The sequence below is a fragment of the Parasediminibacterium sp. HNIBRBA5674 genome (assembly GCF_056745525.1).
This window is the reverse complement of record NZ_JBQWIE010000001.1, coordinates 1-57,671: the sequence shown is the minus strand read 5'-3', so window position 1 is coordinate 57,671 and position 57,671 is coordinate 1. Positions and strand designations below refer to the sequence as shown.

General features: G+C 36.6%; 57 protein-coding genes (1 of these 57 running past the window's edge). 28 read left to right on the top strand and 29 right to left on the bottom strand.

The features are described from left to right. The 4 genes from ACT9TX_RS00285 to ACT9TX_RS00270 all read right to left on the bottom strand — a co-directional run. Positions 1-215, bottom strand: partial view of an ABC transporter ATP-binding protein gene (locus ACT9TX_RS00285; RefSeq protein ID WP_481336021.1) — the 5' portion only. 1,567 nt of this gene lie to the left of the window's left edge; 215 of the gene's 1,782 nt are visible here — the first part of the coding sequence; its start codon is at positions 213-215; its stop codon lies beyond the left edge, outside the window. Positions 216-393: 178 nt separating this feature from the next. Further along, positions 394-609, bottom strand: a complete 216-nt coding sequence (locus tag ACT9TX_RS00280; RefSeq protein WP_481336019.1) for a hypothetical protein — start codon at positions 607-609, stop codon at positions 394-396. A gap of 107 nt (positions 610-716) precedes the next feature. Then, entirely contained in the window at positions 717-1,049 is a 333-nt protein-coding gene (locus tag ACT9TX_RS00275) for a hypothetical protein (protein WP_481336018.1), read from the bottom strand. A gap of 10 nt (positions 1,050-1,059) precedes the next feature. Further along, a complete protein-coding gene (locus ACT9TX_RS00270) occupies positions 1,060-1,635 on the bottom strand; it encodes an RNA polymerase sigma factor (RefSeq protein ID WP_481336016.1) in 576 nt (191 codons plus the stop codon). A gap of 469 nt (positions 1,636-2,104) precedes the next feature. On the opposite strand from ACT9TX_RS00270, the gene ACT9TX_RS00265 reads away from it, so the two are divergent. Beyond that, complete coding sequence (locus ACT9TX_RS00265; RefSeq protein WP_481336346.1) at positions 2,105-2,866, top strand: phosphosulfolactate synthase; 762 nt, start codon at positions 2,105-2,107, stop codon at positions 2,864-2,866. A gap of 86 nt (positions 2,867-2,952) precedes the next feature. Then, positions 2,953-3,696, top strand: a complete 744-nt coding sequence (locus ACT9TX_RS00260) for a shikimate dehydrogenase family protein (protein ID WP_481336014.1) — start codon at positions 2,953-2,955, stop codon at positions 3,694-3,696. A gap of 162 nt (positions 3,697-3,858) precedes the next feature. Here the strand turns inward: ACT9TX_RS00260 and ACT9TX_RS00255 are convergent, their stop codons facing one another. Then, on the bottom strand, positions 3,859-5,508 hold the full coding sequence (locus ACT9TX_RS00255; protein ID WP_481336013.1) for a CTP synthase: 1,650 nt from the start codon (positions 5,506-5,508) through the stop codon (positions 3,859-3,861). A 374-nt stretch (positions 5,509-5,882) separates the two neighbouring features. On the opposite strand from ACT9TX_RS00255, the gene ACT9TX_RS00250 reads away from it, so the two are divergent. Continuing rightward, the gene (locus ACT9TX_RS00250; protein WP_481336012.1) at positions 5,883-6,755 is read left to right on the top strand and encodes a dienelactone hydrolase family protein; all 873 of its coding nucleotides are present in this window, start codon (positions 5,883-5,885) and stop codon (positions 6,753-6,755) included. Positions 6,756-6,867: 112 nt separating this feature from the next. Here ACT9TX_RS00250 and ACT9TX_RS00245 read toward each other — a convergent pair whose 3' ends face one another. Together ACT9TX_RS00245 and ACT9TX_RS00240 are read right to left on the bottom strand one after the other, a co-directional pair. Next, positions 6,868-7,884 (bottom strand): fatty acid desaturase, encoded by a 1,017-nt coding sequence (locus tag ACT9TX_RS00245; RefSeq protein WP_481336010.1) that lies wholly within the window; start codon positions 7,882-7,884, stop codon positions 6,868-6,870. Between the two features lie 84 nt (positions 7,885-7,968). Further along, a complete protein-coding gene (locus ACT9TX_RS00240; RefSeq protein WP_481336008.1) occupies positions 7,969-9,150 on the bottom strand; it encodes an MFS transporter in 1,182 nt (393 codons plus the stop codon). 111 nt (positions 9,151-9,261) lie between these two features. On the opposite strand from ACT9TX_RS00240, the gene ACT9TX_RS00235 reads away from it, so the two are divergent. Next, the gene (locus ACT9TX_RS00235; RefSeq protein ID WP_481336006.1) at positions 9,262-9,432 is read left to right on the top strand and encodes a hypothetical protein; all 171 of its coding nucleotides are present in this window, start codon (positions 9,262-9,264) and stop codon (positions 9,430-9,432) included. A gap of 41 nt (positions 9,433-9,473) precedes the next feature. Here ACT9TX_RS00235 and ACT9TX_RS00230 read toward each other — a convergent pair whose 3' ends face one another. Continuing rightward, positions 9,474-10,226, bottom strand: a complete 753-nt coding sequence (locus ACT9TX_RS00230) for a hypothetical protein (protein ID WP_481336005.1) — start codon at positions 10,224-10,226, stop codon at positions 9,474-9,476. Positions 10,227-10,363: 137 nt separating this feature from the next. Between ACT9TX_RS00230 and ACT9TX_RS00225 the strand changes: the two genes are divergently transcribed. The 3 genes from ACT9TX_RS00225 (at position 10,364) to ACT9TX_RS00215 (ending at position 13,599) form a co-directional block, all read left to right on the top strand. Next, positions 10,364-11,575, top strand: coding sequence for a phospholipase D family protein (locus ACT9TX_RS00225; protein ID WP_481336003.1), 1,212 nt, complete (start codon positions 10,364-10,366; stop codon positions 11,573-11,575). 93 nt (positions 11,576-11,668) lie between these two features. Continuing rightward, positions 11,669-11,992 (top strand): helix-turn-helix domain-containing protein, encoded by a 324-nt coding sequence (locus ACT9TX_RS00220; RefSeq protein ID WP_481336001.1) that lies wholly within the window; start codon positions 11,669-11,671, stop codon positions 11,990-11,992. Beyond that, positions 11,989-13,599: an Eco57I restriction-modification methylase domain-containing protein gene (locus ACT9TX_RS00215; protein ID WP_481335999.1), complete on the top strand. Its 1,611-nt coding sequence runs from the start codon at positions 11,989-11,991 to the stop codon at positions 13,597-13,599. The genes ACT9TX_RS00220 and ACT9TX_RS00215 overlap by 4 nt, the downstream gene beginning before the upstream one ends. A gap of 154 nt (positions 13,600-13,753) precedes the next feature. On the opposite strand, the gene sucD is transcribed toward ACT9TX_RS00215, so the two are convergent. Both sucD and ACT9TX_RS00205 read right to left on the bottom strand, forming a co-directional pair. Continuing rightward, a complete protein-coding gene (gene sucD, locus ACT9TX_RS00210) occupies positions 13,754-14,629 on the bottom strand; it encodes a succinate--CoA ligase subunit alpha (protein WP_481335997.1) in 876 nt (291 codons plus the stop codon). A gap of 320 nt (positions 14,630-14,949) precedes the next feature. Beyond that, positions 14,950-16,455, bottom strand: coding sequence for a T9SS type A sorting domain-containing protein (locus ACT9TX_RS00205; protein WP_481335996.1), 1,506 nt, complete (start codon positions 16,453-16,455; stop codon positions 14,950-14,952). Positions 16,456-16,571: 116 nt separating this feature from the next. On the opposite strand from ACT9TX_RS00205, the gene ACT9TX_RS00200 reads away from it, so the two are divergent. Beyond that, positions 16,572-16,850 carry a hypothetical protein gene (locus tag ACT9TX_RS00200; protein WP_481335994.1) on the top strand — a complete coding sequence of 93 codons (279 nt, stop codon included), beginning with the start codon at positions 16,572-16,574 and terminating at the stop codon, positions 16,848-16,850. Between the two features lie 34 nt (positions 16,851-16,884). Here ACT9TX_RS00200 and ACT9TX_RS00195 read toward each other — a convergent pair whose 3' ends face one another. The 5 genes from ACT9TX_RS00195 to pheT all read right to left on the bottom strand — a co-directional run bounded on the left by ACT9TX_RS00195 (position 16,885) and on the right by pheT (position 22,088). After that, a complete protein-coding gene (locus ACT9TX_RS00195; RefSeq protein ID WP_481335992.1) occupies positions 16,885-17,325 on the bottom strand; it encodes a hypothetical protein in 441 nt (146 codons plus the stop codon). Between the two features lie 21 nt (positions 17,326-17,346). Beyond that, positions 17,347-18,564, bottom strand: coding sequence for a DegT/DnrJ/EryC1/StrS family aminotransferase (locus tag ACT9TX_RS00190; protein ID WP_481335990.1), 1,218 nt, complete (start codon positions 18,562-18,564; stop codon positions 17,347-17,349). Positions 18,565-18,666: 102 nt separating this feature from the next. Beyond that, positions 18,667-18,972 carry a cell division protein ZapA gene (locus ACT9TX_RS00185; RefSeq protein ID WP_481335988.1) on the bottom strand — a complete coding sequence of 102 codons (306 nt, stop codon included), beginning with the start codon at positions 18,970-18,972 and terminating at the stop codon, positions 18,667-18,669. A gap of 61 nt (positions 18,973-19,033) precedes the next feature. Then, positions 19,034-19,327, bottom strand: coding sequence for a hypothetical protein (locus ACT9TX_RS00180; RefSeq protein WP_481335986.1), 294 nt, complete (start codon positions 19,325-19,327; stop codon positions 19,034-19,036). A gap of 343 nt (positions 19,328-19,670) precedes the next feature. Then, complete coding sequence (pheT, locus tag ACT9TX_RS00175) at positions 19,671-22,088, bottom strand: phenylalanine--tRNA ligase subunit beta (RefSeq protein WP_481335984.1); 2,418 nt, start codon at positions 22,086-22,088, stop codon at positions 19,671-19,673. 303 nt (positions 22,089-22,391) lie between these two features. Between pheT and ACT9TX_RS00170 the strand changes: the two genes are divergently transcribed. Continuing rightward, entirely contained in the window at positions 22,392-22,730 is a 339-nt protein-coding gene (locus ACT9TX_RS00170) for a hypothetical protein (RefSeq protein ID WP_481335982.1), read from the top strand. Further along, the gene (locus tag ACT9TX_RS00165) at positions 22,720-22,893 is read left to right on the top strand and encodes a hypothetical protein (protein ID WP_481335980.1); all 174 of its coding nucleotides are present in this window, start codon (positions 22,720-22,722) and stop codon (positions 22,891-22,893) included. The genes ACT9TX_RS00170 and ACT9TX_RS00165 overlap by 11 nt, the downstream gene beginning before the upstream one ends. Before the next feature lie 202 nt (positions 22,894-23,095). On the opposite strand, the gene ACT9TX_RS00160 is transcribed toward ACT9TX_RS00165, so the two are convergent. The 4 genes from ACT9TX_RS00160 to porX all read right to left on the bottom strand — a co-directional run bounded on the left by ACT9TX_RS00160 (position 23,096) and on the right by porX (position 26,871). After that, entirely contained in the window at positions 23,096-24,007 is a 912-nt protein-coding gene (locus ACT9TX_RS00160; RefSeq protein WP_481335978.1) for a ComEA family DNA-binding protein, read from the bottom strand. Positions 24,008-24,046: 39 nt separating this feature from the next. Then, positions 24,047-24,838: an MBL fold metallo-hydrolase gene (locus ACT9TX_RS00155; RefSeq protein WP_481335976.1), complete on the bottom strand. Its 792-nt coding sequence runs from the start codon at positions 24,836-24,838 to the stop codon at positions 24,047-24,049. A gap of 18 nt (positions 24,839-24,856) precedes the next feature. Next, a complete protein-coding gene (locus ACT9TX_RS00150) occupies positions 24,857-25,153 on the bottom strand; it encodes a hypothetical protein (protein ID WP_481335975.1) in 297 nt (98 codons plus the stop codon). A gap of 161 nt (positions 25,154-25,314) precedes the next feature. Then, entirely contained in the window at positions 25,315-26,871 is a 1,557-nt protein-coding gene (porX, locus tag ACT9TX_RS00145; RefSeq protein WP_481335974.1) for a T9SS response regulator signal transducer PorX, read from the bottom strand. Positions 26,872-27,129: 258 nt separating this feature from the next. Here porX and ACT9TX_RS00140 point away from each other — a divergent pair, with 258 nt between their 5' ends. The 12 genes from ACT9TX_RS00140 to ACT9TX_RS00085 all read left to right on the top strand — a co-directional run bounded on the left by ACT9TX_RS00140 (position 27,130) and on the right by ACT9TX_RS00085 (position 40,097). Beyond that, positions 27,130-28,341: an HD domain-containing protein gene (locus ACT9TX_RS00140; protein ID WP_481335972.1), complete on the top strand. Its 1,212-nt coding sequence runs from the start codon at positions 27,130-27,132 to the stop codon at positions 28,339-28,341. Between the two features lie 502 nt (positions 28,342-28,843). Further along, on the top strand, positions 28,844-29,896 hold the full coding sequence (gene lpxD, locus ACT9TX_RS00135; protein WP_481335971.1) for a UDP-3-O-(3-hydroxymyristoyl)glucosamine N-acyltransferase: 1,053 nt from the start codon (positions 28,844-28,846) through the stop codon (positions 29,894-29,896). A 165-nt stretch (positions 29,897-30,061) separates the two neighbouring features. Beyond that, complete coding sequence (locus ACT9TX_RS00130; RefSeq protein ID WP_481335969.1) at positions 30,062-31,264, top strand: helix-turn-helix domain-containing protein; 1,203 nt, start codon at positions 30,062-30,064, stop codon at positions 31,262-31,264. Positions 31,265-31,731: 467 nt separating this feature from the next. Beyond that, positions 31,732-32,028, top strand: coding sequence for an HU family DNA-binding protein (locus ACT9TX_RS00125; RefSeq protein ID WP_481335968.1), 297 nt, complete (start codon positions 31,732-31,734; stop codon positions 32,026-32,028). A 21-nt stretch (positions 32,029-32,049) separates the two neighbouring features. Next, positions 32,050-32,904: a tetratricopeptide repeat protein gene (locus ACT9TX_RS00120; protein ID WP_481335966.1), complete on the top strand. Its 855-nt coding sequence runs from the start codon at positions 32,050-32,052 to the stop codon at positions 32,902-32,904. Positions 32,905-33,280: 376 nt separating this feature from the next. Beyond that, a complete protein-coding gene (locus ACT9TX_RS00115; RefSeq protein ID WP_481335964.1) occupies positions 33,281-34,831 on the top strand; it encodes an Rne/Rng family ribonuclease in 1,551 nt (516 codons plus the stop codon). A 141-nt stretch (positions 34,832-34,972) separates the two neighbouring features. Next, positions 34,973-35,323: a hypothetical protein gene (locus tag ACT9TX_RS00110; protein WP_481335962.1), complete on the top strand. Its 351-nt coding sequence runs from the start codon at positions 34,973-34,975 to the stop codon at positions 35,321-35,323. Between the two features lie 51 nt (positions 35,324-35,374). Then, positions 35,375-35,749 (top strand): hypothetical protein, encoded by a 375-nt coding sequence (locus ACT9TX_RS00105; RefSeq protein ID WP_481335961.1) that lies wholly within the window; start codon positions 35,375-35,377, stop codon positions 35,747-35,749. A 141-nt stretch (positions 35,750-35,890) separates the two neighbouring features. Beyond that, positions 35,891-38,443, top strand: coding sequence for a circularly permuted type 2 ATP-grasp protein (locus tag ACT9TX_RS00100; protein ID WP_481335960.1), 2,553 nt, complete (start codon positions 35,891-35,893; stop codon positions 38,441-38,443). Positions 38,444-38,484: 41 nt separating this feature from the next. Further along, a complete protein-coding gene (locus tag ACT9TX_RS00095) occupies positions 38,485-38,727 on the top strand; it encodes a hypothetical protein (RefSeq protein WP_481335959.1) in 243 nt (80 codons plus the stop codon). Between the two features lie 71 nt (positions 38,728-38,798). Then, positions 38,799-39,203 carry a PIN domain-containing protein gene (locus ACT9TX_RS00090; protein ID WP_481335958.1) on the top strand — a complete coding sequence of 135 codons (405 nt, stop codon included), beginning with the start codon at positions 38,799-38,801 and terminating at the stop codon, positions 39,201-39,203. Positions 39,204-39,215: 12 nt separating this feature from the next. Continuing rightward, complete coding sequence (locus ACT9TX_RS00085; protein ID WP_481335956.1) at positions 39,216-40,097, top strand: transglutaminase family protein; 882 nt, start codon at positions 39,216-39,218, stop codon at positions 40,095-40,097. On the opposite strand, the gene rpiB is transcribed toward ACT9TX_RS00085, so the two are convergent. From rpiB to ACT9TX_RS00050, 7 genes are all read right to left on the bottom strand, one after another. Further along, positions 40,094-40,546, bottom strand: coding sequence for a ribose 5-phosphate isomerase B (gene rpiB, locus ACT9TX_RS00080; protein WP_481335955.1), 453 nt, complete (start codon positions 40,544-40,546; stop codon positions 40,094-40,096). The genes ACT9TX_RS00085 and rpiB overlap by 4 nt on opposite strands. A gap of 86 nt (positions 40,547-40,632) precedes the next feature. Next, positions 40,633-41,409, bottom strand: a complete 777-nt coding sequence (locus ACT9TX_RS00075) for an SDR family oxidoreductase (protein WP_481335954.1) — start codon at positions 41,407-41,409, stop codon at positions 40,633-40,635. A 126-nt stretch (positions 41,410-41,535) separates the two neighbouring features. Then, complete coding sequence (corA, locus tag ACT9TX_RS00070) at positions 41,536-42,630, bottom strand: magnesium/cobalt transporter CorA (RefSeq protein WP_481335951.1); 1,095 nt, start codon at positions 42,628-42,630, stop codon at positions 41,536-41,538. Positions 42,631-42,642: 12 nt separating this feature from the next. Next, the gene (locus tag ACT9TX_RS00065) at positions 42,643-44,556 is read right to left on the bottom strand and encodes a peptidylprolyl isomerase (RefSeq protein WP_481335950.1); all 1,914 of its coding nucleotides are present in this window, start codon (positions 44,554-44,556) and stop codon (positions 42,643-42,645) included. 38 nt (positions 44,557-44,594) lie between these two features. After that, positions 44,595-46,103 (bottom strand): redoxin domain-containing protein, encoded by a 1,509-nt coding sequence (locus ACT9TX_RS00060; protein WP_481335949.1) that lies wholly within the window; start codon positions 46,101-46,103, stop codon positions 44,595-44,597. 200 nt (positions 46,104-46,303) lie between these two features. Further along, positions 46,304-47,023 (bottom strand): 2-phosphosulfolactate phosphatase, encoded by a 720-nt coding sequence (locus ACT9TX_RS00055; RefSeq protein ID WP_481335948.1) that lies wholly within the window; start codon positions 47,021-47,023, stop codon positions 46,304-46,306. A 212-nt stretch (positions 47,024-47,235) separates the two neighbouring features. Then, positions 47,236-48,108 (bottom strand): transglutaminase family protein, encoded by an 873-nt coding sequence (locus ACT9TX_RS00050; protein ID WP_481335947.1) that lies wholly within the window; start codon positions 48,106-48,108, stop codon positions 47,236-47,238. A gap of 246 nt (positions 48,109-48,354) precedes the next feature. On the opposite strand from ACT9TX_RS00050, the gene ACT9TX_RS00045 reads away from it, so the two are divergent. Next, the gene (locus tag ACT9TX_RS00045; protein WP_481335945.1) at positions 48,355-49,434 is read left to right on the top strand and encodes a fatty acid desaturase family protein; all 1,080 of its coding nucleotides are present in this window, start codon (positions 48,355-48,357) and stop codon (positions 49,432-49,434) included. Between the two features lie 308 nt (positions 49,435-49,742). On the opposite strand, the gene ACT9TX_RS00040 is transcribed toward ACT9TX_RS00045, so the two are convergent. Then, positions 49,743-51,311 (bottom strand): acyl-CoA mutase large subunit family protein, encoded by a 1,569-nt coding sequence (locus tag ACT9TX_RS00040; RefSeq protein ID WP_481335944.1) that lies wholly within the window; start codon positions 51,309-51,311, stop codon positions 49,743-49,745. A gap of 50 nt (positions 51,312-51,361) precedes the next feature. Then, positions 51,362-51,874, bottom strand: a complete 513-nt coding sequence (locus tag ACT9TX_RS00035) for a DUF7935 family protein (protein ID WP_481335942.1) — start codon at positions 51,872-51,874, stop codon at positions 51,362-51,364. 131 nt (positions 51,875-52,005) lie between these two features. On the opposite strand from ACT9TX_RS00035, the gene ACT9TX_RS00030 reads away from it, so the two are divergent. From ACT9TX_RS00030 to ACT9TX_RS00010, 5 genes are all read left to right on the top strand, one after another. Beyond that, complete coding sequence (locus ACT9TX_RS00030) at positions 52,006-52,350, top strand: HesB/IscA family protein (RefSeq protein ID WP_481335941.1); 345 nt, start codon at positions 52,006-52,008, stop codon at positions 52,348-52,350. Between the two features lie 125 nt (positions 52,351-52,475). Beyond that, a complete protein-coding gene (miaA, locus tag ACT9TX_RS00025; RefSeq protein WP_481335940.1) occupies positions 52,476-53,405 on the top strand; it encodes a tRNA (adenosine(37)-N6)-dimethylallyltransferase MiaA in 930 nt (309 codons plus the stop codon). Between the two features lie 74 nt (positions 53,406-53,479). Beyond that, the gene (locus ACT9TX_RS00020; RefSeq protein WP_481335939.1) at positions 53,480-53,677 is read left to right on the top strand and encodes a hypothetical protein; all 198 of its coding nucleotides are present in this window, start codon (positions 53,480-53,482) and stop codon (positions 53,675-53,677) included. 37 nt (positions 53,678-53,714) lie between these two features. Further along, positions 53,715-55,040 carry a M16 family metallopeptidase gene (locus ACT9TX_RS00015; protein WP_481335938.1) on the top strand — a complete coding sequence of 442 codons (1,326 nt, stop codon included), beginning with the start codon at positions 53,715-53,717 and terminating at the stop codon, positions 55,038-55,040. Between the two features lie 47 nt (positions 55,041-55,087). Continuing rightward, positions 55,088-57,151, top strand: a complete 2,064-nt coding sequence (locus ACT9TX_RS00010) for a M16 family metallopeptidase (protein ID WP_481335936.1) — start codon at positions 55,088-55,090, stop codon at positions 57,149-57,151. Positions 57,152-57,228: 77 nt separating this feature from the next. Here the strand turns inward: ACT9TX_RS00010 and ACT9TX_RS00005 are convergent, their stop codons facing one another. Next, positions 57,229-57,471 (bottom strand): PID-CTERM protein-sorting domain-containing protein, encoded by a 243-nt coding sequence (locus ACT9TX_RS00005; protein ID WP_481335935.1) that lies wholly within the window; start codon positions 57,469-57,471, stop codon positions 57,229-57,231. Positions 57,472-57,671: the final 200 nt, after the last annotated feature.

The following is a 57,671-nucleotide window of genomic DNA, read 5'->3' as shown; positions in this document are numbered from 1 at the left end:
ATAGCTACTTTGGTAGCAAATTGATGATCATTAACTAAAGCCTTTAACAAAAGTCTCGTGCTTTTACTATACTCACCACATGCATTTACATAATCAATTATTTTACCAAAAATATATGGATCTAAAAGTGAAAAAATGGTATTGATTGCTGCTAGTATCATTGCAATAACTAATAACCATTTATAAGGTTTAAGGTAGGTAATTAAAAGCTTCATTCAGTTGTATTTTGGTGTTTTGTTGGTCAACAATCATGCTTTTACGCTGCACTGTGACAATATTGCATTGCGTAATCAGGAAAATATTATTAAGCAAATGTAGAAGCAAAGTTGAAATGACAGCCAATAACAATCTTTAGTTGTGGAGTAATTGAAATAAAATAATTTGATTTAAAAATTAATCTACTAGCTCTGCACAATAATAACCTGCATTGTTAAGTACAGTTACCACGGTATTTGGGTGCAATTGCTCTGCTTCTATGCGTAGCACTTTATCACAGTCGTGCAAGTCAACATTCCACGCTAGAATGCCATCAACTAGTTTTAAATGTGGCGATAGATATTTTACTTGCTTCGTGTCTTCTATATTGGTTTTAAATACAAGTACGTTCATGGTAGTTAGTTTTGATTTTGTGAAACACAGGGCAATGAAGCAAGGAAGGATTTGCAATCAAAACATCATTTCTTAAAACTCCTTTGCTTCTTTCCTCTGTGGTTTTATTAGTCATGTTTACCCCAAGTTTTGCATTTGTTGCGCCATTCTTGCTTAAACTTTTCTCTTTCTTCAGGATTCATTTTTTCCCATTTGTCTTTCATGTTCTGTTTCCAGCTATTGCCTTTACCACACCAACAATTGCCTTTAAAACCACCAAATAATATTTTAGCTAATACTAAAATACCGATAGCTTGTGGGTAGGTAATTTCTTTCACGGTAGTTACATCTACCAAAACGCCGTTCCATAAGCGCATCACTACATAGCTTATGAATGCTACAAAAGCCACAGCCATTACGGTAAAGCCAATTATTTTTTTAATCCAAAATTGCTTATTCATCATTCGTTGTTTAATAGTTTAATAATTCGTCTTTTAACACTTGCAAGCGCTCTCTTAAATGCAGCACTGCATAGCGTTTTCTAGACAATAATGTATTTACAGATGCGCCAGTTATCTCTGCAATGTCTTTGTACGATACATCTTCTAGCTCGTGCATTACAAATACTTGCTTTTGTTCTTCTGGCAATTCGTCTAGTGCGGTTTGTAATGTTTCCCAAAACATATTGCGTAAATAGGCGGTTTCAGGATTATCGTTGATATCAGAAAATAATTCTGCCCAGCCAAGCATATCATCATCGGTAGTATTGTAAATATCATCTAGTAACTCTGGCTTGTGCTTGCGTTGTACATCGGTAATTCTATTACGAGCCACTCTAAACAGCCATGCGGTAACTTGTTCTATAGGTTGAGTATTGCCAATAAATTGATAAAAAACATCTTGCAAAATGTCTTCTGCATCTGCGTCTGTATTCACACGTCTGCGAATAAAACCCATTAAGCGTTTGCTGTAAGTACTTACAACGTCGGCTATATTATTTCGTTTAACATCTTGCATTGATGTTGCTAAGGTAACTGCTGCATCCATCTTAATAATGGCTGACGAACGTGGAAATAAAATATTGTAGCGCTACGAAAAAATTTGCCACTAATGCATAAATGGTCACGAATAGATAATTGAGAATGCGTGTAGATTGATAACAGATTATTTACAACAAATCAACTTTATATAATTGGTGCTTATTGGTGCATTCATTGCAGTAAAACCTACGCTTAGATAAAGTTGCATAACGATATGAACGTACAAGAGTAGATACTTCGTAAACTCAGCACAGGCTGCAACGATGCTAAATAGTAGTACAAAAGCTGGCAACATAATACAATGCCACACTTTTAACAATGTAAAAACGACACAGCTGCTATTAAAGGCTTTTAAAAAGCTAGTTATCCTTATTTTTGCGCCCACTGATTAAAACCCCTAATTAGAAAAGTGTCATGTACGGGCAAATGTTATTTATAACAAAAGCCTTATGGCAGGTAACTATAAAATAAAACACATGAATTTCAATTTATCACAAATTCCAGTACGCACAAGTCAACCACGTGTTAATGGCCTTACCATGGTGATGGATAAAGGTCTTAGTTTAAGCGAAGTACATAATTTTATGGAAGGTTGCGGGCCACATACGGATATTGTGAAATTGGGTTTCGGTACTTCTTTCGTAACGCCTAAGTTGCGTGAAAAAATAGAAGCTTATCAAACTTATAATGTGCCTTTGTACTTTGGTGGTACGTTGTTTGAAGCATTTTTAATAAGAAATCAGATTGAAGATTTTATAGCGGTTTGTAAAGATTATAATATTACACATGTTGAAGTGAGCGATGGTTCTATCTCAATACCTCATGCTGAAAAATGTGGTTATATTGAAAAATTGACCAAACATTTTACTGTATTAAGTGAAGTTGGTAGTAAAGATGCAACACATATAATGGCGCCATACAAATGGATAGAACTAATGCGTGCAGAGCTTGAAGCTGGCGCTAGCTATGTAATTGCTGAAGCAAGAGAAGCTGGTAACGTAGGTATTTATCGTGGTAGTGGCGAGGTAAGAGAAGGTTTGGTACAAGAAATTTTAACCCAAATACCTGCTGAGAAAATTATTTGGGAAGCACCGCAAAAAGCCCAACAATTATACTTCTTAGAATTAATAGACCATAACGTAAACCTTGGCAATATTGCACCAAACGAGGTGATACCTTTAGAAGCGATGCGTATTGGTTTAAGAGGCGATACGTTTCATTTGTATTTGAATAAATAGTTTGTAATTGCTGATTTATGATTTATGATTTGAGATTATGTAGCTGTAATCTCAAATCATAAATTTCAAATTTCAAACGCTCTCTCATGCGCTTATTTGCCCTTATTGGTTTTCCGCTTACACACTCTTTTTCAGAGAAATATTTTACTGAGAAATTTGCTAAAGAAGGCATTACCGATGCGAGTTTCAAGGCATTTTCTTTTGAGCAAATTGATGATTTAAAAGGCATTTTGGCTAGCCATCCTAACCTTGAAGGATTTGCCATAACCATACCACATAAAAAAGCTGTTCTAGATTATTTAAACGATAGCACCACGGCTGTAAAAGTGATGGGTGCATGCAATTGTGTACGCATTAACAATGGCAAATTATTTGGCCATAATACTGATGTTTTGGGCTTTGAACTATCGTTTGCACCGCTATTACAACCGCATCATACAAAGGCTTTGGTATTGGGTTCTGGTGGTGCTTCTGCCGCGGTAGAATTTATTTTAAACAAGCGTGGTATTGACTACAAAATAGTATCACGTAGTAAAAAAGATGAACGTAATTATTTGGTGTACGAAGATGTAGATGCAGCTTTACTAAAAGAATATACTATCATCATTAATGCGTCGCCTGTAGGCACTTACCCTAATGTTGAAGAAGCGCCTAACTTACCTTATCACTTACTAACTGAAGACCATTATTTGTTTGACCTAGTGTACAATCCTGCTGAAACGAAATTTCTACAACTAGGCAAAGCACAAGGTGCAACCGTAAAAAATGGTTACGACATGCTAGTATTACAAGCAGAAGAAAACTGGCGCATTTGGAATGACTTGGTGTAAAGGGATAGGAACGCTGATTTAACAGATTTGGAAGGATTAATGCGGATTTTCTTATGCCATATATTTAATTATCTCTTCCTCATAAAACACTAAAGGCGAAACTTCCGTTTCGCCTTTACTAAAATTTCACTTTTCACCATTCACCATTTACAACATCACTTCTTATATCAACGAATCTTGCAAAGCAGATGCTTTCATACTGCCCTTTTTGTCGTTGTATTCTTTGGCTGCGCCAATAAAACTTACAAATAATGGTGCTGGCGCTTCTACTGTACTTTTTAATTCTGGGTGGTATTGCACCCCTATAAAAAATGGGTGATTTGGCAATTCTATAATTTCAACCAAGCCTGTATCAGGGTTCACACCACTCATTACCATACCATTTTCTTTAAATTGATCTAGGTAATCGTTGTTAAACTCGTAACGGTGACGGTGACGCTCACTAATAGTAGTAGCACTGTAAATTTTATGTGCTAGCGAACCTTCAGTAATCTCACAAGGATAAGCACCTAAACGCATGGTACCGCCCATCATCTTAATTTTCTTTTGCTCTTCCATCATGTTTATCACAGGGTTCGCAGTATTTGCATCCATCTCAGTTGAGTGTGCATCTTTTAAGCCCAAAATATTTCTGCCGTATTCAATCACAGCCATTTGCATACCCAAGCAAATACCAAAAAATGGCAAACCATTTTCACGAGCATATTGCACAGCAATAATTTTACCATCAATACCTCTGTGGCCAAAACCTGGCGCTACTAGCAAGCCATCTAAACCTTCTAGTTTTTCCTCTACATTTTCTCTGGTAATAAATTCGCTATGTACATTTATCACCTGAACTTTCACTTCATTCATAGCACCTGCATGAATAAAGCTTTCTAAAATTGATTTATAAGCATCTTGTAACTCAATGTATTTACCTATTAAGCCAATGGTTACTTTACTTTTTGGATATTTCAACTTATCCAAATACTCTTTCCATTTATCTAATTTAGGCTCACTGTATTCAGTAATGTTTAGCTTTTTCAAGCATATTAAATCTAGCTTTTCACGCAACATCAACATTGGTACTTCGTAAATAGTACTTGCGTCCATCGCTTCTATCACCGCCTCTTGTTTCACGTTACAGAACAAAGCAATTTTTCTTCTTATATCATTACCAAGCGGCTCTTCAGTTCTACATACCAATACATCAGGATGTACACCATTTTCACTTAACAATTTTACACTATGCTGTGTGGGTTTGGTTTTTAGTTCTTTAGCAGCTTTTAAGTAAGGTACAAGCGTTAAGTGAATTACCATCACTCTATCTTCAGGAAGTTCCCATTGCAATTGACGCACTGCTTCTACAAATGGCAAACTCTCAATATCACCAACTGTACCACCAATTTCAGTAATCACAATGTCAAATTTGCCGCCTTTACCTAGCAACAACATTCTACGTTTAATCTCGTCGGTAATGTGTGGAATTACCTGTACCGTTTTACCCAAAAAATCACCAGCACGTTCTTTATTTATAACCGTTTGATATATTTTACCAGTAGTTACGTTATTCGCTTGCGATGTATGGCTGTTTAAAAAACGCTCATAGTGACCCAAATCTAAATCCGTTTCAGCACCATCTTCTGTTACATAACACTCACCATGCTCGTAAGGGTTTAAAGTTCCCGGATCCACATTAATATATGGGTCTAACTTTTGAATCGTCACACTCAAACCTCTTGCTTGCAGCAGTTTTGCCAAACTTGCCGCAATAATACCTTTACCCAAACTGCTCGTTACACCACCTGTAACAAAAATGTACTTTGCCATATATCTTCTATTGTATACTTATTTACTAGTTCTTTTTTGGTTACCAACGCTAGTACTACTATGTAGCATCGTTGCTAGTTTATACTGAGTTTACGAAGTACCACTTCAAAACTTTGTTCTTTATTCAACTTTTCGCCACCAAATCACCAAGACCAAAAGCAACACAAATAAAATATTTAGTGCAACCTTGTGACTTTCTGTCTTTGAGGCAAAATCCAACCTTAAAATAGAATGATTATTGAGCGCAGACTCACTATTGAAGTCGTGCAAAACTAAAAGAAAAAAGCGTTTAAAAAAAATTGTACTGCCAAAAGCGAACAAGCTAAACAAGATGCTGTTACTTTAACGTTGAAACATTAACCTCAAATAAACGAATGAAAAAATTATTAACACTAACAGTTGCTGCGCTTGGTACAGCAGCATTATTAAGTTACACATTTAAGCCAGCAGAGCCAGCGTTCTTATCTCGTGAAGGCTACATTGCTTGCTACCACCAAACCAAAGATCAAATTCAGCTAGATGCTGCTAAGCCCGGTTTTGCAGCCCTTCACATGGCACCAACATATTACAAGCTAGAAAATCCAACTGGCAGCACCGTTACTTTTAAAGCAGAAGGTGCAGATGCACAAGGCTATTTTATTAAAAGCAAAAAGAAAAGTAACAAATGGCTATTCGTCATTCAAGAGTGGTGGGGCTTAAACGACAACATTAAAAAAGAAGCCGAAACATTTGCACAAGAACTTGGTGATGTAAACATTTTAGCATTAGACATGTACGATGGTAAAGTTGCAAGCGCACCAGATAGCGCTATGCAATACATGCGCAGTGCAAAGTCTGAGCGCTTAGAAGCTATTGTAAAAGGTGGCTTAGCATATGCAGGTACTGATGCAAAAATTTACACTGTTGGTTGGTGCTTTGGTGGTGGTTGGAGCCTTCAAACCACATTACTAGCAGGTAAGCAAGCAGCAGGTTGTGTCATGTATTACGGCCGTCCAGAAAATAATATTGAGCGTTTAAAAACGATTAATTGTGATGTTATTGGCTTTTTTGCCAATAAAGATCAAGGCATACCACCAGCAGCAGTAGATGCATTTGAGAAAAACATGAAAGAAGCTGGTAAAAGTTTAGTGGTTAATCGTTATGATGCAGGTCATGGTTTTGCTAATCCAAGCAATCCTGTGTACGATAAAGCCGCTACAGAAGATGCACATACAAAAACCATTGCTTTCTTAAAAGCGCATATGTAATTGAAGAAGACGATAGACCATAGTCGACAGACAATAGAAGGCTCACAAGTATATAAGAACAACAAAGCCGTTGAAACGTTTCAACGGCTTTCTTTTTATATCTAATATTCTATTACGCTTCTTTCGCCAATAAATCTTTAGATGTTTCTACATCATACATTGTCATATCGTTCAACTTGGTTTTGCCTCTGTTGGCTCTTGCCATTCTAGAAAAAACAGACAATTCTTTATTAAATAAAAACTGGAACAACAAAATGGTGTACGATTTATGGCTATGCAACGAATCGTAATACACACCACCAATGGCTTTTAGCTTTGGTAAATTATTCCAAGGTATTGATGGAAAATCATGGTGCTCATTATGATAACCTACATTCAAATTCACGGTATTCAATGGCCCATAATAGCTTTTCGTTTCTTGCTCACCATGAGTTAAATAATGCTCTTGCACCCATCTTGCACCGAGTGGATGTAAACCTACCGAGAAGAAGAAACTAGCCAATAAAAACACCAATGCTTTTGGCCCAAGAAAGAATACCAATGCACCCATAAAAGCAACTTCAACAACTATGTTTACAATCGTCCAAGTATCTAATAAAGAAATCTCTTTTAACCTTGCAGGGCGCAACATTTGAAATAAAGGATAGAGCAATAACCAAATAGCTTTACCAAATGCTGAATTATTTATTAATCGAGCTTCCCAATGATAAGGCATATCGCCATCTAACTCTTCTACACCTTGAAATGAGTGGTGTTTAATATGATACTTTTGAAAAGAAATAGCACTTGGCAATACCATTGGTAAATTAGCAATGATAGCGGCTATTTTATTCGAGCTTTTAGCTTTAAATACCAAGTTATGCGCACACTCATGTATGCACACAAATAATGTATGGCAAGAAAATGCACCTATTAAATAAGCCGCACCAAATACAAACCACCAACTTTTATCTTGTAAATAATAAGCCAATACTAACTGTACTGCTACACAAAATAGAATAACTAAAAAAGTGTAAGGATTACGACCAATTAGATCACGAATTTCTGGATGTAGCTTAATAATTTCTTGAGTCCTTTGTTTATGTGGTTCTGCTGACTCACTCCATACAAAACTGTCTGGCTTTTTCATCTGACGCATTTTTTGATATCATGCAACTTATACAAAAACTACAAAACACTCACACTTTGTTGAAAATATTATGCGTACAAATAGTTAACCTTTAATTTTCATTTTAGTTACAAGTGCTAGCATGGCTAATGCCATTACCACGCCCATAGCAAATGACCAGCGTAAATTGGCAACTTCTGCTACATAACCTATAGCTGGCGGTCCTAGTAAAAAGCCTAAATAACTTACCGTAGATACCGATGCTATTGCCACACCAGGTGCTCTTGTACTGCTTCTTCCAGCCAATGCCATGGTTAATGGAATAATACACGATACACCAAAACCAACAAATACAAACCCAATAATAGCAGGTATTACGTAAGGTAAACTTATTGATAAGGTAAGCCCAATGGCAATAAAACAACTACAACCTTGAAGCACTTTTTTAGTACCTATTTTATTAATCATCCAATCACCCAAAAACCTACCAGTAGACGATGCACTCATAAAAGCAATATAACCAGCTGCTAGCAATGCCTTAGGTGCGTTTACTATTTTCTGAAAATAAATACCGCTCCAATCGTACATAATACCTTCGCAGGCCATGCAGGCAAAAGCAATTAAACCAATTTTTAGTAGCGCCCTATCGGGCAAATTAAACCATGATGCTTTAGCATTAGTATCTTCTGTTTTTTTAGCATCGTGGCGTATTGTATGCTTATAAGCAAATGCCATAATGATAAAACACAACATACCTACCATAAAAAAGTGCCAAGCAGGTGTAATATCTTTCGAAATCATCCAACCACCAACAGCCGCAGCCGCAAAACCCGAAATGCTCCAAATACCGTGAAATGTAGAGATGATAGACTTAGGAAATAATTTTTGCACCCCTACAGCTTGCGTATTTACAGGTATGTTCATCATGTTACGTGAAATACCAAATAGAAATAACACACCCATAAACTGCCAGTTATTGGTAACAAAACCTAAGGAAAACAATAACACATTGTACAGTATAGAACCGATGAGCATAATGTAACGACTGCTATATTTCTGTAGAAAAATGCCCGTAATAGGTAGCGTTAATATTAGCCCCAATGGTGCTGCAAACAAAGCTGTACCAAGTTGCGCATCATTTAAATGTAACTTTTGCTGCAATGTAGGTATGCGGCTAGCCCAGCTTGCAAAGCCAAAACCAGATACAAAAAAGAAGGCGGCTACACCATAGCGCAATTGCTTTGGTGAAGATGTGTTGGTGCTTAAACTCATAATGATAAGCCGCAAAAGTAAGCAGTTGATAGTAGTAAATACCCTACCAAGCCCACTACCACCTATAATACCCTAACTACTACCATAAATTGCCTAGCGGCAACCTATAATCGCATTTCTACCACCATGAATAAGGCAACTACTAACTATAATAGCCTAACTACCACCATGAATAGCCCAGCGGAAACCTATAATGACATTTCTACCACCATGAATAAGGCAACTACTACCTATAATAGCCTAACTACCACCCAAAATAAAATAGCTACCACCATAAGTGATAGCTACCAACTATAACAAGGGGGATTGGTAAGAATAAAAACTACCACAACAATCTATTAACCCGGCGTATTAGTACTAGGTGGTGGGGTTGTATTGCTAGCAGTTGCGCCAATTACCGATTTTAGCGCTGCATTGTAAGACAATTGCTTACTAAGTGCTTTATCTTTTTTCAAGAAAAAGTCGGCTGATAATTTTACCACATCCATTGCCTCAGTGTACAGTGCGTTTAGAGCGGTGTTAGTTTCGTTGGTTTTATCTGGGCTTAGATATTTAAACGATTCTTGGCTAATGTTGGCATTGTTCAGTGTATCGGCATAGCCAGTAAGCCTTGTAATTAATGCAGGAGTAATTTTTTGTGCCACCAATTCATTTTTAACGGTTGCGGTTATCGCTTTATTAATACGAAATAAGAATTTAATTAAATCGGGCTGCGATTTATTGGTTTTAGCAGCTTTGTAAAACTCATCAAAGCCCAAGTTTTTAAAATACTCAGCCTTGGTAGCTTTCGCTTTTATCTGTATGTCTATTTGCTTTTTTAGGGTGGTAAGGTCTGCCAATGCATCGGCTTGAATACCTACTAAAGTAGCCGTGGCATCACGCAGTTCTTTAGCGGTATCAAAACCAATATACTGTTTAAAAGCACCCTTAATGGTGGTTTGTAAGTTGAGCAAATAAGGGTCTGCCCAATGCGGATAATCTGTAAACAAAGGTGTTCTTTTAGGTATTAAAACCTCGTACAAAAGGGTTAAGGCCAAAATCATTTGATCGGCGCTACCCTTAAAAATGCGTTTAATAGTTGCTTCTGGCATAGTGTATAAATTTAGTATAGCTAAAATAACACAAGGAAGTTTAATGAGCAAGTTTTTTTTAATAAAAGAACATTAATAGTTTCATAATTATAAATTTACAGTTTAAGAGATTATAGCTAATGCCAAAAAGACAATAAATGAAAGTTACATTCTTAGGACAAGGGTATGAACCCGAATCAAAAAATGCAGTGGGGAACTATTTGTTTAACTTTCTATCTCAAACCAATTTCCACAGCTTTACTGGTATATCTGCGTTTGCAAGTGAGGCTGGCATCTTTGGCCTATCGAGTTATATACAATCTGCGAAAGTTCATTTCAAAAATTTGGTTTTAGTCGTAGGTATTGACCAAGAGGGTACTTCAAAAGAAGCTTTAGAAGAAATTCTTGCATTGAATATTAGCAGCTACATATTCTACCAAGAAGAATCACCAATTTTTCATCCGAAAATCTACCTTTTTGAAGGTGATAATGAGGTAAAATTAATTGTTGGCTCTTCTAACCTTACAGGAAGGGGATTGTTTTCCAATGTCGAGAGTTCATTGCTTGTGGAATTTGATACAAATGATTTAGAAGGAATCACATTACTATCTGAATTGAAAACTTATTACCAATCTTTATTTGAGTTAACTGATGCAAATCTTTTCACGATTTCGCATGCAACGATTGATGATTTTGTCGCCAAGGGTATTGTACCAAAAGAAAATGAAAGAAGGTTGCTCTATACTAAAAAGAAAAAAACAGAAAGTAATCAAGACCAGAGTAGCGACGACTATATCAAAATTCCAAGAAGAACAACAGCTAGAATACCATTAACCTTTTTAAGAAAAAACAAAAAGATTGGAATTGAAAAAACTGAAAATATAAATGTAGTAACAGAAGTTGTTACAGGCGGTGATAATCAATTAAACCAAGAAAGTATTTTAGTTTGGGAAAGTGGTCCTTTAAAAGAAAGAGATTTAAATATACCAAAAGGAACTAGGACTAACAACACGGGTTCGATGCTTATAAAAAAAGGACTTTTAAAAAACATTGACCAGCGACATTATTTTAGGGACACTGTTTTTGCAGAATTAAATTGGATAAAGGATACTAACCCTAAAACCCTCCATTACGAAAGGGCAAAAGCTAATTTTAGAATAATTGTTGAAGGAATTAACTATGGTCAATTTGAATTAACTCTCAACCATAATACAAAAACTGATATGGAAACTTATTTGCAAAAACAACCTATGACTTCCATTAGCTGGGGTAAAGCAAAAAAGTTAGTCGCAAAAGAAGAATTAATTGGTAAAAATGCTCGCATTTACAAAGACAATCAAAATAATGCATTTACACTTGTGATTGAGTAACCTCAACTTTATAAAGACCTGTTGAAAAGTTATAAACAAAAAAACTTTCTCTGTAATTAATAGACCCTTACCTTTGGACTGAAGTAGTCCAAAATGAAATTAGAGAAAACTTTCGGCGATACCATAAAAAGACTTCGAGAAGAGAAAAAACTCACTCTTCGAGAAGTAGCGGAAGCATTAGAAATTGATACATCTATGCTAGGCAAGATTGAGAAAAATAATAGAAAGCCGACTAAACAACTCATTGAAAAATTTGCAACCTTTTTTGAGGTGAGCGATAAAGAGCTACTTATTGCATTTGTTAGTGACACTGTTGCTTATCAAGTGATGCTAGAAGAAGATGCATCAAAAGAAATTTTTAAGCTTGCCGAAAAAAAAGTTGAATACTTAAAAACCAAAAAACCTCTAAACAAATGAAATTAATTACAGAGGCATCAGCCGAAAAGCTAAGAGGCGGTTTTTATACCCCAGAACCTATTGCAGAATTTATCTTACGTTGGGGAATTAATGGTAGTAGCAACTATGATATTTTAGAACCAAGCTGTGGTGATGGTGTTTTTTTAGAGCAATTAGAGAAACATGGTCTAAGATATAACTCTATCACGGCTGTTGAATTTGATGAAATTGAAGCAGCAAAAGCTTCGAAAATACAACTAGAGAATAAGCAAGTTATTAATGCTGACTTTCATACTTATTGTAATGATACTTTACAGCGTTATGATTTAGTCATTGGTAATCCCCCTTATATACGCTACCAATTTTTTAATAAAGAGCAACAAGTAGAAGCTGAAAATATTTTTATAAAGGCTGGATTAACTTACTCTAAACTTACAAATGCGTGGGTGTCGTTTGTTGTTGGTTCATCTTTGCTGTTAAAAGAACACGGAGGTAAAATTGGCTTTGTTCTACCAGCAGAAATATTACAGGTTTCTTACGCCCAACAATTACGAAATTTTCTTGCCCGATTTTATAATAAAATCAATATCATATCATTTGAGAAGTTGGTATTTCCTTCTATTCAACAGGAAGTAGTTTTACTACTATGTGAAAAGAATGATAGCCAAAATCACAATATTGAACACATTGAATTGAGAGATGCTAGCGATTTAAAGAAACTTGATGTTGCTATTTTAAAAAGCCCTAAGAAAAAGATTGATTTCAAATCCAACAAATGGACTTTTTATTTTTTAGAGCAGGAAGAAATAGACTTTCTTGAAAGCATTACAACAAAACGAAATATACCTACTTTGGGTAAATTTGCAAATGTTGAAGTAGGCATTACAACTGGCTCAAACGACTTTTTCACAGTACCTCTTTCAACCGTTGAAGAATACGACTTACAAGATTATGCTAGACCTATGGTTGGTAGAAGCGTGCAAGTTAATAGTGTTGTATTTACTGATGAAGATTGGATAAATAACAAAAACTCAAAAGCAAAAGCGCACCTTTTGGTATTTCCAGACAGCAAAAACCTTAATCCTAAAAACGGTGCGGTAAAATACATTGCACATGGCGAAACTTTAGGTATACATAAAGGATATAAAACAGGCATTAGAAACGATTGGTTTGTTGTGCCATCACTTAAAATATCTGATGCTCTGTTCATCAGACGAAATAATCTTTATCCAAGATTAATAATAAACGAGGCAAAGGCTTATACAACTGATACAATGCACCGAGTATTCATTAAAGTTAGTACAGATTTAAAAGCACTTACAGCAAGCTATTACAATTCATTATCTCTTGCGCTAACAGAAGTCTCTGGTCGTAGTCATGGTGGCGGTGTTTTAGAACTTATGCCTAATGAAGCTGAAAAAGTTTTATTACCATATCACAAAGACAATGCGTTATTACTTCCTGAAATTGATAAGCTAATTCGTGAAAAAACAAACATTGAAGAAGTGCTAAAAATCACGAATCAAATAATACTAAGAGAACATTTTGGCTTAACTCAGAAAGAAATAAAATTAGCGCATAGTATTTGGAAAAAACTTTCTTCGAGACGCTTGAATAGAGGTAAATAACCGCTTTGATAAAAATTGAATAACGAACAGAACGTATAAGTGTGACGCAACGATGCTAAATAGTAGCTCTAGGCTCGTCACAAAAAAAATTACCCAAACAAAAAGCCCCTGCAATTGCAAGGGCTTTTAGCTTTTATTCATCTCACTAAAAAAACTACTTATTTAATAATGCAGCAGCCATTGTTTTACCAATGTCAGCAGGGCTTGCAACTACATGAATACCACATTCTGCCATAATTTTCATTTTAGCTTCTGCAGTATCGTCTGCACCACCAATAATAGCACCTGCGTGGCCCATTCTACGGCCTGGAGGCGCTGTTTGGCCAGCAATAAAACCTACCACTGGTTTGGTTGCGTTGTCTTTTATCCAACGTGCAGCATCTGCTTCCATGCTACCACCAATTTCACCAATCATGATGATACCGTCAGTTTCAGGATCGGCCATTAATAATTTTACTGCTTCTACAGTAGGTGTACCAATAATTGGGTCGCCACCAATACCAATAGCAGTACTGATACCTAAACCTGCTTTTACAGTTTGGTCAGCCGCTTCGTAAGTTAACGTACCAGATTTTGATACAATACCTACACGACCTTTTTTAAATATAAAACCTGGCATAATACCAACTTTTGCTTCTTCGGCAGTAATAACGCCTGGGCAGTTTGGCCCAATTAGGCGGGTGTTTTTACCTTCAAGGTAGTTTTTCACCTTTACCATATCTTGTACAGGAATACCTTCTGTAATACAAACTACCAAAGCAATACCTGCTTCTGCAGCTTCCATAATAGCATCGGCAGCAAATGCTGGCGGTACAAAAATGATACTAACATTAGCACCTGTGCTGGCAACAGCATCGGCCACGGTGTTAAATACAGGACGATCTAAGTGTAGTGTACCACCTTTATTTGGTGTAACACCACCTACTACTTGTGTACCATACTCAATCATTTGAGTGGCGTGAAACGTACCCTCTGTACCGGTAAACCCTTGTACAATAATTTTAGAATCTTTATTAACTAACACTGACATAGCTAACTGGTTGCATCTTTTTTAATGCGTGGCAAAAATAGGGCAAACCACAAAGCAAACAGTAATTAAAATGCTGTGAAATGATGAGAACGTTTGCGGAATGACGAATTAAGATGGCGGTTCAGCACATAGCGAAGATTAAAAAGAAATAAGAAGGGTTATATCCTTTGTTTTCCTTTTTAGCAGCACTAACCATGAGTTGTAATATGACCTAAATTGTAATCTGTTTAAGTTGTTTGAAAAACCAAATAAGTATTTAAACAAAAACCGCCACCAAAAATGGCAGCGGCGATAACACATAAGTGACCAAACCAAAAAAATTATAGTTTATAAAACTTACGACTTACTACACCAAAAGCCGTGGTAACTTTAAAGAAGTAAGGACCATTTGGCAGCATTGATACGTTGATATTCATACCGTTATTACCTTTTAGTAAGGTAGTTGAACTGCCCCATTTTTTCTGCCCATAAATATCTACAATGCTTAATTCTGCAGAAGTATTGTCGTAAGCATCCCATATTAATACAGCCATTTTTTCGTGTGCAGGATTTGGATAAAGAATGACAATTTTAATAGGTTCAGCTATTGAACCAGTACTATTTGGTAAGCTATCTGTTAGGTTGATGGTTTTGCAAATTTTGCTTTCGCAACCTTTGGCGGTTTTAATACTTAGGCAAACATTGTAAGCACCTGAACGTTTGTAAATATGTATTGGGTCTTTCAAGTTATAAGCAGAATCACCATCACCAAAACTCCATTTACGACCAATGATGGTATCATTTGGCGCAGCAATAGATACATTACTATTGAATTTTACACCCACTAATAACTGTGCATATACAAAATTGGCTGAACAAACAGGTGGTGTTGGCGTAACAACAGGTGGCAAACAAATAATAAAATTACTTTCTGCTACACCATTGGTAACGGCCACTTTATTGGTTACAATACGTGTACATACTTCTGAACTTACGCCCACATATTTTATGGCTGTGGTACAGTATAATGTATCTATATAATAACCATTGGCATTGGTATATTTAATATGCCCTACAGCACAACTGCTACCAAACGTACTATCTGTAAAAACTTTCACTACATGATTAGCAATGGCTTTACCAGAAGAATCTTTTACATAACCTTTTACAATTACATAGGTTAGTACAGGTGGTGTTGGTGGCGTAACAACTGGTGGCACACAAATAATGAAATTACTTTCCGCTACACCATTAACCACCGTAATTGTTTTAGTAATTACGCTGCCACATACTTCTGAACTTACTACTACATTTTTAATAGCTGCATTGCAGTACAAGGTATCTATATAATAGCCATTAGGATTTGTGTATTTAACATGCGATGTATAGCAAGCACTACCAAGCGAACTATCTGTACCTATTTTCACCAAATGATTAGCGATTGCTTTACCAGAAGAATCTTTTACCGTACCTTTTACTATTACATAACTAAGTATTGGCGGTGTTACTACAGGTGGCACACAAATAGTAAAATTACATTCAACAATATTGGTAGTTGGCGTTACTATTTTGGTGATAATAGCACTGCAACTTTCGGTGAATACAAGTAATTTTTTAATATCAGTGCTACAAGTTACCGTATCCAAATAAAAACCATTGGCATCGGTAATTTTATAGTGTGCTATTGCACATGTATTGCTTGCTGTAACCGTATCGGTAGCAATGCGTACATATCTGTTAGCAATGCCTTTACCTGTAGAATCTCTTACATAGCCTTTTACAATTATTGTATTGGCAAAAGTGCTTAACGAAAAAAGCAAAGCGATTAGTGTAAATATCTTCTTCATAGCAATCTGTTTAACGTTTGTTAAATAAAGATACTAGAACAATAAAAACTGTTGCCTACAATGCTGCATTAGCGTCAAAAACTTTTTATCTTCATGCAACGTAAGTAATAGACTTTATGACTAAAAAAATAGTTATAGTATTGATAATGGTGGTGATAGGTCACAAATTGGCTGCGCAAATGACATTGCCAAATACACCAAAAAAATTACCATTAGATAGTTTAAAAAACTTGCCATTGCGAGTTTTAGCCTCAAATTATTACAGCAGCAACTTGCCATTTTTCTGCAAGCAAGAATTGCAAATACAAAAACTAGTAAAAGTACCTGTGAAGTTTAGGATAGGCAGCGTAGAAGAAGTAGATAAACTAGAAGGGAAGCACAGTGGTAGGCCATAGGTTTTGCCACAGAGGCACTGAAACACAGAGAATTCTAATACACCAACTTGATGTTCTTTGCTGAAGCTATTTCTGAAACTGTTGTATTCAGTTTTTCTTTTTGTTCTTGGGTAAACGATTCTGTAGATAAGAAATTATTGAAACTACATGTTTGATAGAAGCTAACCCCTTCTTTTTCAAACTTAATCCATTCAATCTCACTCCAGAGTTTATAAACTTCTGGAGTATTTTTCGCAAGTTGCCACATTATTCTTTCACCTGATATCTCAACAAAATTAGCTTCTCCCTTTTTAGGTAAGAATCTTAATAAAATTATTATAAAAGCTGTGACTGAAACAAATAAGTCGGTATTTCTCTTATACAGGTAATAAGTATAAGCACTAAGAAGACACCAAAGACTATATAAAATCCAATCCCATTTTTTAATTCTACTTGAAAGGCTTGGTGCTATTTCTAATTTTAACTCTTGATTCATTATAGTGAGAATTAAACTAATTTACGCCACAACACTTACTTCTGCAACCGCTTTTTTAATAGCCGCCGCCATTTTAGAACCTTTTTCGTGTATTTGTTCTTCTGTCCATGCAAGGCTGATAGCAGTAGAAATACAACGGCTCATTACGGCATCACTTACACTGAAATCTTGTGTTTTAAGGTCGTGTAAAGCCGCTTTTTGCGCATCACTAATATTGTTTAATGTAGTTGCATTGTGTAAATGTTGCCATTTGCGAATGTAATGCCAGTTATTATCGTACCAGTAGAAGCTACCAGCCAAAATACCTTGTGCTTTCATTTCAGCAATAGCTGCACGCATCAAGTCTTCTGTTGGTAAAAACCAACTTAAAAATGCATAATTATCTACACCACCTTCTGGCACTATTCTAAAAGTAATTTCTGGTATTTGCTGCAAGTAACTACGTAATAATTGGTTGTTCTTTTTCTGTATAGCTAATATTTGGTCTAGCTTACCTATTTGCGCAAGCCCAATAGCTGCGTGTAATTCACTTATTCTAAAGTTGTAGCCAATAAACGGATGTAAATCTGCACCCCTATCTACGCCTTTATGGTCGTGACCATGATCGGTGTAACCATCACATTTTTCAAATACATCTTGGCTGTTGGTCATTACCACACCACCTTCACCACAAGTAATTGTTTTTACAAAGTCGAAACTAAATGTACCTGCATGGCCTATTGTACCTAAAGCTTTGCCTTTATACTTACCACCAATGCTTTGGCAAGCATCTTCTAATAATATTAAATCGTATTCTTCGCAAATGGCTTTTAGTGCATCTAAATCGGCCATACTACCACACATATGCACTGGCATTACACATCTTGTTTTTGGTGTAATGGCAGCTTTTACAGCTTCAGGTTTTAAGGTTAATGTTTCATCTATATCTACCAAAACTGGTATCGCACCTACGCTTAACACTGCTTCAAAACTGGCAACAAACGTAAAGCTTGGCATAATCACTTCGTCACCCACACCTATATTTAATGCAGCCATTGCAGTGGTTAATGCTGCTGTACCGCTACTTGTAAGCTGTGCATAGCCACAACCAAACACTTCTGTAATTTTTTGTTCAAGCTCATTGGCTTTAAAAATGCCTTTACGTGGCCCGTCAAAACCATAACGCATTAAAATGCCTGTTTCCATTACATCATTAATATGTTGTCTTTCTTCGGCACCAAACAGTTCAAAACCTGGCATATGTAGTAGTTTTAAATTTGTAGTTAAATTGTAATTATAAAAAGCAAAAGTAGCTAATTATTAAAACTAGCATGGCTTTGTAGTAGCAAATTACCATTTCTATCACACATTCTCAGACGAGGCAGCCAATACTTTATCAATATTGTTTTGCAGCATGGCAATCTTTTCTGTCGCATCTTTAAGTTGTATCAATTGTATGGCAGATTGCGTTTGCTCTGTTGCTAGCCAAATTAATACCATGCTGATGTAGTCTTGTATGTCTTTACCTGCAAAATTGGTTTTAAACTCTACAATCTTCTCGTTAATCATTTTCACCGTTTTGCGCACCACTTCTTCATCCTCAGCACGTAGCTTTAAGCGGTAGGTTCTATCTGCAATGGCAATATTGATGGGTATTAATTCTGACATGATTTATTGTAGTTTGTAGTTTGAGGTTTATAGTTCATTCACGTAAACCACCCTGCAATTTTTAAGCCTCACTATTTAGCAATGCCAAGCATTTTTCTATCTCTTTCAGATAAATATCTATTCGCTTTTCTAGCAATGCTCGTTCTGTTTCGTCAAATGCACTCTTTGTAAGCTTTAGCGCATCTAATTGATACTGTAGCTTTTGCATTTCCTCGTCTTTTGTTGCTACTTCTGTTTCTTTTTTAGCCAAATTCTTTTTCAATTGCACGTTCTCTTTCTGCAACTGCTGATAATTTTTTATCAGCTGCTGCAAGCGCACCTGCAATACTTGAAGTTGACTATTTATATCGCTCATTAATAAAAGATATACTTATTTATACCTGCTATTACGCAGTACTTATTGATGATTAACTTTCGTTTACAAGTGACGTAACACCATTTATTGCTGTTTTGCAGCTATTTACTACCGTTTACCCATTACTTGCAAGTGTTACCACCGTACTTATTAGTGTTTAGCTAATACTTACAAGTGTTTTCACTTTACTTACTAGTGATGAGTTACTACTTATTTGTGTAAATACATTACTTACAAATGTTGAGCAGTTACTGATTACTGTTAAGCTAGTATTTACACTTGCAAATGGTCTTTTTACAAGTAATGAAACAGTTTTTATTGCTGTTTACAACCTTCTAGCAATTTACTTTCTTATTTCTGCTTGTAATTCAGCTTCAAAAGTGGCTATTAGTTTGTTTATCATACTATCTACCTCTTTATCTACCAGCGTTTTTTCTTCATCTAAAAAGGTAAAGTTTACCGCCATCGATTTTTTACCTTCACCAAGCTTATCACTTTCAAATACATCAAACAAGCGCACATTGGTAAGCTTGTTCAGTTTTGTTTTTTGTACAGCCGCTTCAATCATATCAAAAGTGGTGCTAGTATTTACTATCAATGCAAGGTCTCTTTGCACCGCAGGAAACTTACTTACCTCTTTGTACACAATCTTTTTCTTTTCTACGGCTTTTGCAAGCGCTGCGTAGTTAATATCTATAAAATACACCGCTTGTTTTATGTCAAATGCCTTTAGTTTGGCAGCATCTACTTGTAATAAACTACCAATGGCTTGCTTACCATTATTAATTGTAAGGCTATTTGCAGCATCGTTTTTTGCAAAATTTACATCAAGTAACCCACATAGCTGTAACACCGCAGTAGCAATACCTTTAGCACGGTAAAAATCGTACGCAGCACCTTTTGTTTGCCATGTATCTTCATGATTATTACCTGTAATGTACAAGGCTAAATGTTCTTCCTCGCTATAATTACCTACACCTGTGGTATGGTAGGTTTTGCCATATTCAAACAATTGTAAGTTGCTGTTTTTACGATTGTTATTGTAAGCAATACACTCTAAACCTGTTTCTAAAATAGATGGGCGTAACACATCTAAATCAGCACTTAGGTTATTCATCATTTTCACCGTGCTATTTAAAGTTGTTTCGTCAAAATAGCTACTGTTGGTAATAGAATTAGTAAATATTTCGTTGAAACCTTGCCCTACCAAGTACATCGCAATCTTGTCTTTCAGCACTTCTTTTATGCCCAATGTTTCTACAGCAGGTGACATGGTAATACTTGTAGGAATGGTAATATTATCTAGCCCATCAATACGCAATATTTCTTCTACAATATCTGCTTGTAGGCTGATGTCTGGCTTACTAAACGGTACCGATACACGAATTTCATCAATCCCTTCTTTCATTACTTCAAAACCTAGCGCAGTTAGTATTTTCTTTACTGCATCTACATGGTAGTTTTTACCACTTAGTTTTTTCAAGTAATGATATTTAAGCGATACCTCTGTTTTTTCTTTTGGTGCTGGGTAAATGTCTACTATCTCGCTGCTTATTTCGCCGCCGGCTATTTCTTTTATTAATAAAGCGGCACGTTTTAGCACGTTGATAGTGTTAGAAATATCTACACCTTTTTCAAATCTTGTAGCAGCATCTGTACGTAAACCATGCTTTACAGATGTTTTACGAATAGATGTAGAAGCGAAGCAAGCACTTTCTAAAAATATGGTGGTGGTGCTTTCTTTTACGCCACTTGTAGCACCGCCAAATACACCTGCTATACACATTGGCGCACCATTACCATCACATATTATCAAGTCTTCTGCACTTAATTGTCGAACTTTTTCATCTAGTGTGGTAAAGGCTGTACCTTCTGGTAAATTCTGAACAATTACGGTATTATTGGCAATTGCGGCCGCATCAAAAGCATGTAATGGCTGACCAGTTTCGTGTAAAATAAAATTGGTAATGTCTACTATATTGTTAATCGGTCTTTGACCAATGGCTATCAATTTATTTTGCAACCATTTTGGCGAATCTGCTACGGTAACACCGCTAATAGTTACACCGCTATATCTTGGGCAAGCCTCAGTATTGTCAACTGTTACAGCAATGGGTGTATTGGTATTATCTACTTTAAAACTATTGTTAAAAGGACTTTTTACTCTTGCTTCTTGCCTGTGATGTGAGAGATAAGCACACACATCTTTAGCCACACCTAGGTGACTCATCGCATCCATTCTATTTGGTGTTAAACCAATCTCATAAATACAATCGTTGTACGGCAAAAAGTACTCAGATGCAGGTGTACCTACCACCACATCTTCTGGCAAAATCATAATACCAGCATGACTACCACCAATGCCTATTTCATCTTCAGCGCATATCATACCATAGCTTTCTGTACCACGTATTTTAGCCACTTTCATAGTTAATGGTTCGCCGCTTGTAGGGTAAATAGTAGTACCTACAGTGGCTACTACCACTTTTTGTCCTGCTGCTACGTTAGGTGCACCGCATACTATTTGCAAAGGTTCGGCTGCGCCAATGTTTACCTTGGTTACTTTTAATTTATCAGCATTAGGATGCTGCTCGCAAGCCAAAACCTCGCCTATTACAAGGCCTTGTAAAGCACCTTTTACGCTCTCATATTTCTCTAAACTTTCTACCTCTAAACCAATACTTGTTAATATATGCGATAGCTTTTCAGGTTCTATCACTTCTGGTAAATACTCACTCAACCAATTGTAACTAATCGTCATTGTACATTGCTATTATGGCTGCAAATATATACCACAGGCGAAAAGGTTGGTTAGCTTAGTTTGAAGGGTGAGAAATTATGCTTGAAGTTGCAGGGGAAAATATTGCTCGCAGATAACGCGGAAATACGCAGATTTTTATTTGTAAACCACAGGGCAAAGAAGCAACAGCGTTTTGTTTGATCTCTTCTTTGCTTCCTTGCCCTGTGGTTTATAACATCATTCAATAGCTCATGACAATTCAATGTCAGAAACCACTTTCAAAACTCTGGCGAGCATTTCAAAAAGAAGTTTTATGCTTTCAAAATGTTAACGAGGGTTTCGAAAAAGAAAACTGCCCTTTCAAAACGCTGGCGAGCATTTCAAAAAGAAGTTTTATGCTTTCAAAATCTTGGCGAGTGTTTCGAAGAAGCAAAAAGCCATTTCAAAGCTCTAGCGAACATTTCAATGAAAAGATTAACACTTTCAAAATACTGGCGGGCGTTTCAAAAGAAAGATTTACCATTTCAAAACTCTAACGAACGTTTCCTCATTCAACATTACATTGACTCGCTTGGTGCAATGCATGTGGGTGGGCGCATAATGATTATAGATACAATTGCAGCATTAAAACTTATTAATAAATATTTTCCAAATGAAAAATAAACTTAAAGAATTAAATGTAGATTCTATAGGCGGGCAAGCCCCATTAACCAAAGAAGAAGAACTTGCCATTAGTGCTTTTATAAAGGCTAATAAAGAGAAACTACAACTAACAATAAGTAAATCAAGAAAAACAGCTAAACTAAAAAGTGCCCTGCCTGTGTAAATAGACAAGCTCGCTATTCGATGATATTAGCGCAGCGCATCTCTAACGCAAGATATAAGGGATTTATAATTCCACAACATAAGTAAAACCACAGAGCACAGAAGCAACTACATTTTATTACCCCCCTTCTTTGCTTCTTTGCCCTGTGTTTCCCTTGCCACTCAAACATCACAGCCCATCATTCCATCCAACGCATCAGCGGTTACTCTACCGTCAAGTAAGGTGCTATTTTCTGAAACACATCTTCCTTAATAAACGCAATCTTTTTTATGTCCGCTACAGATTGATAGCTACCATGCTGTGTTCTATACAGCGCAATGGCTTTGGCTACCGGCTTGGTAATGTATGGATGCGCATTTAACTCAAAATCAGAAGCGGTATTAATGTTTATTTTAGCAACAGCAGTAGGCACAAACTTTATGTAAGGTTGCATAGCCGCAAATGCAGAATCTGTCATACCATAGGTTTCTTTTACTTGCTCTAAACTAATAAAGCCACCTAGTTTTTCTCTAAATTTTACAATACGATACTGCAAGCCATTTTCCATACCAGGTATGTTGCGCATATCTTGTGGTGTAGCCGAATTTATATCTACAACAGCAATCGTTTTTGCCGCAGGCGCAGCACTACCAAATGCAGGCTTAGCATAGCTGTTTTGCGGTGCATCTATTCTAGCATACGGTATAATTCTATCCGCTTCTTGTGGGCGCAAGCCCCATATTTTGCGTATGTCTTCTGCCTTACGAAACTTACCACCTTTATTACGATAATTCAGCAACGTATTAATGGTTTTGTCTCGTAGGCCCAAACGTTTCCAGCCGGCTGCATCTAGCGTATTGGGGTCAAATTCAAACAATGCATACTTGGTTTCTACCTCAGTTGGTTGTGCTTGGTAGCGGTCGGCAAAATCATCATTGGCACTTTCTTTCTCACCACTTTTCGGCTGAATAGCTTCTACGGCTGCCTTTACTTGTGGGTCTATTACAGGTGGTTGACGTTCTTTTTTGTACACATAAGGTAGGGCAATAAAACTGCCTACTATTACTAGTAATATAATAGCAGCGGTAGTTTCTTTTTTAGAAAAAGAAAAATAGTCTTTTACAATTCGCTTCATGGTTAACGGTTTTTAAATGTTAATCATCAAGGAACTTGTTTAGCCAATCTTTATCGTTAGGCCATCGTGGGCCAACTGCATATTGGGGGGTAGCAGTGCATTAACGTTTTGGTGCAAACCTAATTGGTGGCTAATATGGGTAAAATGTACTTTAGGTATTTCTAACTCTTCTGCAAGTGCTACTGCTTCTGTAAGTGTAAAGTGCGATATATGCTTGTCATTTCGCAAAGCATTTACCACTAATACCTTAGAACCTAGTATTTTTTCCTTCTCTGCGTCATCAATTTTATTTGCGTCCGTAATATAGGTAAATTCTCCCATTCTAAAACCAAGTACGGGCATTTTTAAGTGCCAAACTTTTATAGGTGTTACTGGTATATCACCTATGGCAAATGGTGTTTCATCTATTGTATGTAAATGTATTTGCGGTATGCCAGGATATTTTTTGTCAGCAAAAGCATACTGAAACTCACGAAACAAGGTTTCTTGCGTAAGCGCATTAGCAAATACTTCCATTGGCTTTGCCTGAAAATAGTTGTAAGCACGTATATCATCTAAGCCCGCCACATGGTCCTTATGTGGGTGGGTAAACAATACTGCATCTAGCTTTTTATTATTAATGCGCAGCATTTGATACCTAAAATCTGGCGTGGTATCTATTACAAAAGTGGTATTGGCAGATTGTACTAAAATGCTACTTCTTAAGCGTTTGTCTTTGCTATCGGTAGAAGTACACACGGCGCAATCACAACATATCATTGGTACACCACTACTTGTGCCTGTGCCAAGAAATGTAACGGTAATAGATGGATGTTCTGCTGCGTCTGTCATTCAAACAATGATACTAAATTATTCTGATGTTTCGGTAGTGCTTGTAGCCGGCAGTTCAAATTTCTTCACCAAATCTTCATACAACTTTTGGCTCTCGATGGTTAGTTTATCAAAGTCAATAGCCACCTGAGGTATCAATTCTGTAAGCGTATTCATTCTACCTTCTGTATCTAAAAATTTGTTCAGTACTACTATTTTCTTAGCTTCTAGCAAGCACCACCCACTTTGAAAAGTGCCACGTTCGTAACGCACTACATAAGCACTTTGACTTAAAATATTTTCTAGTTTATCTAAATTACCTTGTGTTGGTTTCATGCCCCTTAACCCCTAAAGGGGAATTTTATTTTGCTCAAAAGTAGATGGTACAATTTTATGGATGGCGTTGATTTTTCCACAGAAACTTGCAAATCCAACCACTCACCTATCATTTCACTACTAATACTCACTTTTTGCCTCCTTGCCTTTCTGCCTTAAAGCTACTTACTCACCATCTTTATCACCGGCACTATCATTTCCTCCAAGCTTACCCCACCATGCTGAAACGTATTGCGGTAGTAGTTCACGTAGTGGTTGTAATTATTAGGATAACACAAAAAGCCATCTTCTTTAGCAAATATGAAAGACGAGTTTACATTAGGCACAGGCAAGCCAGCCTCTCTTGGGTCTCTAAAAGCCAAAACATCCCTACCTTCGTAGTTCAAGTTTCTGCCGTGTTTATAGCGTAGGTTGGCTGTTGTTTGTTTATCACCAACTACTTTATGAGGTGTTTTTACCCTTACAGTACCGTGGTCAGTTGCTACAATAAGGTTTATTTTCTTATCCGCTATTTTCTTTAAGGCTTGGTGCAATGCACTGTGTTCAAACCAGCTTTTGGTAATACTTCTATAGCTTACTTCATCACCAGCCAATTCTTTCAGTACTTCCATTTCTGTTCTCGCATGGCTTAGCATATCTACAAAATTGTACACTATTACATTCAAGTCGTTTTGTAACAAGTTGTGTACATTATTCACCAAATTCACTCCATCATGGTGATGCACCACTTTGGTGTAACTCACTTTTATATCATCACGTTTCAGGCGTTTTATTTGAGCCCTTAAAAACGTTTCTTCAAACAAATTTTTGCCGCCTTCTTCCTCATCATTCTTCCATTCGTTGGGAAATTGTTTCTCTATATCTATGGGCAACATACCACTAAAAATGGCATTTCTTGCATATTGTGTAGCCGTTGGTAATATTGAGTAAAACGTTTCTTCCTCTAGTATTCTAAAGCTTTCAGCAAATATGGGCTGAATGGTTTTCCATTGGTCGTAACGTAAATTATCAATCAATATAAAAAACGTAGGCGTGCCTTTTTCTACATGTGGCAGCACCTTATATTTAAGCAAGTTATGGCTCATAATAGGCGCTTCATCCGTTTTAGGGTTCACCCATTTAGCATAGTTTCTACTTACAAATTTAAAAAACTCAGTGTTCGCCTCAGCCTTCTGCGATGCTAGTATTTCCTGCATTTCAGGGCTATCGCTTTTTTCCATTTCTAGCTCCCAGTACACCAGTTTCTTATAAATATCCATCCACTCATTATAGTCAGGATTGCTGTTAAGTGCGGTAAATAAATTGCGAAACTGCTGCTGATAAGTCGTAGTGGTTTTCTCAGCCACCAAGCGTTTATTGTCTATTATTTTCTTCAAGCTCAGCAACACCTGATTAGGATTCACAGGCTTTATTAAGTAGTCAGCTATTTGGCTACCTATCGCATCATCCATCAGGTTCTCAGTCTCGTTTTTTGTAATTAACACCACTGGTATTTGCTGATTAATTTCTTTAATCTTAGCAAGGGTTTCAAGCCCAGTAATACCAGGCATCGTTTCGTCCATCAATACCACATCTACTACATTCTCTTTTAGGTAGTCTAGCGCATCAAAACCATTAGAAAACGTGGTCACATCATAACCCTTATTTTCTAAAAATAGTTTCTGGCTTTGCAGGCTTTCCATCTCATCATCTACCCATACAATTTTTGCTAATGACATATAATTAGTTTAGAGTTTAAATTTTGGAGTTTTTCTTTTTTTGTTATCGGCTTCAAATCCTTGTGCAGCTTTGGTTACGTCGCACTACCGATAGCTATCGGTAGCATCGTTTAGTACTTACCTCTGCTGTAATTCTACCTCTAATTCTTAATTACTAATTATTAATTACTAATCAGCAGTTTATTCAGCGGTTAAATATATCTCTTTCATCTATAAATGTACCTTTGTAATCTTGGTTTAACAATCTCGCAACAAATTATGGCGCAAAAGCAAAAAATCATTAACGATCCAGTTTACGGCTTCATTACCATCAACCATCCTTTATTGTTTAGCATTATTTCGCACCCATATTATCAGCGCTTGCGCCGCATTCACCAAATGGCTTTGGCTTACTTGGTTTATCCCGGTGCGGTACATACTAGATTGTTACATTCGCTAGGGGCTTACCACTTAATGGGCAATGCTGTAAACGAGCTACGTGCCAAAGGCATTGACATTACACCTGAAGAAGAAATGGCCGTAAAAGCAGGCATTTTGTTGCACGATGTAGGCCACGGCCCTTTTTCTCATGCGCTTGAAAGCCAATTGCTACAAGGTGTTCATCACGAAGACATTAGCTTGATGATTATGAAAATAATGAACGAGCAATTAGATGGGCAGCTTCAAATGGCCATTGATATATTTACCAATAATTATCCTAAAAAGTTCTTACACCAGCTCATTAGTGGTCAACTAGATGTAGATAGAATGGATTACCTTACTCGTGATAGCTTTTTTACAGGCGTAAGCGAGGGCGTTATTGGCTACGACCGTATTTTAAAAATGCTTACCGTACACAATGGCGAGCTAATGGTAGAAGAAAAAGGCATTTACAGCATCGAGAAATTTCTAGTAGCAAGGCGCCAAATGTACTGGCAAGTGTACTTACACAAAACGGTATTAAGTGCAGAGAAAATGCTGGTAAACTTGCTACAACGTGTTAGAGAATTGATAGCACAAGGCGCTACTGATTTACACACACACTGTGGTATAGATTTCTTCTTGTTTAACTTTAATGGTGTGATGAATGTAAACACCCTAGAAAAGTTTTGCAAGCTAGATGATAGCGACCTACAAGTAGCAGTAAAAAAATGGAGCAACCATGATGACATGATATTACAAACACTAGCCAATAGATTACTTAACCGTCAGCTACTAAAAATTAAGATACAATCAGAACCCTTTGAGGCAGATTTTGTAGCCGATAAACTAGCAGCAGCAGCTACCTATTACAGCATTAGCTCACAAGAAGCTAGCTATTTTGTATTTGCAGGCGAGGCAGATAATACCATGTACAAAACCAATAGCGAGGGCATTAATATTTTATTTAAAGATGGCAGCGTGAAAGATATCACCGCCATAGACGATCCATTAATTAACCAAACCATTGCTGCACCTATTAAAAAGTTTTATATGTGCTATCTGCAATAAGCTTTGTAATATCATTTTTTGTGTTACACTTAAAATACACAAGCAAATTTTCTACAAAAACCTTTTTGTTTAAAATATCTGGGCTTATTTCTGGTAATATGTCCTCTTATTTAAAATACTTAGGCTTATTTCCTGCAATCTGCCCTAGTATTTAAAATATCTGGGCCTATTTCCTGCAATCTGCCCTAGTATTTAAAATACCTAGGCTTATTTCCTACAATTTGCCCTAGTATTTAAAATATCTGCTCATAATTTTTGCAAAAGCACATAATATTAAGATTTGCCGATACGTTGAAGCAAAGTGTTGCGTACCTAGCTTTATAATTTATGGGCAGGGTATTTAATAAGGTAACAACTGCAAACAATTTCCAGCCGCCACTAAAAAATTCTACATTTGCAGACTATTGTAAATTGTTTCAGTGTATTAGGTTCTATGTATTTGTAGTTCGTACACCAGCAATTACCACAAAACCAAGCACTTAGAACAGCTAACATACAGCCTATGCAATTTACTGCTGCGCAAATAGCCATGATGATTAATGGCCAACTAGAAGGTGACGCTACCGTTGCTGTTGGCAATTTTGGGAAAATAGAAGAAGCTACCACTGGCGATATTGCGTTTTTAGCCAATCCTAAGTACGAAGATTATTTATATACCACCAATGCCTCTATTGTTATTGTAAATAACACGTTAGAGCTTAAGCAGCCCGTAAGCGCTACGCTATTGCGTGTACCCGATGCTTATGCCGCTTTTGCCGCCTTATTATCTAAATACCAAGAAATTGTATCGCAGCAATTGAGTGGTATACAGCAGCCAAGTTATATAGCAAGTACCGCCAAGTTAGGCGAGTATGTATATGTAGGTGCTTTTGCCTATATAGGCGAGCAAGTAACCATTGGCAACAATGTAAAAGTGTATCCTGGCGCATTTATAGGCAATAATGTAACCATTGCAGATAATTGTATCATTTACCCCGGCGTAAAAATATACCACGATTGTGTACTAGGTAGCCACGTAACCATACATGCTGGCAGTGTTATTGGTGGCGATGGTTTTGGCTTTGCGCCTATGGCCGATGGTACGTTTAAAAAGATACCACAAATAGGCAATGTAATACTAGAAGACTATGTAGAAATAGGTGCTAATGCTACTATTGACCGTGCTACTATGGGTAGTACCATTGTAAAGCGTGGTGCTAAGCTAGATAACCTAATACAAGTAGGGCACAATGCCGAAATAGGTAGCAATACGGTGGTAGCAGCCCAAGCAGGTGTAAGCGGCAGTACCAAAGTAGGCAGCAATGTAATGATTGGCGGCCAAGCTGGTATTGTAGGCCATATTACCATTGCAGATGGCAGCCGCATTAATGCCCAAAGTGGTGTAAGCAAGTCTATTAAACGTGCCAACACTACCGTTACAGGTAGCCCTGCGTACGACTTTACCGCCACCCTGCGCAGCCAAGCCCTTAGCCGTAACTTACCAAGCTTCGAGAAACGTATCACCGAATTAGAAAAACTAGTACAGCAACTACTAGAAGAGAGGGTGGCTCATTAACATCACGCTTGTAAATTCTTTGATTCTGTTTAAATAATTAGACTTTTATTTATTATTAATTTTACTTATTTTTTTCAATTAATTGTTTAGTAATTTCTGCAACTCTTTTAACACTATCACATATTTTGATAAAAAAAAGAGATATTGCGAGACCAAAAACTAATTATGCCATCTAGCTTTATAAGCTTCATTTTTTTAATTGCTACATTTTTAGGCTTCTTAATATTTGTTGCCTTATTTTTTAAGAATACACAACAAAAACACAGCAGCAGGCTTCTTGCTATTTACATTCTTACCTTCTCTTTATTTGCAGCGCACAATTTATTAGTAGTTACAGGATTACTAACACAATTTCCTTACGCTTTTAGGTGTACCAAAGCATTACATTATTTACCATCTGTACTACTTTATTTGTACGTGAGGGCTACAGTTAAAAAAGAGCAATCCCTACAAAAAAGAGATTATCTACTTTTTTTACCTGCTGTTCTACATTTTATTGAATTATTACCTTTTTATTTTACAGATAAAGTGACTAAGCAACATCAGGTAGCCAATTTTTTTAAAGACATGAATTCGGGTTTAAAAAATAATGAAGGTTTTTTACCAGGCTATGTACACCCAATACTTGTATTTAGCCTTGCAACAGCTTGTATTTATTATAGCTATCAACTAATGGCTCGTTCAAAAAAGGGACTAATTGATAGCGGTAAGCTAGATATTTCTGTATATAAATGGCTCAGTCTTTTTTTAGCCTTCAATTTGCTGCTTTATTGTACTTTAGGATTTCACATTTGTACCATACAATTTTTAAAAAACTACAATGTTTTTTTAATTAATTTAATAGAAACAAGTTGTTTGCTGATAGCTACAGGCATTACCTTATTCTTTCATCCTACAATTCTTTATGGTTTACCATTAGAAACCGATAAAGAAAATGAAGAAAATACACAGAAAGCATCAATAGAAAACATCACTGAAAAGCCAGAGGCAAAACAGGTAACTATTCCACCAGAAAAAAAGCAACAATATTTACAAACAATAGAATTAAAAATGAATGATCTAAAACCATTTCTGCAACCAGGCTTTAGCTTGAAAGACTTAAATGACATTACCAATATACCGTATACCTATTTGTCTATTATTATTAATCAAGAGTACAATTTAAATTTTAATGAATTTGTAAACAAGTATAGAATTGGCTATGTGAAAGCTATTTTAAATAGCCCCGAATCACATTTATTTACCTTAGAAGCTATTTCAAAGAAGGCAGGTTTTAGTTCAAGAGCCACCTTCTCTAGAGCTTTTTTAAAATTTGAGTGCTGTTCACCTAAAGATTATTTAAAAAAAGCTCAAAACATTACACTTTGAGTTTCTATTGATAATCAAAGACTTATTGCAATAGTTGAGAAAAAACTATTTGCAAAATGCTTCAAATCAAATATTTGAGGCATTTTATTTTTCAGAAATTATGTATTAAAAATTGAAGAAGAGTAGTATTGCAATAACTATTGTTTAAACATTAGTTATTTTGAACCCTAAACCCGAATTTTATCCCCTAAAATTCTGAAAATGGATTGCCCGTAAATTGATTTACGAAGCAGTCCATTTTTTTTAATTGAAATCAAAATATACTATAACAGCCAATTCTTCGTTTCTACAACTGCATCCTGCATATCATTATTTTTGTTAAATACATTTAATTAAATTGCTACTTACTTTTAATAACTAAAATAGCGAATAGGTAATACAAAAAAAATAGTTTGTAATTTTAGTTTTAATTATGGCCAATTTTGTTTTATTTTATAACGTCTAACGATTCACACAAATTAACAACAATGAGAAAACAAGATCTAATCAATCAAATTGCCGATAGAACAGGCATTCCTAAAGTAGATGTTTTAGTAACATTAGAAACGATGTTTAAAGAAGTGAAAGAAAATCTAACTAAAGGAGAGAGCATTTACATACGCGGTTTTGGTAGTTTTTACCCAAAAAGAAGAGCCGCAAAAATTGGTAGAAATATCAAAAAAAATGTTGCCGTAAATATCCCAGAACATTATATCCCTGCGTTTAAACCTGCAAAAGAATTTATTACAGAAGTTAAAGCGAATTGCAAAGAGCAAGTAAGCTAATTTTGTGGCAAATTTTTTATAGTGACTAAACAACAATCTATACTGGTAGGCAGTGGCATCGCTGCTATATTGGCATTATTTATTTTTGGTAAAACAGTTCCTCCAAAGAAACCCAATGTAGCAATGGCTGCCGCTGCACAAAACCAGCAAGCCCCTACTGCTGTAAATTTTACTGATTTATTGGCCAAAGCCAAACAAAGACTTACTCCTGAACAGAACGAACGTATTACGAGACTTGAGAATAGCGTAACACGTGGCGATGTAAAAGAACAGCAATTACACATCTATCATCAGCTTGCTCGCTTTTGGAAAGATTCGGCTAAAGTGCTTGAACCTTATATATTTTATACAGCCGAAGCAGCAAAGTTGGAAAATTCAGAAAAAAACCTCACTTTTGCCGCCCGTCAATTTTTAGATAACTTGATGGTAGAAGGTGAACCCGCTATGCAAACATGGCTAGCCACCAACGCAAAAGTTCTTTTTGAGCAGGCTTTAAAACTAAATCCGGCAAATGATAGTAGCATTATTGGGCTTGGTGCTTGCTACATTCTAGGTAATATTTCTAACAATCCTATGCAGGGTATTTTGCCCATTAAGCAGATTGCAGATAAAAATCCTAAAAACCTATATGCGCAATTAATATTGGGCTTAGGTGGCAAAAAAAGTGGTCAGTACGATAAAGCAATTGAACGTTTTACTGTTATTGTAACTGAAAAGCCAGATGACCTAGAGGGGCTATTAAACCTTGCAGAATGTTACGATGCAAAAGGCGATAAAGCCAATGCAGTAAAATGGTACACCGAAGTGAAAAAAAGAATTCCTAATGAGGAAGCTCAAAAGGAACTTGAAAAAAGAATAAAACAGTTGACTCAATAAGTAACAATCGTTTAGTGCGTTATTTATAATCATAAATTGAATTTTTTAACAAATTAAAAATGTCTTGGTATGCCTTGTGGTAAAAAGAGAAAACGTCATAAAATTGCTACGCACAAACGCAAAAAACGTTTAAGAAAGAATCGTCATAAGAAAAAATAGTTTTTTCTTATTTAGACTTATAAAATGGTGCAGTAAGCATGTGCTGCACCATTTACACATTATTAGGCTTGTTACTATTGTTTTCTACCTTACGCAACTTTATCTATCATCTACCTCATCTTCAATAGTAAGTAGCAAGCATTAACAGTTGTGTTATTGTGCATCCTAAAGGTTTAGGATGTTATTGATTTTATTTTATTTTAAAGTTGCAAATTTTGTGAACAAAGAACTAATTATAAATGCAAGCCCATCGGGTGTAGAAATTGCATTTTTAGAAGAAAAAAAGCTGGTAGAGCTACACAACGAAAAATCTGATGCCACATTTGGTGTTGGTGACTTATATCTTGGCAAGGTAAAAAAATTAATTCCTGGTTTAAACGCAGCATTTATTGATGTTGGTTTTGAAAAAGATGCTTTTTTACACTATACTGATCTATCGCCTTATGTAAAATCGTTATTGAAATTTACACAATTGGCCATGACAGACAAGGATGAAAATGGCTTTGATTTTTCAAAATTTAATATTGAACCTGAAATAGTAAAAACAGGTAAAATAAACGAGGTACTTACTGGCAAACCAAGCGTATTGGTGCAAATTTTAAAAGAGCCAATAGCTGCAAAAGGGCCACGCCTTAGTTGCGAATTAAGCTTACCGGGCAGATTTATTGTGGTTACACCATTTAACGAGATTGTTGCTGTATCTAAAAAAATTCATAGCGGCGAAGAAAGAAAGCGCTTACAAAAAATTGTAGAATCTATTCGTCCGAAAAACTTTGGTGTAATTGTACGTACGGCTGCCGAAGGCAAAAGTACTGCTGAAATTCATCAAGATTTATTGAGCTTAATAGATACTTGGAACGGCATTCAAGCCAACTTGAAAAATGCAGTAGCGCCAGCTAAAATATTAAGCGAGCAAAACCGTGCTACCAGCATTTTACGTGACTTGCTAAGTGCAGATTTTAACCGCATTGTTGTAAACGATAAAAACATTTACAACGATACCAAAAGCTATATTGATAAAATTGCACCAGACAAAACAGATATTGTAAGCTATCACAATGGCCCGCTACCAATATTTGATACTTATGGTGTAACCAAGCAAGTTAAAAGCGCTTTTGGCAAAACGGTAAACCTACCAAGTGGTGCCTATTTAATAATAGAACACACCGAAGCTTTACACGTAATAGATGTAAACAGTGGCTACAAAAGTGTCAGTAATAGTCAGGAAGAAAACGCCTTACAAACCAATTTAGAAGCTGCGGAAGAAATTGCTCGTCAGTTACGCTTACGTGATATTGGCGGTATTATAGTGGTAGATTTTATAGACATGAAACTGCCAGATAATAGAAAGCAATTGCAAGAAGCGATGGAAAAGTTTATGCAAACTGACCGTGCTAAACATGCTGTATTGCCTATTTCTAAATTTGGCTTGATGCAATTAACTAGGCAGCGTATGCGCCCTGAACTGAGCATCAACACATCTGAAGTGTGCCCTGTGTGCAATGGTACTGGTAAAATATCTTCTACCCTATTATTAGAAGACGAAATAGAAAAACGCTTACAATATTTAATTAGCCATTCGCACAAAAACTTGTTGCTAATGGTACACCCAATTGTGTATTCGCACCTTACCAAAGGTATTTTCACATCTATCTTTAAACGATGGAAACGCAAACACAAAACTAAATTATCTATTGAAGCCAATAATAATTTCCACTTAATAGAGTTTAAGTTTTACGACGAAAACGAAGAAGAAATTAAATTCTAAAATACCTCAATGCATTTACAAAAGCCACCTAATTGTTTGGGTGGCTTTTGTATTTTATAGCAGTATTAACAAAAATAACAAGCCTCTACTTAAACTTACAGTAGCTAGTACTAGTCATTACTGCAATTAAAAAACAAACACATGAAGCAATTTATTTTAGCACTATGCCTTGTAGGCTTTAGCTATGCAACACAAGCCCAAACCACTACCGCACCAAGTGCACCTACCACCGAGAAAAAGAAAAAAGCCAATTTGGCTAAAGAACTAAACTTAGATGAGACGCAGAAGAAAACGATGGCTACTATGCGTAAAAGTGGTAAAGCACAAGCCGATAGCATTAAAAATAACGCAGCGCTAACCGAGGCACAAAAGAAAGCTGAACTAAAGAAAATGAAACAGGAAGAACGTAAAAAAGTAGAAGCCATATTAACCACCGAACAAAAAGCCAAACTCGCCGAATTGCAACCAAAAAAGAAGGGCAAAAAAAACTAAATATGCAATAAGCCATTACATTCACCCTACAATTTAAAACACACCACAATTATGAAAAAGATTATTGCATTACTTGCTATTGTATTAGCAGTTATTACCAACGCAAACGCTCAACCACCACAAGGCGGTTTTGACCCTGCACAGATGAAAGAAATGATGAAAAACAGGTACAAAGAATCTATGAGTTTTTTGACACCAGTACAATTAGATTCTGTAGTTAACATTGTTACAGAAACTCGTGGCAACATGAGAGGCATGAGAGATATGAGTAATGAAGACAGACAAGCTGCTATTAAAAAATCTGCTGAAGCAAGAGATAAAAGATTAGACGCTGCTTTACCTGCTGATGTGGCGAAAAAAGTAAAAGATGTATTGGCACAACAACGTCCAGGCGGTGGTCGCCCTCAAGGTGGCGGTAATAAATAGTTGTTTTTAGGATGATGAATAATGAAGAAGGCCTCACAAATTTTGTGGGGCTTTTTTATACGGCTCATTTAACCGTAAATACCTACTTTTAGCAAGTATAGCAACCAACCCCAATTTACAGTAGCCGTTTTGAACCAATAAATGATTACACAACTAACCAAAGACTATCTCTCTCAGCAATTATTAACCAATCATTACTCGTACGATGAATTGTTGGGTGAAGATGGCCATTTGCGACCCTTTTGGCTCACCTTTTTTGAATCGCTGAATAAGCTAGGGCAAGCAGAAATTGAAGATAGAAGCCGAGATATATTGCGCCTACTGAAAGAAAATGGCGTTACCTATAATATTTACGATGATCCTTCTGGCCTTAACCGCCCTTGGAATTTGGATCTCATTCCTTTTCTCATCAGCAAAGAAGAATGGAAAAAAGTAGAGCCAGGTTTGGTGCAACGTGCCAATTTACTTGACCTTATTTTAAAAGATATTTATGGCGAAAGAAACCTTGTAAAGCAAGGTTTACTACCAGCAGAACTCATTTACAATCACAATGGTTTTTTACGCCAATGTGTAGGTATACCACCACAAAGCAAGCACAGTTTAATTTTATACTCTGCCGACCTTGCTCGTAGTGCTAATGGTAATATTTGGGTACTAAACGATAGAACACAAGCCCCTTCTGGCTATGGCTATGCTTTAGAAAACAGAACGGCTATGAGTCGTATAAACCCTGAATTATTTACTGATTTAAAAGTAAGGCAGCTATCAGCTTATTTTAACGATTTACAACAATCGCTACAAAGCATTGCACCGCACGATAATGAAAACCCTAGGGTAGTTATTTTAACACCGGGGCCAAGCAACGAAACTTATTTTGAGCATTCGTACCTCTCATCTTACATGGGCTTTACCCTAGTACAAGGCGATGACCTGATGGTAAGAGATAATTATGTGTGGCTAAAAACCATTGGCGGGCTTGAAAAAGTAGATGTGATATTACGCAGGGTAGATGATATTTATTGTGACCCATTAGAACTAAAAAGCGACTCGCAATTGGGTGTACCGGGCTTGCTGCAAGCAGTGCGAAGTGGTAATGTAAGCATAGCCAACCCACTTGGTAGTAGCATACTAGAAAACCCTGGTTTAATGCCTTTTTTACAAGGTATTGCTCGTTACTTTTTTAAAGAAGATTTGATATTACCTACCATTGCATCGTGGTGGTGTGGCCAGCCAAAAGAACTGAACTATGTATTGAACAACATAGAAAAGCTGGTAATTAAAAAAATATTCAGAAACAATTTAGCAGGTAGCAATTCAATAGATGTCGCACTTTTATCTAAAGAGAAAGTGTACCAATTAAAACAAGACATCAAAACACACCCACACTTATTTGTGGGGCAAGAGAAAGTGGTTTTTGCCTCTACACCTGCTTTAGTTAATGGTAAGATAGAACCACGTAATGCACTGTTTAGAAGCTTTCTAGTAAGTAGCAACGATACTTATACAGCCATGTCTGGCGGGCTTACAAGAACATCGTCTCGTAAAGACAATATGTTGATTTCTAATCAACTTGGTGGCATCAGTAAAGACACTTGGATTATTTCGGCCAATAAAGACCATACACATCACCATCGTAAAGAGCTATTTAAAACCATTACACCAGCCTCAAGTGGTGTATTACCAAGTCATACAGCCGAAAATTTATTTTGGGTAGGGCGCTATGCAGAGCGCATTTTGGGCAATGCAAGGTTTCAACGTACCGTGATGCAATCTGTAACCGATGGGCATAAATCGCTAATAGATGATGACGATGTAGAAACAGAAAAAGTACTGTTACAAGCACTTACCAATTTTACATTTACATACCCTGGCTTTGTAGATGAAGAACAGCCAATAAATGATGTGTGGGCAGAACTACGCAGCGTGTTATTTGACGAGAAACGTGCCTGTAGTTTGTCGTATAATTTGCAATTATTTAGCCGTGCTGTATATGCAGTTCGAGGTCAATGGAGCACTGATACATGGCGTGTTTTACGCACTATGGAAGAAGATTGGATGACGGCATCTAAAGCCAACTTGACGCATTTTAAAATGATGACGGCTTTAGATAATCTCATCACGTCACTAGTAGCATTTATTGGTTTAAACAGAGAAAGTATTTCTAGAGAACAAGGTTGGCTAATGCTTGATACAGGTAGAAAGGTTGAGCAAAGCTTACTACTAATTCGCATGTTAAGAGCGACATCAGTGAGCTTTATTAATGAAGATGTAGACTATAACTTGCAAGAAGCGGTATTAAAAAGTAACGAGGCTTTGGTAAACTATCGCTACAAGTATCGTGTATCTATACAAATGCCATTGGTGCTAGAATTGCTATTGCTAGATATCAATAATCCACGTTCATTAATACACCAATTAGACAGGATTAAAGGGCATTTTACACAGCTACCAAGATTTGGCAATGCAGAACAATTAGCCGAACATGAACGCCTAATTTTAGAGGCGCACACTTTGGTAAAATTGGCTACCAAAGAGCATCTAGCCCACTTGAACGAAGATTTATTTGAGTACACACATTTGAGTGATTTTTTAAACAAAGTGTACAATTTGTTATCGGCCATACCAGATGCTATTTCTAAAACCTACTTTAAACATGCGCAAGCGCAAAAGCAATTGTTTTCGGCTGACTTGTAAATAAGTAATTTATTGAGTTTCCTTATCTTTAATAAAAAATTATGATGCCTACAATTAACAATATAATTGAAGAGATTAAAGAAATCCCTATTAACAGGTTAGAGGATTTATATTCTCTTATTCATTCTTTTAATTCAACTAAAGTAGCAACAAAGGGTAATAAAGAAAAAATATTAGCATTTGCAGGCGTCTTGAACGATTTAAGCGATAACGATTACAAGGATTTTGAAAATAACATAAAAAGTACGAGAGAAGGATTGTTTAACCGTAAAGTAACACTATAAAAAACAAGCAACTATTTTTATTAGTATAGTCGAAAAATATATCATTTTACTACATAAAACCCAAAAACTAAATGAATCTCTCAATAATTGATACCGATATTTTATCAGCATTTATGAGAGATAATCAAGCGGTTGTTAATAAGATTGACGAACATTTGCAAGAATATGGCTTTGTAAACATCAGCATAATTACTTACTACGAAATACTAAATGGCTTGTTATATAAAGATGCCAAGAAACAACTTGCAAGATTTAATGAATTTGTTAGTCTAAACAGAGTTGTGCCACTAACAATGAAATCTAGTAAACTTTCTGCTGAAATATTTGCGGACTTAAGAAAAAAAGGAAAAGAAATTGGTCATACAGATACGCTAATTGCAGGCATCGCCATTGCGAATGATTTACAGCTAATTACTAACAACACAGACCATTTCAAACGTATCAAATCTTTACGAATTGATAATTGGATGTTGTAACAATCTTTAATAATGCTTTACAGAATTACCCATACTACTGAATATACTTACGCAGGTTCTATTAGCTTGTGCCACAATATTGCCATGCTAATACCAAGAGATAGTGAACAGCAGCTTCGTAAAAAAACCACCATCAACATAAGCCCAGAGCCAGATGTGATGAAAGAGTACGAAGATTTTTTTGGTAATAAAGTGCTGTATTTTGCTATTCAGCACCAACACAAAAAATTATCGGTTACTGTAACCAACGAGATAGAAAAACAACAATCACCTTCTTCTACTATTAACTTGTATGGCAATATTGCGTGGGAACAAGCAAGGCAACAATTATTTGAAACCAATCCAGATTATATTGATGCCAGACAGTTTATTACTGAAACCAGCATGACGACAATTGATGAGCAAATAACATTGTATGCTTTGCAATCATTTACCCCCAACAGACCCATATTTGAGGCTGCTAAAGACTTCATGCACCGCATTTTTAAAGACTTCAAATTCGACCCTGATTTTACAACAGTATCTACACCAGTAACAGAGGTAATGCGTTTGAAAAGAGGTGTATGTCAAGATTTTGCCCATTTAGCTATTGCTTGCTTGCGCTCAATAGGCTTACCTGCGAGATATGTGAGTGGCTATATAGAAACCTTACCACCACTGGGCAAAGAAAAGCTTGTAGGTGTAGATGCCTCACACGCTTGGTTTTCGGTGTTTATACCAAACCTAGGTTGGATGGATTTTGATCCAACCAATAATCAAATACCGGGTGACCAGCACGTAACCATTGGTTGGGGCAGAGATTATGCAGACATCACGCCACTAAAAGGCATTATACTTAGTAGTGGCTCACACAAATTACGTGTATCGGTAGATGTAAGACGATTAAATGCTTAACAAGCAATTTTATCTACTCTTCTTCCATGTCTACCACCCATAAACTCAGTGGTCATAAAGTTTTCAATGATTTCTTCGGCTAAAGCTAGGGCAATAAAGCGTGCAGGTATACACACAATATTGGCATTGTTATGCTGACGAATTAACTTAGCTACATCATTCTGCCAAGCCAAGCCAGCACGAATATGTTGGTGTTTATTAGCTGTAATAGCAACACCATTGGCACTACCACAAAACAGAATACCAAAAGCACATTCACCACTTTCTACACTTGTAGCAGTTGGGTGTGCAAAGTCAGGATAGTCAACACTTTCAAGCGAATGTGTACCAAAATCTTTTACAGTAAAGCCTTTATTGGTAAGCCAAACTTTAATTGCTTCTTTGTATTCAAAACCAGCGTGGTCAGCACCAAGTGCAATAGGTTTTGTAGTATCAAAAACAGAATTCATGATGTGCATTTAGGTGACAAAAGTAGTTATGTGTCATTAAATATTTGTCTTGAATAATTACCATAACTTGACATCGAACATATGCATTACCCCATTGTGCCTTTTACAGCACCACCATCTACACTAATGGTTTGCCCTGTAATATAGCGGCTGTGCTTGCTTAGCAACCATACAGCCATACTTGCAAAGTCTTCTGCCTCGCCCAAAAACTGCACTGGTATTTGCGTAATAGCAGCAGCTTTTACGGTTGCTTCATCTATACCTGTCTGTTCACTTTTCTTTTTATAAATACGGTTAATAGCTGGTGTATTATGCGAACCAGGCGCTAGAATATTTAAAGTAATGCCTTGTGCTGCAACTTCTAAGCTTAAGGTTTTTACCATACCTACCACCGCTAAACGTAGCGAATTGCTCAATACTAAATTCTCTACAGGTTGCTTTACTGAATAGCTTTCTACAAACAAACACCTACCATAGTTATGTACTTGCATTAAAGGTATTAAAGCCTTTGTAAGCGCTACTTTCCAGCGTAAGATATTGTTATATGCAGCATCCCAATCTTCCATGCTTGTTTCTAAAACCGTCTTAGCAGGCGGGCCGCCAGCATTTAATACAGCACCGTGCAATTGCCTATTACCAATGGCATTCAAAATACTTTCTACAGCACTTGGCTGCGTAATATCTAGAGCTAATGTTTCTATATTATTGGGATAATTTTCTTGTAATAATTGTAGCTGTTCTGCACTTCTTGCAATGGCTATTACCGTAGCACCTTCATTTACCAAAGCCATCGCAATGGCTCTGCCCAAACCAGATGTAGCACCGCCTACAATAAACAATTGATTGTGTAAGTATAAGTTCATTATAAACAATTTAGAGGTTTAACACATAGTATCATAGAAATATTAAGACAACATAGGGGTTAATCAATAACGGGTAGTTAGTATTATGTGTTCTATTCTAACCTATGCCTCTATGTGTTTAAAAAATTAAAACCAACCACGCCTTCTAAACACACCAAGCATCCACATGGGGATTAATAACATCATTGCTACAGCCAAAAAAAATCCATATCGATTGTGTAAATATGGTATGGTTTCAAAGTTCATCCCAAAAATACCGCCAATAACAGTTGCTGGTGCTAGCAAGCAAGTAACAATCGTCATAACCTTCATTACCTCGTTCATTTTTAGGTTCACTTGGTTAATGTATAAGTCCTGCATGTTGATCATCATATCTCGGTAGTTTTCTACCAAGTCTGCTGCTTGCATTACGTGGTCGTAAATGTCTTTAAAATATTTGGTGGTGGTTTCGTTTAGCAAGTCGCTGTCGCTTTTTATAAAGCCATTAATCACTTCTCGTACTGGCGAAATACTTCTTTTCAATACAATAATTTCTTTGCGTAGCTGGTTAATTTTTGCCAAACTTCTTGTACTTGGCTTATGAATAATCTCTTCTTCTAGCGCCTCAATTTTATCACCCAATTGTTCCATTACTACAAAGTAATTGTCTACAATCATGTCTATTAACGCATAGCATAAATAGTCAGCACCACTTTGTCTTAGCTTGGTATTATTCACTTTCAGCCTTTCACGCAAAGCGTTAAATACATCTCGTTCCGCATCTTCTTGAAACGAAATCACATAGTGGCTGCCTAGCACAAAACTTATCTGCTCGGTTTCTACTGCTGATGTTTCTTTATTAAAATACAACATGTGTAGTAGGCAAAACAGATGGTTATCTATCTCATCCATTTTAGGGCGCAAGCCTACACTTTGTATGTCTTCAGCTAGTAAATAATGTACGTTAAATATCTTGGCTATCGACTCTACCGTTAGTTTATTGATACCATCTACATTTATCCACTTTACTTTTTTATGGTCTACAAATTCAGTACAGCCAACAGCTGTATTAAAGCTATGCTGGTCAAGGGTTTCAGCGTTGTACTCATACACCACAATAGATACCTCAGCGCTATCTAAACGTTGTGGTATTACGGTAGGATTAATCTGTAAAATCTCTTTCGTTCGCTCAGCAGCAAATGGGTTTAACATGTGTAAGTAGCGAAAACTTTTACTTTCCATAGCTGCCTCTATTTAATGAATGGTTTTAAACACAGCTGTATTTACTGTTACTGGATATTTCTTCTTCAAGCCATCCAACCATTGTTGCTCTAAATAATTTTGATAGTCGTTTATTACCATGCCTTTTGCATCTTCAAAGCTGCGCTGTTCTTTGGTGGTATGCACAACCGTAACATACACAAACGTGTAAGTATCTTCATTGGCATTGTCTTTTGGTACAGTCATAAAACCAACTTTGCTTTCTACTGTTGCTTTTACTGGTATAGATGCTTGTTCAAACCTACCGCTATCTGCCATACAGTTTACACCATATTCTGCAACAATGGTGCGCCAATTTTTAGGTGCTGCTTTTACTTTAGCAGCAATTTCATTGGCCAATACTTTGCTTTTACAAGTAAATACCAAAGCACTTACACCATTAGCCCATTGGTACTTTTCGGCATGCTTGCTATAATATTTTTTAAGCCCTGCTATATCTGTACCACCTTTACCCCACACATGTGCATCCATGGCTGCGAATAACAAGTTGGCTTCATTAAATTCTTTTACTTGCTGCTGCATGGTATTGTTATAATCTACCAAGTTGGCGGTGTAATAGTTGATGCAACTTTCATCCACAAAATCGTTCAAAGCTTTGCTGTACAAGGCGCTATTGGCAATAGCTTCTTTACGCAAGTATTGTAGCCACTCGGCAACTTTTATGTTTTGCTTCGCAAATGAAAATAGCGTAGTACTATCTGTAATACCTTGATAGCTTTTCAATAGTTTATTGGCCAATGCACTATCTGTGTACACCCACAAGGCTTCTTGCTTGTAAGTTGCAGGCTTGTATTTAGTGAGTTGTAGCCATGTAGCTAGCTTCGCTTTTTTATACAACAATAATCTTGCATCGCTTTCTACTTGCTGCTTTATTTGTGCATTGGTATTTGGGTCGCTAATGTCTTTGCCTACTGGCAAAATGTCTAGCAGTTTTATTATGTGATAGCCAATGCTTGTTTCAAAAGGCTTACTGATGTCGCCTACTTTTTTTAGGCTGTAAATGTTGGCTTCATAATTCGCATCAAACTGGCCCACACTTATTTCTGGCAATACACCACCGCTATTAGCAGTTCTAGTATCGTTACTAAACTTGGCAGTTGCAGCTTCAAAAGTTTCTCCATGTTGTAGCATATTGTACACACTATCTGCAAGCTTGCTTACTTTCTGTTTATCATCATTAGTAGCTTGTGGTGGTAATGATAATAATAACTGTGCCACTTTACGCTTACCCAAAGCTGCCCTTTCGGCTACATTTTTAAAAATGTGATAGCCATATTTACTGCGAAAAGGCTTAGAAAACTGCCCTACTTGCAAGGCATATATCTGAGATTCTATCGCATATTGTAAAGTAAATACAGTAATAAAACCTAAATCACCTTTGGCGTTTTTTACCGTTTCGTCAGTTGAATATTTTGCAGCTACTTCACCAAAATCTTTACCAGCTTGTAAGGCCTTGTACGCTTCTGTAATTTGCTGTAAGGCTTTAACGGTATCGCTATTTGCAGCTATTGGTATAAATACATGCGCTGCATGTATGTCTTTCTGACTTCTGGTAAATGCTTCGCTAATAAGTGTCTTAATACCTACTTCCTCTTTAATAATATTCTCTGCTATTTGCTGCTTAAAGTTTTTGCTCTCAAGCTGAAAAGACGATGATTCATATAATTTCTCATCGTAGCCAGATTGTACTTTTAACTTGTAGTTAATGTACAAGTTTAGATACTCTGATAAGGCCTTACTGCGCTCAACATCGGGTGTAGGATTTTTATTAAATGCTTTTTCAAACTCTTGTTTGCTTACTGTGTTTTTACCGTAAGTAAAAAGCGTTTGACTATTAGCAACTAGGCTACTTGTAAGTGCCACTAGCAACAACCATTGTACTTTCATATGCGTTTGTTAATTGAGGTTTGGGGTACTTTTCTAGCTTATTTATTTTTCAGTTTGGCAGCTATTACATCGTCAAACTGTTCTAAACTCAATTGCTTCGCAATAATGCGTTTCTTCTCGTCTAGCAAGTAAAAAGTAGGTGTTTTGTACATATCGTACAACTGTCTAAAATTCGGTTGATTAGCGGCTTGTTCAGCATCTCTTGCAGCTTTTGTTTGGTAAACTTCTGCCCAATCTTTGCTTATCTTTTTCTCAGCTAAAAACTGTTTAAACTCTACCATTTTAGGCTCGTTTACATTTACGCTATACACTTTTACACCAAGGGCTTTCCATTTGGCTTTGTACATGCTATCTACACGTGGTATTTCTTCTTTACAATGGCCACAAGTTGGGTCCCAAAATGCTACAAACGTAAACTTAGCATCTATGCCATACAGTGATACTGTTTTGCCCAGTGTATCGGTTAGGTCTAGTATCGGTGCTTGGCCACCTATTTGATTAGCCATCAGGCTGTAAGCCCTTTCTATAATGGTTTTGCGGCTAGCTGGGTTTAGGTAAGTGGTATCGCCTTTAGCATAAAAATCTTCAAATATTTTCAAAAACACTCTATCCTGCCCCATAAATTCTGGGTTAATGTATTTGTTGGTAAACTTGGTAAGCAAGTAAGGATACATTTCTTTACCTGTTCTTGCCATTAGCAACATATACTTTACTTCAGGGTACACACTGTCAGGTTCTGGCGATACGTAGTTTTTAAAGTAGTTATCTATTTTAGGTTCAAAAAAAGGTGTACGCAACAATCTGTCATCGTTAAAATTCACATCATCCCAAAAATGCTCTTTCATATATCTAAATGGATACGTTGAATCAGCTTTGCCATTTACCACAGGTATAGCTGGTGCTTCTGGTTGTTTTAAAGCATTGAATAATGCAGCTAAAAGAGAGTTAGGGTTTTGCTTAATCACATTGTTTTGATATGCCTGTACTTCTTTGCTAATAGCTGTCATCTCGTTCACTATTTTAAGTGAATCGGCTTTTGTTTTCGCATTGCTATAAGCATTTTTCAAGTCGTTGGTAGCTTTACCTTTTACCAAAGAAAAGGCTGAATATTTTTTAAACAAATCGTTTTCATACGAGCCTGTAATCACGGCATCTTCTTTCCTCAACGTATCGGCTACAATGCTAAACTGCTGCTTGCTATCCATCAGAATATCAAACAGTATGGCATACTGTGGCGACACAATAAAGTAAATACCAGGTGTTAATTTATTAGTGCCTTTAAATACACCGTAGCTTTTCTCGTTTAAATAAGCCGAATCAGACAAGGTCTTGTTTTTACCAAAATAGCAGCCTAGGTACACCCAAGTATTTTTATAAGGCGTTAAGGTGATATCTATTTTTCTACCACCTGCTGCCGATGAAGGTTTAGTAGCTGGTGCTTTGGTGGCACTACTTGCTACCGGCTTGGTTGGTGTTGTTTTTTTTACTTGTGCAACGGTACATAAGGTTGAAAGAGCGAATACACTTACTGCTAAAAACTTATTCATACGCTTAAAAAATATTGTAGGCGTAAATATAACCAACCGATTGATTACAATAGCAATCATTGCGGTGAATAAGGGAATATTAACAAGCTTTGCCTCTCGCAGATTTCGCTGACTGCGCAGAAATTAGATTGCTGCGTACCTCGCAATGACGGGAAAACTCACAAACGAATCTGCGTTTTCTGCGACATCTGCGAGAACTTTTACCCTGCTATTAAATCACCATTTTTAAACAATGGCAATACATTGGCTATATCTTCAGTTACGCAGTATTCTAAATCTTTTTCTAGGCCAAATTTTTCTAGTCTGTGCCAGTGGGTCAATTGTCTGATAAATGCCAATCTATCGTCTTTATGTTTGTTGTACATTTCTTCTGCCATTAAACTACTATCGCAGTGAATGGTAAAATGTTCTTTTACACGGCTTACTACCGCCCCTGCAAACATGGTATCTTCTAGGTTAAATTTATCTTTCCAGCCACTACAGCCCAATACCACCGGCTTGCCTTGCGCTATTAGGTAATCGCACACAGCACTCAAGTTAGGGAAAGAGCCAGTAATTACTTCTGCCGCACCAGCTTGCAACGCCATGTGTAACAGTTTAGTGCCATTAGTAGTGGTTAATACCAAGGTTTTACCCTCAATAAAACTACGTGGATATTCAGCAGGCGAATTGCCATAAGCCAGGCCTTCAATTACTTTACCATCACGTTCACCAGCAGTAATGCCGCCTGTGATCTTGCCTATTTGTATACATTTATCTACCGCATCTACCGGAATAATGCGTGACGCCCCATTGTACAAAGCCGTAGCAATAGTACTTGTGGCTCTAAACACATCAATAATCACCACAATACTATTGCTGCAATCATAAATATCTAGTAGTCGAGGCGATAATACAGTATGTAAAACGGGCTTGCTCATATTCGCTTATGGTTATACAAATAAGCGGCGAAAATACAGGAAAAACAAAAGGGGCAGTCTCATAAAATACGACGAGGCGGCTTTTTATTTATTGATAATGCTACGTCCTAAAATAGGTTGACACAAAAAAGGTTGTCACCATTATAAACACAGGACAGTTTAGAGTTTACAAACTGACTCAAAAAGCTTACAGTTTATCTATAACAAGATTATTAAGCGTCTAATAATTCTATTAATTCTTGCAACTCGTTGCGTGTACCTGCATTGCTTGGCAAATCGTAGCATTTGCTTAATTCTTCTAGCAATATTTGTAATGATCGCTTGTGAGAAATTGGCTTATAATGCGCCTTTATAGGCGTTGCACCTATGCGCTTAAAATAGTTTTCTATATCATTGTGAGAATGGGCTTGCCCAGTGGTAGCATCTACAAAAAACAATATTTTGTTTTGTGGATGACCGATATAAGTTGACTCATCGTAATCATCTTGAAAAAACGCCACAATAAACTGCTTAGGAATATTAATTACCCTTGCGTTAATGTCTAGCAACTCGCACATTACTTGATAAATAATGCCGTTAGTAATAGCATTGCCTTGTTTACTAGCAAGTACTTTATTTACAAAAAATTCATCGGGTTTATTGTACGATACTTCACCACCTTTTAGGTTGTAATAGTTGTAAATAATGCTACTTAGCACATTAGCTTGCTCAAGTGGTGTTAAATAACTATTCAGTTCTAACCACACATTGCGCCTTATTTTTTCAATTTCTTGCAATACAGGTGTGGTTTGCAAGTCAGGATATTGATATTTAGCTATCAATAATGCACCAAATAATAAATCATGCTGACCACTATCTCGCCATTCTATCAAATCGTTTTTTAAATCGGTAAAATGTAACCGATGAATTAGGGTAGATATGCGTTCTTGCACATCTTCACTCAGTGTGTTTTCCCACAGATTTTCTAGGTTGGGGATAATGGCTTTGCCAAAGTCAACAATACGCTCAGATACATGCGAATACACTTCAACATCTGGATCGTCAATCAAGGTAAACAGTGCATTAAGTTCTTTAGTTTGTTGCATAGCAGATGAAAATTTGTTGTTGAAATAGTATTCTAAATAGGATAAATAGTTTTTACAATTCCTTGAACGTGCAAACTGGTTTAAAAATTATGTATGTGCGCATCTTTACTTATTCCACCTGTGGGGAAAATGTTTTCTACTATCCAATAAGTTATAATTGTTAATAATTAGGCCGCCTTTGTAAATTATACAAGCTGCATCCATTTACCCTCTATCTTGCATCTTTATTGTTATAATAACTCTCAGATGGCTCAGACAAGTATCCCTAAATTTCCTGTGGTAAAAGCGCCACTGCATACCGAACTAAGAAAACGTGTACAAGCATATTTTGATGAAAAGGATATCACATCTGCTGGTACAGCCAACTTATTTACCAAAGCAATTTTGATGATTGCTGCGCTAATTGTGGTGTACCTGCATCTTTTATTTTTTACGCCAGTTTGGTACATTGCCATTGTAGAGTGCGTAATAATGGGCGGCTTGGTAGCTGGTATTGGTTTTAATGTAATGCACGATGGTAGCCACGGCAGTTTTAGCACAAAAAAACTAGTTAATAAAATTGCTGCTACAAGTATTCACATGCTAGGTGCCGATCATTTTATGTGGAACATGAAACATAACATGATTCACCACAGCTTTACCAATATTGATGGTGTGGATGACGATATAGAAATTGGTGTCTTCATGCGCATGGCACCAACCCAAAAGCGCTTGAAAATGCATAAGTTTCAGCACTTTTATTTTTGGTTTTTGTACATGCTGTTGTATGTATTTTGGATATTTTTTACTGATTATAAAAAGTATTTTACCCAAAAAATAGGCACTGTACCACTTAAGAAAATGGCTATTAAAGACCACATTACTTTTTGGGGTGTTAAATTGTACCATGCAGTAGCATTTATTGTATTACCAATAGTGACTGTAGGTTGGTTATCATGGTTAGTAGGCTTTTTAGTGATGACAATGGTAGCAGGTTTTGTATTAAGTATTGTATTTCAATTAGCTCATACAGTAGAACATACAGCTTTTCCTACAGCTAGTGAAGATAGCAATACAATGAGCGATGAATTTGCTATTCATCAAATAAAAACAACAGCCAATTTTGCTACAAAAAACAAATTGGTTAGCTGGTTAGTTGGTGGCCTAAACTTTCAAATAGAACACCACTTATTTCCTAAAATATCACACGTACACTACCCTGCTATCAGCGATATTGTTCGTGCAGTTTGTGTGGAATATCAATTACAATACATTGAATACCCAACCATGCGTAAAGCAATTGGTGCACACGTACGCTTTCTAAGAAATATGGGTAGATACGATTAATAATGTATGATTTAAGATGATTTGAATGACAGAATGATTATAAAAAAGCGATGGTTTCTTAATTGAAATCATCGCTTTTTTTGTACCATACATAAAATGTGTTCGCTAATTAGATAAAATGCTGTATTTTATACAAAATTTGCCATCTTGTCTAAACAATATGCGCATTTTTTAGACAATTCTACGAATTGAACGCTCAATGTGTCGAATTGTACGCACAATTTGCCCTATTTAATAACAGATTTGGCAAATTAGCCACCAAATACGGCAGATGCACGATTCATCTTGAGAAGCTTAATGCCAAATGCTTACCTATGTTCACCAAAAACACCTCTTAAAACATCACTTATTTCACCTAGTGTACAGAGGTTTTCAACTGCTTCAATTACCAAAGGCATTAAATTATCTGTGCCAATAGCGGCTTGTTTTATCTTTTCTAAACAAATGGCTACTTGCTCGTTATTGCGTTTAGCTTTCAAGGTTTGCAGTTTTTCTACTTGCTGTTTGCCAATGCTATCATCTATTTTAAATACAGGTGTAACGCTTGTTTCAGCCGATTGAAACGCATTTACCCCAACAATAATTTTCTCGCCACTTTCTATTTTACGTTGGTAATCGTAAGCGCTACGTGCAATATCATCCTGCATAAAACCCTGTTCTATTGCTGCAACACTGCCGCCCATCGCATCAATTTTAGCTATTAAAGTTAATGCTTTACTCTCTGCTTCTATGGTTAAATTCTCTACAAAATAACTACCTGCTAGCGGGTCTACCGTATCAGCAACACCACTTTCAAAAGCGACTATTTGTTGTGTACGCAAAGCAATTCTTGCTGCGTCTTCAGTAGGCAAGCTCAGTGCTTCGTCAAAACCATTCGTATGCAAACTTTGTGTACCGCCAAGTACTGCCGCTAATGTTTGCAACGTAACTCTTGTAATATTATTTTGTGGTTGCTGCGCTGTTAAAGTGCTACCACCGGTTTGTGTATGAAAGCGCAACATCATGGCTTTTTCATCCGTTGCGCCAAGGTCACGCATCATATTGGCCCAAATACGCCTTGCGGCTCTAAATTTTGCTACTTCTTCAAACAGATTATTATGTGCATTAAAGAAAAACGAAAGCCTTTTACCAAACACATTAATGTCTAAACCCTTTGCCTGTGCAGCTTGTACATAGGCTTTGCCATTACTTAAAGTAAATGCTATTTCTTGCACGGCTGTGCTTCCTGCCTCACGAATATGATAACCAGAGATAGAGATAGTATTCCATTTTGGAAGTTCTTTTGCACACCATTCAAAAATATCAGTGATGATACGCATGGATGGTTTTGGTGGGTAAATATAAGTGCCTCTAGCAGCGTATTCTTTTAAAATATCATTTTGTATAGTTCCTGTAATTTTAGTTAAATCGGCACCTTGCTGCTTTGCCAAAGCCACGTAAAATGCCAGTAAAATAAAGCCTGTTGCATTAATCGTCATAGAGGTACTTACCTCTTCTAGCTTGATGCCTGCAAATAAGCGTTGCATATCTTCTACACTATCAATAGCCACACCAACTTTTCCTACTTCGCCTTCGGCTAAAGGATGGTCACTATCGTAGCCAATTTGTGTAGGTAAATCGAAAGCCACACTTAAACCACTTACACCTTGGCTAAGTAAATAATGATAACGCTTGTTACTTTCTTCAGCAGTAGAAAAACCTGCGTATTGACGCATCGTCCACAGCTTACCTCGGTACATATCGGGTTGAATACCACGTGTGAAAGGAAACTCGCCAGCGGCCACCCCTAGCCCCTCCAAAGGAGGGGAAACAGGAACGTCAGATTGCGTGTAAATTGGTTTAATTTCAATTCCACTATCTGTAACAATTTTTTTCATGGCAAGCGTTTTAAATCATAGAAAATCAATACCATCAAGCATACCAGCCGTTACAACATCTTTTTAGCCTCAAAACTTAAAGCTTCAGCTACAACCTCATGTAAGTTGCCTCGTTGGTCTGTCATTACATATTCAAGTACACGTCTGTTTAAATCTAAGCCTGTTGCATTTGCTGGTAAGCTAGCCGCAATTTGATTAACCGCAAGCATATTTTGCTCTTTCAAATTTTTTACAGCATCCCAAGCGGCAGGGCTTACATAAATCTGTTGCGTGATGTTATAATCAAATTCTTCTCTAATGGCCTGTAACAATAGCATTTGCATATCTCTTGCACCAATTTCAGGCACATTTACACGGCTCACTACATTAGGCAACGCAATGCGATTGGTAAGTAATAATAATCTTTCGTAAGCCTGTAATTGCAAGGTTTTAGAGCCATTATCTACCGTTTCATTTTTATCATCTTTGGCTGCGCCTTTGCGTTGCAAATACATTAACCTAGCAGCAACACCACACACTACTACAGCGAAACAAAGCCCAACAATCATCGCTAAATCATTCATTGATATCATTTTTATCTTACAAAAATAGCGGAAACACTAACGTTTGTTCGTAATGACATTTTCCTTTTAACGATAATAAGAACGATTGTTTAAAAGCATCATTTTTTACCTTTGCACAAATAATAGTGCACATGGAAACAATAACAACTTCACCGGTAAAGCTTACAGAAAGCGCTATCAACGAGATAAAACGTTTATTGAACGAGGAAGGTTTTGACCAATCGAAACAATTACGAATAGGTGTAAAAGGTGGCGGTTGCAGCGGCATGACATATGTGCTAGGCTTTGACGACGCCACAGAACAAGATGAAGTGTACGAAAGTGGCGGTATTAGTTACGTAATGAACCCTAGCCATCAGTTGTATTTGTTTGGTATGGAAGTAGATTGGCAAGGAGGTCTTAATAGTCGTGGCTTTACTTTTAGCAACCCTAATGCAAGTAAAACCTGCGGTTGCGGTACATCATTTAGCGTGTAAATGTTTATCGTAAAATAAATTAATCAAAATCCCTCTATGCTTTTTGCTAGAGGGATTTTTTATTACAGCATATTTGTAATAACAGAATGGATAAACGATAGACGCAAAATATTTTACCCAAACCAATGACCATTAATTTACCACTTAGCAAAACTGTAATTATTGTTGTAGGGCCTACAGCTGTGGGCAAAACAGCACTTTCATTGCAGTTGGCACAGCATTTTAACACCGCCATTATTTCTGCTGATAGCAGGCAATGCTTTAAAGAAATGAGCATTGGTACAGCAAAACCTTCACAAGAAGAATTGGCGCAAGCCTCACATTACTTTGTTAACTCGCATAGCGTACACGATGAGGTAAATGCAGGTGTGTATGAGCAATATGCATTGAATGCTTGCGACGAAATATTTACCCAAAACAAAGTAGCCATTATGGTTGGTGGTACAGGCTTGTACGTTAAAGCATTTTGCGAAGGCATTGATATTATGCCAACGATACCAACAGACATTCGTGCAAATATTATTAACCAATATCAAGAAAATGGGCTTAGTTGGCTGCAAGATGAACTGCAAAAGAAAGACCCTATTTTTTGGGAAACAGCAGAACAACAAAACCCACAGCGTTTAATGCGAGCCTTAGAAATATATGAAACTACAGGCAAATCTATTAACGCCTATAGAAGTAATATGGCAGTTGAAAGGCCTTTTAATATTGTGAAAATAGGGCTAGAAATGCCTAGAGAACTACTTGTAAAAAACATCAACTTACGTGTAGATGCAATGATGCATTCAGGTTTATTAGACGAGGTAAAAAGACTGCAAACAGTGCAACATTTGAATGCCTTACAAACCGTAGGCTACAAAGAATTATTTGCTTATTTACAGGGCGATTGTGACCTAGCTACTGCCATTAACCAAATAAAAATAAACACAAGACAATACGCTAAACGACAAATGACTTGGTTTAAAAAAGACACAGACATTTATTGGTTCAGTAACAACAAAACTATAGGCGAAGAAGTGACAACTTTATTAGCAGAAATGGGTTTAGCATAGAGAAAAAGGGTGTTGGTATAAAATTCTAGACCATCAAATGCAGCGCAACTATGTTTGACCTACAAATAACATCAATGAAACTAACACATCCACTTACCAAAACCACCGCTTTGCTACTAGGCTTTGTAGCAGGTTTTGTATTTTTATTAGCCACGTTTATAGGCTTAGGTATTGCTATAGAATCCATTTTTGTAATAGGCATTTTCTTTATTACAGTATTGGTAGTAATAGCCATGTTACTAGGTAGTAGTAAGCAAAAAGCTAACCAATAAATCACTTATTCCATCCTAAAATACAAATAGATAACACATGAAAAAATGGCTATTGATGGTTTCTGCTGGTATCTGCATAAGCAGCGTATCATTTGCACAAACCAAACAAATTCAGTTTGAAAAGTACACTTTACCCAATGGCTTAAAAGTGATTTTACACCAAGACAAATCTGCCCCTGTAGTGGCTGTATCTGCATTGTACCATGTAGGTAGCAAAAATGAAGACACAGCTCGTACAGGCTTTGCACACTTTTTCGAGCATTTAATGTTTGAAGGTAGTGAGTATGTAAAGCGTGGCGATTTTGACAAGTATGTTTCTAACGCTGGTGGTTACAACAATGCGAATACCACACAAGATAGAACCTACTATTTTGAATTATTTCCAAGCAATCAATTTGCACTAGGCTTATGGCTTGAGAGCGAAAGAATGTTGCATGCAAAAATTGAAGACATTGGCGTAAACACACAAAAAGAAGTGGTAAAAGAAGAAAAACGCCAACGTGTAGATAACCAACCTTATGGCACTATCATAGGCAATGTATTTAGCCGTGCATTTAAAGTACACCCTTATCGTTGGCAGCCAATTGGTAGCCTTGAACATTTAAGCCGTGCTAAACTGCAAGACTTTAAAGACTTCTACGCTAAGTTTTATGTGCCTAATAACTGCGTGCTAAGTATAGCTGGCGACATTGATATTGAAGCTACTAAAAAAGTAATTAACGATTATTTTGCTAGCATACCAAAAGGCACTAGCGAAATACCAAGACCAAATGTAGTAGAGCCGCCATTAGGTGGTGAAGTAAGAGATGTAATTGAAGATAATATTCAATTACCAGCGGTAATACAAGCTTACCGTGCACCAAAACAAGGTAGCGATGAGTACTATGCTTTTAACGTATTAAGTACCATTTTATCTGGTGGTAGTTCTTCTCGTTTAAACAAAACAATTGTGGATGAAAAACAACTAGCAGTTGCTTCTGGCGCCTTTAACTATGCCTTAGAAGATGCAGGTTTATTTATCACTTACGGTATTGCTAATGCAGGTGTAAAACCAGAAGTATTAGAAACCAATATCGACTCTATTATTAACGCTGTAAAAACAAGTTTGGTAGGCGAAAGAGAGTTTCAAAAAGTTAAAAACCAAACGACTACTGGGTTTGTAACACGTAATGCTACTATGCAAGGTATTGCAGAAACATTGGCTAATTACGAGGTGTATTTTGGCGATGCCAATTTGATAAATACAGAGTTAGCGAAATTTAACAAAGTAACCCGTGAGGACTTATTAAATGTAGCTAAAAAATACCTTAACAAAGACAACCGTGTGGTATTGTATTATGTACCAAAAGGCAGCAAAAAGTAGTTTTTGAATTTAACAATTTGATTGAAAACATCCATTAAATAATAACAATGAAGAAGATATTATTGTACACCTTATTTGCGCTACCAATGGTTGTAATGGCACAGGTAGATAGAAGCAAAGCACCCAAACCAGGGCCAGCACCTGTTGTAAAAATTAGCGAGCCTACCATTTTTACTTTACCAAATGGCTTAAAAGTATTTGTGGTTCAAAACACCAAATTACCTAGAGTTTCTGCTACGCTTACCATTAATAGAGAAGCTATTATTGAAGGTAACAAAGCAGGTTTAACATCTATTGCTGGCGAATTATTGCGCCGTGGTACAACCAAGCTTAAAAAAGCTGAACTTGATGAAGCTACTGATTATTTGGGCGCAAGCATTGGTACATCATCTACTAGCGTAAGTGGTAGCTCGTTAAGTAGCAATTTTTCTAAAGTAATAGAATTGATGAGCGATATTGCTTTACGTCCTGCTTTTCCTGCTGATGAGCTTGAGAAAATTCGTACACAATCATTATCTGGCTTGGCACAAGGCAAAGAAGATCCAGCGACCATTGCTAGAAATGTTACTTCTAAACTAGTGTATGGCAAAAACCATCCTTATGGCGAAATAGAAACTGAAGCTAGCATTAAAGCCGTAACTGTTGATGATGTAAAAAAATACTATAACACTTATTGGAAACCAAATGTGGCTTACTTAGTATTTGTAGGCGATATTACTGTAGATGCTGCTAAACAACTAGCCACTAAATACTTTGGTTCTTGGGCAAAAGGTGTAGTACCTGCACCTGTGTACAAAGCACCTGCTGCACCTGCTAAAACATTTATTGCCATTGTAGATAGACCATCTGCAGTGCAGAGTAATATAAGTTTAGTAGCACCAATTCAATTGCAGCCAGGTAGCCCAGATGCTATTGCAGCAGATATTACTGCTAACATTTTAGGTGGTGGTTCTTCTGCTAGATTGTATAAAAATTTGAGAGAAAAATATGGTTTTACTTATGGTGCTTACTCGTCTATTGATGAGGATAAATTGGTAGGTAATTTTACTGCTACAGCCGCTGTGCGTAACGATAAAACTGATAGTGCTATTGGTCAGTTTATTTACGAGTTTAACCGTATAAGAAACGAAGTTGCTAGTACAGATGAAGTGAGCTTGATTAAAAATGAACGCAACGGTGCATTTGCTCGTAGCTTAGAAAATCCTGCTACTATTGCTGGCTTTGCCTTAAATATTGCTCGCTACAACTTACCAAAAGACTACTATCAAAACTATTTAAAAAACCTTGCTGCCGTAGATGCTGATAAAGTAAAATTGATGGCAAATAAATACATACCTGCTAATAATTTAGCAATAGTAATAGTAGGTAATGCCAAAGAAATAGCTAAAGGTTTAGACAAGTACGGCACTGTAAAATACTTTGATATAGAAGGTAACGAAGTGGCTGCACCTGTAACCAAAGCTGTTGCTGCAGATGTAACGGCAGAAAGTGTGTTGCAAAAAAGCCTAGAAGCTAGTGGTGGCAAAGCTATTGCTACTATTAAAGATGTAGAAACTATAGGTACTGCAAGTGTAATGGGGCAAAACCTTAATGTATCTCAGAAATACATTGTGCCAGGTTCTTTTGTACAAAACTTATCAGTTGGGCCAATGTCTGTAATGAAACAGTCTGCTAAAAATGGTGTATATACAGTAACACAGCAAGGACAAAACATGCCAGTAGGTGATGATGACAAAGAAGAACTTGATGAAGAAGCGGCTTTAGTTTACGAGAATGTGTATTTAAACCAAAAAGGCTATTCATTTACATTAAAAGGTATAGAACAAGTAAATGGTAAAGATGCTTATGTAGTAGTAATTAAAACACCAAAAAGTCGTGAGCTTACTAATTACTATAGCACCACCAATTTCTTAAGATTAAAATCATCTAAACAACAAGATGGTGGCCCACAAGGTAAAATAACTGTAAGTACTTACTATAACGAGTACAAAACTTTTAATGGTGTACAAATACCAGTTAAAATGCTATTAGACCAAGGCCCATTAAAAATCAATGTCGACATCACTGATGTAAAAATCAACCAAGGTTTAAAAGCTGAGGATTTGAAATAATTACTTTGTAATTATGATACAAAAAAGCGACATCAAATTATTGGTGTCGCTTTTTTATTTGGTAAAAAATCTTATTTCTATTTGGCATCGTATTGCCTTCTTTCTTTCAATTTTTTAGCCCCGTAACCAACACCTGCGGCTACTAGTAAGCTTAGGCCGCCATCTATGGGTACAGTTTCGCCTGGATCATTACCCGGGTCAGTAATTTGTGCATGTAAACTTGGTAGCATGGCTACCATTATAAAAACAATACAGCTCAATGCTTTAAGAAATTGTGGTTGCTGAATGGTAGCTATGATATTTTTTATTATCAGTTTCATGTTGTTAATATTTATAGATTTTTTAAAAGCCAGTGATGCATTTTCTGCCTTTAGGCTTATTTAATGCATCACTGGCTATGATGCATTTTCTGCCTTTAGGCTTATTTAATGCATCACTGGCTATGATGCTTTGGGTTAGTTAAATTGATTATGGTTTTACAACTTTGTTTACAATGCTGTTATCACCATCAGTTACCTTT

Bases quoted from the DNA above. Each gene is read 5' to 3' on its own strand.
- ACT9TX_RS00280 (WP_481336019.1), bottom strand. From the start codon at position 609: ATGAACGTACTTGTATTTAAAACCAATATAGAAGACACGAAGCAAGTA.
- ACT9TX_RS00275 (WP_481336018.1), bottom strand. From the start codon at position 1,049: ATGAATAAGCAATTTTGGATTAAAAAAATAATTGGCTTTACCGTAATG.
- ACT9TX_RS00270 (WP_481336016.1), bottom strand. From the start codon at position 1,635: ATGGATGCAGCAGTTACCTTAGCAACATCAATGCAAGATGTTAAACGA.
- ACT9TX_RS00265 (WP_481336346.1), top strand. From the start codon at position 2,105: ATGAATTTCAATTTATCACAAATTCCAGTACGCACAAGTCAACCACGT.
- ACT9TX_RS00260 (WP_481336014.1), top strand. From the start codon at position 2,953: ATGCGCTTATTTGCCCTTATTGGTTTTCCGCTTACACACTCTTTTTCA.
- ACT9TX_RS00255 (WP_481336013.1), bottom strand. From the start codon at position 5,508: ATGGCAAAGTACATTTTTGTTACAGGTGGTGTAACGAGCAGTTTGGGT.
- ACT9TX_RS00250 (WP_481336012.1), top strand. From the start codon at position 5,883: ATGAAAAAATTATTAACACTAACAGTTGCTGCGCTTGGTACAGCAGCA.
- ACT9TX_RS00245 (WP_481336010.1), bottom strand. From the start codon at position 7,884: ATGAAAAAGCCAGACAGTTTTGTATGGAGTGAGTCAGCAGAACCACAT.
- ACT9TX_RS00235 (WP_481336006.1), top strand. From the start codon at position 9,262: ATGAATAAGGCAACTACTAACTATAATAGCCTAACTACCACCATGAAT.
- ACT9TX_RS00230 (WP_481336005.1), bottom strand. From the start codon at position 10,226: ATGCCAGAAGCAACTATTAAACGCATTTTTAAGGGTAGCGCCGATCAA.
- ACT9TX_RS00225 (WP_481336003.1), top strand. From the start codon at position 10,364: ATGAAAGTTACATTCTTAGGACAAGGGTATGAACCCGAATCAAAAAAT.
- ACT9TX_RS00220 (WP_481336001.1), top strand. From the start codon at position 11,669: ATGAAATTAGAGAAAACTTTCGGCGATACCATAAAAAGACTTCGAGAA.
- ACT9TX_RS00215 (WP_481335999.1), top strand. From the start codon at position 11,989: ATGAAATTAATTACAGAGGCATCAGCCGAAAAGCTAAGAGGCGGTTTT.
- sucD (WP_481335997.1), bottom strand. From the start codon at position 14,629: ATGTCAGTGTTAGTTAATAAAGATTCTAAAATTATTGTACAAGGGTTT.
- ACT9TX_RS00205 (WP_481335996.1), bottom strand. From the start codon at position 16,455: ATGAAGAAGATATTTACACTAATCGCTTTGCTTTTTTCGTTAAGCACT.
- ACT9TX_RS00200 (WP_481335994.1), top strand. From the start codon at position 16,572: ATGACTAAAAAAATAGTTATAGTATTGATAATGGTGGTGATAGGTCAC.
- ACT9TX_RS00195 (WP_481335992.1), bottom strand. From the start codon at position 17,325: ATGAATCAAGAGTTAAAATTAGAAATAGCACCAAGCCTTTCAAGTAGA.
- ACT9TX_RS00190 (WP_481335990.1), bottom strand. From the start codon at position 18,564: ATGCCAGGTTTTGAACTGTTTGGTGCCGAAGAAAGACAACATATTAAT.
- ACT9TX_RS00185 (WP_481335988.1), bottom strand. From the start codon at position 18,972: ATGTCAGAATTAATACCCATCAATATTGCCATTGCAGATAGAACCTAC.
- ACT9TX_RS00180 (WP_481335986.1), bottom strand. From the start codon at position 19,327: ATGAGCGATATAAATAGTCAACTTCAAGTATTGCAGGTGCGCTTGCAG.
- pheT (WP_481335984.1), bottom strand. From the start codon at position 22,088: ATGACGATTAGTTACAATTGGTTGAGTGAGTATTTACCAGAAGTGATA.
- ACT9TX_RS00170 (WP_481335982.1), top strand. From the start codon at position 22,392: ATGTTAACGAGGGTTTCGAAAAAGAAAACTGCCCTTTCAAAACGCTGG.
- ACT9TX_RS00165 (WP_481335980.1), top strand. From the start codon at position 22,720: ATGAAAAATAAACTTAAAGAATTAAATGTAGATTCTATAGGCGGGCAA.
- ACT9TX_RS00160 (WP_481335978.1), bottom strand. From the start codon at position 24,007: ATGAAGCGAATTGTAAAAGACTATTTTTCTTTTTCTAAAAAAGAAACT.
- ACT9TX_RS00155 (WP_481335976.1), bottom strand. From the start codon at position 24,838: ATGACAGACGCAGCAGAACATCCATCTATTACCGTTACATTTCTTGGC.
- ACT9TX_RS00150 (WP_481335975.1), bottom strand. From the start codon at position 25,153: ATGAAACCAACACAAGGTAATTTAGATAAACTAGAAAATATTTTAAGT.
- porX (WP_481335974.1), bottom strand. From the start codon at position 26,871: ATGTCATTAGCAAAAATTGTATGGGTAGATGATGAGATGGAAAGCCTG.
- ACT9TX_RS00140 (WP_481335972.1), top strand. From the start codon at position 27,130: ATGGCGCAAAAGCAAAAAATCATTAACGATCCAGTTTACGGCTTCATT.
- lpxD (WP_481335971.1), top strand. From the start codon at position 28,844: ATGCAATTTACTGCTGCGCAAATAGCCATGATGATTAATGGCCAACTA.
- ACT9TX_RS00130 (WP_481335969.1), top strand. From the start codon at position 30,062: ATGCCATCTAGCTTTATAAGCTTCATTTTTTTAATTGCTACATTTTTA.
- ACT9TX_RS00125 (WP_481335968.1), top strand. From the start codon at position 31,732: ATGAGAAAACAAGATCTAATCAATCAAATTGCCGATAGAACAGGCATT.
- ACT9TX_RS00110 (WP_481335962.1), top strand. From the start codon at position 34,973: ATGAAGCAATTTATTTTAGCACTATGCCTTGTAGGCTTTAGCTATGCA.
- ACT9TX_RS00105 (WP_481335961.1), top strand. From the start codon at position 35,375: ATGAAAAAGATTATTGCATTACTTGCTATTGTATTAGCAGTTATTACC.
- ACT9TX_RS00100 (WP_481335960.1), top strand. From the start codon at position 35,891: ATGATTACACAACTAACCAAAGACTATCTCTCTCAGCAATTATTAACC.
- ACT9TX_RS00095 (WP_481335959.1), top strand. From the start codon at position 38,485: ATGATGCCTACAATTAACAATATAATTGAAGAGATTAAAGAAATCCCT.
- ACT9TX_RS00090 (WP_481335958.1), top strand. From the start codon at position 38,799: ATGAATCTCTCAATAATTGATACCGATATTTTATCAGCATTTATGAGA.
- ACT9TX_RS00085 (WP_481335956.1), top strand. From the start codon at position 39,216: ATGCTTTACAGAATTACCCATACTACTGAATATACTTACGCAGGTTCT.
- rpiB (WP_481335955.1), bottom strand. From the start codon at position 40,546: ATGAATTCTGTTTTTGATACTACAAAACCTATTGCACTTGGTGCTGAC.
- ACT9TX_RS00075 (WP_481335954.1), bottom strand. From the start codon at position 41,409: ATGAACTTATACTTACACAATCAATTGTTTATTGTAGGCGGTGCTACA.
- corA (WP_481335951.1), bottom strand. From the start codon at position 42,630: ATGGAAAGTAAAAGTTTTCGCTACTTACACATGTTAAACCCATTTGCT.
- ACT9TX_RS00065 (WP_481335950.1), bottom strand. From the start codon at position 44,556: ATGAAAGTACAATGGTTGTTGCTAGTGGCACTTACAAGTAGCCTAGTT.
- ACT9TX_RS00060 (WP_481335949.1), bottom strand. From the start codon at position 46,103: ATGAATAAGTTTTTAGCAGTAAGTGTATTCGCTCTTTCAACCTTATGT.
- ACT9TX_RS00055 (WP_481335948.1), bottom strand. From the start codon at position 47,023: ATGAGCAAGCCCGTTTTACATACTGTATTATCGCCTCGACTACTAGAT.
- ACT9TX_RS00050 (WP_481335947.1), bottom strand. From the start codon at position 48,108: ATGCAACAAACTAAAGAACTTAATGCACTGTTTACCTTGATTGACGAT.
- ACT9TX_RS00045 (WP_481335945.1), top strand. From the start codon at position 48,355: ATGGCTCAGACAAGTATCCCTAAATTTCCTGTGGTAAAAGCGCCACTG.
- ACT9TX_RS00040 (WP_481335944.1), bottom strand. From the start codon at position 51,311: ATGAAAAAAATTGTTACAGATAGTGGAATTGAAATTAAACCAATTTAC.
- ACT9TX_RS00035 (WP_481335942.1), bottom strand. From the start codon at position 51,874: ATGAATGATTTAGCGATGATTGTTGGGCTTTGTTTCGCTGTAGTAGTG.
- ACT9TX_RS00030 (WP_481335941.1), top strand. From the start codon at position 52,006: ATGGAAACAATAACAACTTCACCGGTAAAGCTTACAGAAAGCGCTATC.
- miaA (WP_481335940.1), top strand. From the start codon at position 52,476: ATGACCATTAATTTACCACTTAGCAAAACTGTAATTATTGTTGTAGGG.
- ACT9TX_RS00020 (WP_481335939.1), top strand. From the start codon at position 53,480: ATGAAACTAACACATCCACTTACCAAAACCACCGCTTTGCTACTAGGC.
- ACT9TX_RS00015 (WP_481335938.1), top strand. From the start codon at position 53,715: ATGAAAAAATGGCTATTGATGGTTTCTGCTGGTATCTGCATAAGCAGC.
- ACT9TX_RS00010 (WP_481335936.1), top strand. From the start codon at position 55,088: ATGAAGAAGATATTATTGTACACCTTATTTGCGCTACCAATGGTTGTA.
- ACT9TX_RS00005 (WP_481335935.1), bottom strand. From the start codon at position 57,471: ATGAAACTGATAATAAAAAATATCATAGCTACCATTCAGCAACCACAA.